A 57,671-nucleotide genomic window follows, 5' to 3' on the forward strand; every position below is an offset into this window, starting at 1 on the left:
GTACTCTCGCCAGTAACCTAGGGTCAATAATAGTTGATCCTCTAGGCTTAACGGGCTGGGGCGACCCGACTTCTTCTTCGTCAACTCGCCTGCTTTGAGCACTTCAAGCAGTTCGTGAAAGAGTGGCAGGGGGATTCCTACTCCGCGTTTGAACGCCGAGGGGGATAGAGGTTTCAGGGGTAGGTAGTTCATTCTTAACTTTATAGGCGAAAATGACTACTTTCGCAAGAGGTCTAATCTACAATATCCATACGAAAAAATGGAGCATACTTTTGTTTTCGCTGAGCTTTTACGGTCTTTCCAAGGTTGCTGAGCTTACTTCGTTGATCATATTCTTCATGCTCATGCATTTCCCAAATCAGTAACTTCCACTCATCCTCCACAGATACCAGATAACGATCTGTCGTATTTCCTGGCTTGAGCCATGACACGCCTTCTCCTGCATTGCCATGCAAATCCTCATTCAACTTAACCCTGTCTTTGCCGATACGGGTTAAATAGCGTATAGGGTCAACATCAGCACGCTCACGTAATTTAGATAACCCTTTCATCGCTTCCTGTGAGATAAAAATTGTTAAATCCGAGGGCTGTTGTAGTACTTCAAGCATCAGCATACCTATAGCTGATAAGGTCACTTCTTTACCTTCCCACTCAAAAAGCACTCTGTATTCTTGCCGTTCATCCCAGGTCAGGCAGTCATTAAATTCTTTCTCGGGTAAAAAGTTTCTCTTTCAATCAGCTCTAATACTTCTTTCAGCGACTGGAGTTTGCTGCGTGCAAAATCCACTGGCAAAGGAGGTAACTCAATAAGTTGGCTTGAGAATTCAAAAATATATCGGCAACTAACGCGCCTGATCATCCCTAGCAATACAGCATAAGGCACCAAAGCCTTGAAGCCTCCAGTTGGGTTTAGCGTACAATTTTCCACTGCTGATAACTTGCTCTGCAAATGTTCATCATTATCTATGCGATATTGAACAAAAGTTTCCAGTAACTGCTTAGCAGCAGACTGAACTCCACCCATCTCATTAACAATAGATTCATTAAAACGCCGTTTGTCATCAAGGCTTGCTGGTTTCCAGAGCTTTGCGGCACTCGTTCCAGTTGTACATAAGTAAATCATGTTAAGCCCATCCTATAATTTTTATTGCATTGCCCTTGCCCTCAACCACCACTGATTTGATTAGCTGTGTTTTTTGTGCCTGCTTTTTCTCCTTACTGTCGAGGTCAGCCAGCAGCGCCTCATAAGTTTTAGCCCCTTCTTTCAGTTGTTCATCACTTGGAGGCGAGGCGCGGTTAGCAGACGCAGAACCATGCGTTGCTGAGGTGGCGGTTAACTGACCAGAACCGGGATTGAGGCTGATTTTGGCGTTTTCCCAAACCTCTCCTTCCCGTTTGACTATTTCAATATAGTAATCATTCTGGTGGTTGCCTGCTGTAGCATTCAGGATAACGGATACATGACTTTTGCGTTTCAGTGTTCGCCGATCTTGCACGTAAGAGGAAAGTACCAGCGCACTTTGTTTGGCTTTCACAAACTCATTTTTATCACGCCCCATGCCCATCACCATGTGCTTTAATTCGCCAGCAAATTGGTCACGACAAGCAGGGTCTGCCATTGCGACCAATGCTTCAACAGGTGTGGAGGTGCGCCAATTTTTCCCAAGTTTTTCAGTCATGTATTGTGTAAAAGCTGCAATATACCCATCCGATTCGGCATGAGATGTTTGTGCAGGGTCATTGCACACCAATCGGGAGTTCTGCCAATCCAGCTTGATACTGATTTGCCCATAACCAAAGGATTTCGCCATACCAAGATTGTGCCGCTTATTTTCTAGCTGCACCGCCCATAACAACGCACCAAGCTCTTGTGGCTTCAGGTTGTGAAAGACTAACCGACCTTTAAAAACCGAACCTTTAGCTAGCGTGTGCAAGCGTGTCATTACCTTCTTATTTTTTAGCTGTTCTTGTGTTGGTTCTTGATGCATTACTTCATCATCAAGATGCACAGGGTAACGCTTCCATCCTCTTAATTCTGGGGCAGGGTTTCCAGCACTGTAGACATACGTTGCATATTGACTGTGTGCAAGCTTTTTGCCGGACTTGTCGACTTGTTGATAAACATAGTTCGGAAAGTAACTCGGCTTTGCGCCATTGAGAATGGTTTCTTTGGGATCGTTATCAACCTTGTCTTCCCCCTGCAAAAATGCCGGTTCAAAGTAAACACGCCCTTTCAAAGCATCTTCCGGCTTCTCACCGACCCGCCCAAACAACAACTCGGTAAAATCAGGTTGAGCATTATCTACATGATCTTTATGGGTGTGTTGCAACATATCATGTGTTGAAAAGTCACCTGCCAGTTTCGGCATATACGCCAAACCGACTTGTACACGATCCTTATTCTGGATGTAAAAAACGGGTACACGCTGTTTGCTCAAGAAACGCTCGCGCCAAAAACCTTTCCAAGGTGAATCAGGCTTGCCATCTTCATCACCGTGAATAAATAGAAAATCTCGCCAAGCGTGGCTATCAAGAGCAAACGCATCTTGCTCGCGTGGAGAGTGGAACATGAAGTCTTTGTATTTGCCTTTTGTTTTAGGCTTATCATCCGTAGCGTCAGAAATTTGTCCTGTCAATACCGGGAAACCAGTTAAGTCTCCGCTACCAATTTGAGTAACCAATTTATAATCTGTTTGAAATGAAATATTCCAAGAATCACGAATGCCATGCTTTGCACATAACTGATTCCAAGTGGTGTATTTATCTTTTACAGCCTTACGTTGCTTCACAAAAATCGGGCTTTTTTCTTTCCACCAAGACTCAAGATCACGGTGGCTCAAGCGCACCATGCTACAGGGTGTGATAGATGGTTTACCTTGTGCATCAAGACTCAAAAAACCATAGCTGACATTATTGCGAACACGTTCAGTGTAAGATGCGGACACGTATGTTCCAGAAATATCCCGCAAGCCAAAACGTTTGTCGTCAATGCGGTTCATCCGTGAGAAAGTGGCGATTTCGGTCACACTGCGAATCACGCCACGCAAACTAGAGCCGGGAATAGCATAACGCTTGTCAGGAGTTTGGAAAAAACGGACTTGTCCAGACTCACGTTCTGTTCCTTGCTTTTGTTCACCACCCACCATAATCGGTGCTAATGCTTCAATCGTTAGTTCCAATTCCCCACTCACCCCATCACGAAACGGCAAGTCATGCGAAACCTTGCTACCCCATTCGGGAATAACCACGGTGTCAGAGAGCGGTACAAAGTTGTAAGGCGCATTAATTCTTTCCATTATTCTTTCCCTCCGAAACCAACGAAACAAGCAAACACAGAATTCATGCCGAGTGAGCCGTCTTGTACTTTCCAGAATCGCAAATACCGCAAAGTGGTATTGCCAGTCTTATCAAACGAAGCAAAATGTTTAACGGTATCAGCTAGATAATCATTACCTTCATTATAGTCATAGCGTGTCACTAACCAGCCACCCTGACCGTTATAACGCACATGCAGCGACGCATTGCTATTAGCCACTTCAACGTTTAATAGCATGTCGTAGTCTGTGCTAATTTCTAGTGGTGACTTAAGAAAGAGCTGCTTGCCTGATTGATAGTCAAGCCAACCAACGCTAGGCTTAAAGCTATCTAGTGCTGCGTAAACTGATCCTACAGTTGTCAAAGTCTCGATTTTTACCGATAAATCATACGTCTTGGATTCTAAGGTAGGCAGTTTTGCATCACGTACTGCTTCACGCAAAGTTTCGTATTGTTGGAGAATCTCTTGTGCATTCATTCTGCTGCTCCCTGTATCCATTTGCCACCATCTGACCAGATAACTTCTCCGTCGAAGAAACCATGCCCTTTAGAAACACCAGCACCTAAGGCAAGTCGCCCTTGGCATAAATCATTGAGTGCGTATTGCAGTGATTTTTTCGCTATTGATGTAATGTTTTGATCTTTTTTAATAGTAAGGCACAGCTTTACATCTTTACCCCACACCATTTCCTCAGAAAACAGCATGTGATCACGCACACTGCCAGAAAAGCGGTCAATAGAGTTGTGCATAATGATTTGCAGATCGGTTCTAGTGAAAGTTTGGTAAGCATCATCTATGAAGACACAACCTGCTTGGCCCTTGTGCTCACCTTTGCGTTGTTCGTCACTCGCAAAACCGAACAATTGTTGAATCACATCGCAATGTTCGGATTTATCAAAATCCTTTTGTTTACCCGTTTCATCTGGCTCAAGATAGTCATCAGCCCAAAGACCGTTGAAGCGATTAGCATGGAAGGCAATCCGATGTGATAACGCACCTTTGACCGAAGAGCCGGGAATAAGCAGATATTCGGCAGCAGGCTCAGGCTGGTTGTTGTTTTTCCATTTAATACGCTGTTCTAGTTTGGGCAGAAGATCGGCAGTTTTGCCATTGCTATCACTCAATGTAGGTTTTTCACCTTGCCCAATGCGCCAATAACTATTAGGTGTGAGGATAAGCGTTGCAGTCACTACTATCTTGTTATTATCATTTTCAGATAATTTGCGTAGATTGAATCCAACGCGGCTATTTATATCGCGTTGCATTTTGTTAAAAGTGTTTCTACCTTTCTCTTGAGTAAGATCCGCCATTAACTTTTGTACTTCTATAATTTTGAGCCTGCCTAAACCTGCACGAGTAGATCCACCTAAACGAAATAGTGGGTGATGTAATAAGGCTAAAACACGCTCCCACTGCGCGTCGTTTTGTGTAGCACTCCATAAAGAAAGCTCCACGGTAAAGCGATAACCTGCAGGCAAAACTGCACGATCAAACTTACCTTGGTCGGCACTTACCCCTTTGTGATTTAGCCTGACTCGATCGCGACTAGTAGGCGCACCAGCCAAACTCAAGGCCACTTTAAGGATTTCGTCCTTTTCAATAGCATCGCGTTGTTTACCCAAACATAAGCCTTGTATCGCATTGCCTTTGCTATCTTGAATGTAGCCCCATGATACTTGTAGTCGAGAAGAGTGGCTTTGCTCACTATTTTTATGATCTTGGTAACCAAACAATTCGTTTGAATCTGCTTTGCCATGTTCGTCCTGATACAAATGCCGTAGTACACCTGTCAGGCTTGAACCCGGAATCGTCGGCAAACCATTAGCATCCAACACTAAACTGCTATCAAATACACCGTTAGCTTTGCCAGTCGCAATCGAAAGAGGAGTGACTGTTTCCAGTGTGACGCGGGTAATATGAAAAATGCTTGGTTTCATTCCTGTACTCCTTTTGGGTCTTTCAACTCCGCCATGATTTCGCGTACTAGATGTTGGATAAGTGGCGCTGGTTTAGGTTGATAACGGCCATCTTTCTTTTCAGATTCTGTTGCCAGTTTTAAGAACCAAGTGTAGAAACTACATAGATTTTCATCTTGCCAGAACTCATCCTTCCAGCCTTCGCCTTTGGCTTTAAACGAACCATCAGTGGCATTGATAAAAGTTTCCAAACTCTGGCGACTTTTGGCAGCGGCAAGTACTGCTCCCCATTGGCTCTGTGAGGGGCCGATATGCACCTCTTTATCTAAACCTTTCAAACCACGAGCACTTTGCATTAAGACTTGATAGGTACGTGCGATTTGGCGTGCTTCTCGCGCAAATTTCTGTTGAGTACTGTTTTGTTTTTGTTGAGATTCCAACCACGTAATGAGGGCTGGTTTGGGTGGATCATTTCCTTGCTCATCTTTAGCCGAGGTAGTGATTAATGGTTGTGCAGAATCGTCAAATTTTGGTTGTTCATCGGCTAATAACGGCGGATTAAGCCACACTTGCCCTAAGCCTGCTTGCCGCTCTATACCTAAGCCTGCTTTAATCTTTTCCAAGTGCTCGTCTGTTAAAGGCGATTCCAGCTTGTAAACTAAGACACTGCCTTTATTGATAACTTGCCGCTCCATTTCATAGCTTTTTTTACAAGCGTTCCATGTTGAGTAGCGACGGGTACGCAGAAAACTGTTTTCGGCGAGGAACACACCTTTGGGCAAACCCAAATCTTGTGAGCTGGGTGTTAATGTGGGCTGCCCATACTGATCAAGCACCATCAAATCCGAGAGTAGCCAAAGGGTCATTTCAGTGTCGCTAGTTTTGGTAGGCACTAGGGCAGATTTGGCTTCAATAAACTCAACTTTTGCTCGCCCATACTCAGCGCTGCGTGAGCGGCCTAATAGGATAGGTTGAGCAAGCGCTGCTTTTAGCTGTTTAAGTTCAACATCAGAAAAATCATTATCACAGTGGATTTGAGCATAAAAGTGCTGCCCAGCCTGTAAAGCATCATAGCCAAACAAAGCAGCGTCTTTTGCCCGTCCGGTATCGGCATTGATAGCGGTTTTCATACGGAAAGATTTATCTGGGGTAACAAATTGCCCATTCAACCCCACATAGCCAGAGCGTAGTTGTTGAGGTTGAGGAGTGGGCTGCCCGGGTAACTTTTTATCTAGGCATTTATCCAAACGTCGCACTTGCTCAGGATCAATTTTATTATCTTGGATCGCTTTAGCACCCTTGGCTTGATGCCAGCAGGCAGGTATCGGAAAGGTTTGATAGCCCTGTTCGGTCAGCGGATAAGCATTACCAAAACGCATTTGCCCCGAGTGAAACCAGTTAAAGGCTCGGCTATTACCAATCTCTTTATAAAGCCTTGCTGCGGCTGCACCAAGTAAGGCTCCACCCGGAATATAATCCAAAGCACGATGTGCGCCCTCGGTAGCATTGCGCTCGCTGAAAATACAGTCGTCTTGTAAGGTAATAATTAAATCCAAAGTTTTCATTATTTATCCTCCAAGGTCACGACGGCACGGCCTAAGCCTCGACTGCGATGTGCGCCTACGGCTTGAATCAAGTTTAATGACTGCTCGATGGTTTTATGCCAGTTAGGAATCTTGTGCTCTGCATTGGGCACTTCATCAAGAGTGGCGTAAAGTGTAAGTGGGATCACCACCTCCATGCCACGCAAGCTTTTATTCACGGCTGTACCTGTTTCATGTTCAATAGCTGTCGCGTGAATGCTGCGATACAAGCTCGGAATCAGGCTATTTTTGCCACCCTCATCTTTGGCACTTTTGATTAAGTAGTAACGAATGTCATCCGCTAAGACAGCATCACTAACACGTACTAAGCCCAACCATGTATCACCATCATCTGCACCTGCGCCAAACAGCTTATTTGCCAAACTAGGCGGCGAGGTATTCGCTTGAGTAAACTGTTCCCAACGCGAAACCGCATCACGCAGAATACCTTTAAGCGACTTCCCTGGTAAGCACGGTAAATCGTCTTTATCACGGTGTGTAACTGCATCCACATCACTACCTCGACCACTGCCTGTGCCGGGATGCCAATAACTTTGAATATCAATTTTGAGTTGGTAGCTCATACTTGTGTTCCCTTTTCTGGATTCAGGTTATTGCCGACAGCACTGAGTGACAGTACATCTTCAAAAGGCACGGCTTGTGGTTGCTTTACGTCAAAATCCGCTTTTGGCTCACTGAGCTGTTTGAACAAAGAGTTAAATGTTGCCCAGTTTTTTGGCTCGCGTTCAGTCATTACCTCTTTCCAACGACGGTAACGGCTTTGTGCCTGTTCAGCCGATTGATGCAGTAAGCCTGTGACTTGCCGCAATGCGCCTTGGGAAATTTCGGACTTCTCTAAAAATTTTTGTAATTCCAGTAAATCGGTGAGATTAGGTAGGTTCTCATGGGATTCCAACGTGTAGCAATCACGGCTTAAGGTTATCTTGTCAGCAGTGAGTTCACGCTTCAGCACATCATCAAAATCATCCAGCAGTGTGCTGGTGACACGGTAAAACGACAGTGAGGAAGGTACTTGTTTACCATCCAGTAAATTTTTATCTTTTTTGGCAGTTTTTTTGGCGTGTTTGCACAAACCCTCTGCCAAATCATGCAACGCAGCAAAGGGCTGGCTGGATTTGGCATACACGATACCAGCACAAGCCGTCAGCTTCTTTGGCAGAATCCTGCTTAAATCAGCGTGTTGTTTACGCAGGAGGTCAAACTGTCTTTTGCTTTCCTCTTCAAAGGCTTGCAAAAAGGCTTGGGTAAACGGTAATGCAAGGTCAGCACGCACGATCATGGTAAGGTCGTCACCACCTAAGACAATCGGACGTGCTGGAAACAAACCATCCTGCATATTTAGGAACAAAATTTTGCTAACGGCATTTGCTGATGCTACTTCTGTCGCTGTTTTTATGGATTCGGAAACATCACGAAATATTTTAATGTACTGATCGTTTTTTATAACGTTTCTATCGACCTTATCCTTCAAATCCATCAGTAGCTGGCCAAAACCATTACCATCAGCGTGAATCAAACCAATGAGCTGGTTGTCTTTACTGAACGGAAAGTTTTTTCCGTCTTGTCCTTCTTCAGGTGTGAGATTGACAGGCCATTCACCTTGATGAGAGTCCCACATGACTCGCTCGGCCAATGCTTGGCTTTTAGCGAAATCACGCTTTCTTGCAGTGACTTGATCAATACGCTCAGTACGGATGGTGTTGGTAACAGGCTCCCCCGTGCGCCCAAAGCGCAAAGTAAAAACACTGGCTTGCGGCAGTTTTGTTTTTGGGCGATTACGGTCAGCCATCAATGCATCATGAGCTTTTTGGAAGGCTTTAATCGCATTATCACCTTGTGCTTTGGCATGAATAAAATCTAGGTCGGGGGCATATTGGCGGAAAACTAAAGGCCACAGGTTAGCGAGTTTTTCAATAGCATCGTTGCTTTCACTGAAAGCGTAGAAAGCTGCACCACCGCAGCGGGATAACTCGATGTCTTTTTCTAAGTTCAGCGATCGAAGGGTTCGCTTTAACAAGCCATTATCAGCAGTGAGTTGTTCGATCAGTTCACTGCCACCGATGACTTCTTTGAGTTTGTTGGTAGCAAAAATATACGACTGGATTGACTTCGCTTCAAATAAATACGAATAGGTCACGAACTGCCCCCTTTAGGTAAGATGCTCTTTGCCATTAATGCCATAAATTGACAGTGCTGATTATTAACCAATTCAGTTAACTCGTCACGAATAACAAGCTTGTCAAATTCACCTTGAATGATAATTTAGGTTAAGCTAGCTAACTATCTGAGAGGTGTATTGCAGTCGCGCTTAGGGTTAATCCAAACCGTGTTAGCGGGCGTTTACCTTGGGAGTGAATATGATAATAGAGGGCGGTACTATGCCCGAGCTGCTCGGTTAAAGCTTTATTTATTTTGGATTTTTTCTCTTCGAACCACGATTTGGTTAAGCCAGCTGCTAAACTTTTTTCAGCGGCTTCATAATAGCCATTGGTACTGTATAAGTTCGCGTATAATTTTAGAAACTGAGTGGCCAGCTTAGGGGTTTCTTGGGTTGTCCAATGGATTGCCGGACGTTGATTCATACAGCGCTCTAACATCCAAACATAAAAGGTCATATGTAAGGGAGGCATTTTAATCAGTTTACCGCCACACATAAGCTGTTTTAATGCCCGGTTAAATTTGACACTAGGCTGCACAATTTGGGCTTGGGCAGTGGCAATTAAATCGGTAAATCGTTGTTTGCCTGAAAAAATTTCAGCGGGCAAGGTATCACGCAGATGGATGAACGGTAAATCAGCCAGCGTGATCTCGATGGTTTGGGCATCTACCTCGGTGCCATCCTTGCAAGGAATCAGCTTAGGATAAGGTGGTGGATAATAAAACTGATCATTAAAAAAATAATCGTCTTCGATCAATACATGCGTTAAGCGGTCTTGGGCGCGACCAAATAAGGACATCGCATAACCCATATAATAAGTCATTGTGCGCCGCCCGCCCGAAAGCGAGGCGTATAAACTACACTGCGGATCAGCGGTAAACTCACGCACAAATTGAGTAATAAAATCTGCAGCACAGGCATTATCTGCACTATTACGCACATCTTCTAAAGGCTGATTGTGTTGATTGGTAATAATATGGAGATTATTTTTTTGTAGGCAAATCAGTGGTAACTGATAATCTTGGCAGAGTTGCGCTAACCAATTGCCCCCTTCTGCCCCTAAAGCAGCCTGAATAGTTTTTGCTCCACGCCCAGTAGTAATCACATGCAATTCTGTCGGTAACCAACGCGGCTCTTCAACCGCGAGCGCATAAATCGTTTCGGTAATAATTTGTGGTGATTTAGCGGCCACGGCCAATAAAATGCGCCGGGGATAAGTCTGGGGCTGTAAAGGCGTTGGGCTGGTCATAGAGTGAGTATAAGATGCTTTGCAAATCTCTGAAAAGTTAAAAATATCCATCCCACTTAAATAACTTGGCAAGCAACTTGGTAATAGCCAAGCAGCTCCAAACCCTCCCTGCTTATACAAATATTTCAAGCTTAAGCAAACCAGCGTACCATGAACAGCCTTGTGATATAGGGTTTGATATGCACTTCATAATGCCTGCCGCACGGACTGAGCGTGCACATACTGATCGCCGCGATTGGCATAATTTAAAAGCCATGCTGCCATTTTTACTCGATTTTCGGGGGCGCGTCTTATTTGCTTTAGCCTGCTTAGTCGCCGCTAAAGTGGCCAATGTCGGCGTTCCGGTCGTTTTAAAAATGATTGTCGATAGCCTAGAGCAGCGACCTTCGCAACTGCTTATTTTGCCGCTGAGTTTATTATTGGCTTATGGCGCTTTGCGTTTAGCCGCTGCTTTATTTAATGAATTGCGGGACACGGTGTTTGCTCGGGTGCGTTACCACGCGATTCGCCAAGTCTCTGTGCGCGTCCTCGAGCATCTGCACAAGCTCTCGTTACGCTATCATTTAGAGCGCAAAACTGGTGGCATCGCCCGCGATATTGAACGGGGGACTAGCTCGATTAGCACACTCCTGAATTATCTGGTCTTTAGCATCGTACCGATTGCGATTGAATTCACCTTAGTTGCCATGATTCTACTGCACAATTACGCCGCTATTTTTGCGTTGGTTACCTTTTCAACCGTGATGGTCTATGTGATTTTTACGGTCAAAATCACGGAATGGCGGATGGATCATCGTCATGCTATGAACCGTTTGGACTCGCAAAGCAGTAATCAGTCGATTGATAGCCTGATTAACTATGAAACGGTCAAATACTTCAATAATGAGCAGCTCGAACTTGAGCGCTATGACCGTACCTTAGGTGAATGGGAAGATATGGCGGTTAAAAGTCAGACCTCCATGTCGATACTCAATTTTGGCCAAGGGGCGATTATTGCTATCGGTGTCACTCTGATTATGTTTTTGGCGACCCAAGGCGTAGTGGATGGCAGTCTCTCACTCGGCGACTTGGTGATGGTGAATGCATTTATGCTGCAACTATTTATTCCCTTAGGTGCACTCGGCGTTATGTATCGCCAACTTAAATACACCTTAGCGGATATGGATCAGTTATTTCATTTACTGGAAACCCCACCCGAAATTACCGACCTCCCCAATGCGCCGCCGCTCAAGATTCAGCACGGGGAAATCCGCTTTGAGCAAGTCGATTTTGGTTATACACCTGAGCGCCAGATTTTGCAGTCCGTCTCCTTCACCGTACCTGCGGGTAAGAAACTGGCCGTCGTCGGGCATAGTGGTGCAGGTAAGTCGACCTTATCTCGTCTCCTGTATCGCTTTTATGATGTGACCCGTGGGCGAATCTTAATTGATGGTCAGGATATTCGCTCGGTGACCCAATACAGCTTACGTAAAGCAATCGGGATCGTACCGCAAGACACGGTGTTATTTAACGATAGCATTCGCTATAACCTGCAATATGGCAATCCACAAGCGACCCAAGCCGAGCTAGAGCGTGCCGCCGATATGGCGCAGATTCGTCAGTTTATTGAAGCGCTGCCTGAAGGTTGGAATACCGTGGTCGGTGAGCGTGGTTTGAAACTCTCTGGGGGTGAAAAGCAACGAGTCGCTATTGCCCGCGCTATCCTCAAGCAACCACCGATTCTTATTTTTGATGAGGCCACCTCATCATTGGACAGTGGCACTGAACAAGCGATTCAAAAGACGTTAAATGAAGTGGCAGGTCAACATACGACCCTGATGATTGCACATCGCCTATCGACGATTGTCGATGCAGATCAGATTTTAGTGATGAATCAAGGGCAAGTGGTTGAGCAAGGTACCCATAGCGAGTTGATTAAATACCACGGGATTTATCAGCAAATGTGGGAATTACAACTGCATGAAAAAGAGGAAACATCTAGCTTAAGTTTTGATCAACATTAAAATTGATAAGAATTCGAACATTTTTATCAGCGAAATGGTTAAAAACGTCTACACTCAGTATCGCAGCCCAAACATATTATCCGGTTTGAGCTGCAGTCTTTAGGCTAAAAGGTCAAGGTTACATGCACGGATAGCTACCTTCGGGACGCCACGGATGGCTCTTTTCCCTAGCGATAAGCGCTCAAAGAAAATAAATTATCATTGCGCTTAGCGGCATCAGTCAGCGGGGGTGTATCAGCTGGCTCAGTCTCCACTTCATTTAAAACTTGCTGAGTTTTTTCCTCCAACAGTTTTAACAAATTCCGTGCATTTTCAAGACCGGTTTGTAAATCAACGCACATTTCATCGGTCAAATCGACCGCCTTGGCTAAGCGATCTACTTGTAGCTTATCCACTTTCTCAAATTGCTGGCGAATGCGCTGACCCATCATGCTGCCTTGCTCATCTTGCTCACGCAGTTTAGCCATTTTTTCACGGGTTTCAGCCAGACCGTGGATCAGCTCTTGGCGAGCGACATCGGTCGTTTGGAAAGTACTCGTGAAATACTCTTGAGCTTGCTGCTCTAGGTCTTGAATTTCAGAGGTGAATTGTGCAAATAAACTATTCGCTTGTTGTTGCTGCGCTTGCATGCTGTGTAAAGTTTTGTTGGATTCACGCAGCATCGACTCCAGCTGAGCATTAATATCCGTGGCTAAACGTGCATTTTCTTGCTGTGCAGCAAATTGCATTTTCTGATTTTCGATCAGCTTTTGTGTGAAACCTTGCGCCATCTTTTCTTGATCACGCAAGCGGCTTAAGCCCTCATCCACTTGGTTTAAGCCTTGCGTGAGTTTGGTATGGACATTCCGTACCGCTTCGACCGTATCAGTCAATTGTCCATCCCAATAAGTTTGCACATATTGAATACGTTCACCTAATTGAGTAGAAATACTGCGTAATTCACTTTCAGCTTCTTTCACCCGTTGAATAGTTCGCTCAGCTTCTTCTACCAAGCGCCGACTCGTTTGACCTTCATGATTAATTTCTTCCACCCGAGTTTTGAGTTGGGCGTTTAAATAATTAGCATCTTGTGCGCCGTGCTGGACTATGTTTAAAATTTCAGCGATGCGTTGCTGATCTAGCTCAGCACCTAAGCGAATTTTACGCACATCATGCGCATCTTGTTGGTGGGGTTTGGGGCGCAATAAAATAAAAGCGCCCAAAAAGGCCATCAATGAGAGGGCAATGATGACAACATCAATCAAATTTACCATGCGTTTTGTTATCCTATTCGCTACCAGCCAAGCCTAGCATCTTGGAGAATAAAGTGTTCCGATACGAGTTACCATAAGCTTAGTTAGATGAATAGACGCTTAGTTCACAGCCCTGCACCACTCTTTCGAAAAACCTCTGGCTTTAATACCATTAAATACGACTTACGCAAACCGGTGACATGATAGGTGGCTTGTTCTGCCGCAGGTCCAAAGCCGGTATAAAAATCTAAGCGCCCCGGCCCTTTAATCGCTTGACCGCGATCCTGCGCAAATAACAAGCGCCAATCTGAACCTACAATTTCACCTTGCCGACTCACCCGAGGAATCTCCGCTAATAAGACTGAGCCTAAAGGAATAAAATTATCATCGACCGCCACCGTATGCCAAGGAATCACCTCTGAACCAATCGAGGTTTTTGGACGAGTGTTGGTTTTTTTGAAAAAAACATAACGGGGATTTTGATGCAACACCTCAGTCATCCGTTCAGGATGCTGATACAACCATTGCCGCATCTTTGCATTACTTAAACTCCCTTGATAGCCTTGATTCTGCAGATACTCTCCGATACTAATATGTTGTTTATTATTCGTACCTGCATAATCTAAAAATACCTCTTGCCCATCCGTGAAGCGTGCAATCGCTGAACCTTGAATATGTGCGAAATACAGATTCACCAGATCATTAGTCCAGCCAATTTCTAAACCCTTACCCTGTAAAGCCCCTGCATCAATCTCTGCTCGAGAAAAATTACTATCCGCCCCCACGGGTGAAGAATAAATCGGATAGCGATACTGCGCATCAGGCCAAGTTTGTACCTCCACCACGGGCGTAAAATACCCCGTGTATTGAGCCTGACTCGTATGCTTAGCAGAGGGAATTTCCAATAAATTAAAACCTTCTTGTAAAGTATAAGGGGCTTGCCCATGCCCCCAGCGCATCAACTCTACCGCCGTTTGTAATAAGACTTGATTGGGCAAATTCGCCCAATGTGCACCCTCGCGCCGCTGTGGATTTCTAGAGCGTAAATAAGTGATTTGTTGGAGTAAACCTTCTTGGCTGGCAACTGTTTTTAGAATACAGGCATCCAGAGAAAAGTGGCTTGGATTACAAGTTTGCTGTTCTGGAAAGAAGGTTGGCAAAGGTGCAGCGTGCTTAGGCACAAACTTGGCGGTTTGTGCCGAGGGGATATTGAGCGGAAAAAAAGCCTCGGCCTTCGCTCGATCCGTTGGTTGATAGAGGGGTAAAGCTATTTCAGGTGCATGGTAATTCGACCAAGGCAATACATCGGCCTGTAAGGCCTCCGCATACCAGCCGCCTACGCATAACGCAGTACTTACTAAGGATAAGACTCGACTCACTCGATTTACTTTCACGTAGACACCCTAAGTTATTTTTATAGTTGTATGGGTTTTTGGGTTTTGGGCATTATCCCTTGATAGCGCTAGCCACGGAAGGGACGAACCGTAGAATCAGATTAATGGTGTTAATTAGTAATTTGACATCAATAAAATTATCTTATAGTCTGACAAGTCGATAAAAGGTAGTAGTGCAGCGGTATACGGTCTAGAGCAGCTATTGCCATACTTGTTTGGGCTTGATAATAAAAACAATAGGACTTGCTTATGCCCCTATCGACTCTTGGGCGTGTACGACCCTTGCTGTTCAGTACCTTACTGCTGAGCAGTTTGCCAGTTTCCGCCGCGTTAACCTTAAATGCCTCACCCACACTCAGTGATATGCGTTTAATTCTCGATGGCCCTGGCTTGGCCATTGAAAACTTGCAAATCACTAAAGGGATTAAAAATCAATACGGTATTTTTACCGGAGGGGTTGCCCCTACGGGTTCTGATCCTATTCTCGGGATTGATGCCGGTTTATTTATGAGTACAGGTAACCTAGGTAGTATCCTCGGTCCGAACTCGAATCAGAAATATACTTTCAATACTACGATTAAATACGCCGACCCTGATCTGACTCAGCTCGCTGCCACCGCGATTTATGATCCCTCGATTATTGAATTCGATATTATTCCTGAAGGGGATAGGGTCAATTTTCTCTTAGTCTTTGGCTCTGACGAATACCCTGAATATGTTTGTAGTAAGTTTAATGATGTCTTCGGTTTATTCATTTCTGGCCCTGGCTTCACTGGGACGCAAAATGCAGCCTTCCTACCCGATACTAAGCAAGCGATTGCCGTCAATAATGTCAATGCAGGGGTTGCGGGTAGCCTTAAAGATGGGGCGAGTTGCCAATTAACTAACTCGGCTTACTTTGTAGATAATGGCAATGGGAGTGGCAAAACAGGCACACAATTAGATGGCTTTACAACCCCACTCACCGCCTCTTTGGGTGGTTTGCAAGCCAAGCAGCGCTATCATGTTAAGCTAGCTTTAGCCGATACGGGTGATCAGGCTTATGATTCTGCCGCTTTTTTTAAATGGCTCACCAGCACCTCTTCGTCTGAAATTGATTTAGAGCTGACCGGTACGGCCTTACCTATCAAGCCTGATCGCAATGGTATTGTGGATCTCACTTATACCTTGAGTAATAAATCAACTATTGCCTCCCGTTTAGTTACCGCCAAAATTGAATTACCGAGTGGTCTTGCGTATTTGAGTGATAATTCAGCGGGTTTATTTAATGCTCTCACCGGTGAATGGTCGGTGGATAAAGTTTTGGCGAATAGCAAACGGATGATTACGATTCGAGCCAAAGTGGGTACAAATAGCAATTATCAAATCCCTGCTGAAATTACTTATTCATTCAATGAAGACCCCGACTCGACACCTTATAACCGCCTCGCTAAACCGAAGGAAGATGATACGGCAACGCTCACGCTCACAACGGTGAGTAATACCGCACCGAGTATTAATAATGCCGGTAGTGCCGCAACAACGAGTTTAACGACCGCAGAAAATAATAGTAATGCCCTAATTGATTATGCAGCCACCGATCTAGAAGGCGAAACAGAAGATAAAGGTTTAATTTGGAGCTTAGGTGGGGGTGCCGATGATGCCCTATTCAGTATAGATAGCACAGGTTTGCTGCGTTTTAAATTGCCCGCTGATTATGAGCAACCCAAGGATCAAACCGCCGACAATAGTTATGATCTGATTATAAAAGTCTGTGATAGCTATCAGGCCTGTGATACTCAAGCTTTAGCGATTAAAGTTACCGATGTCGCAGAAGATCGGGATAATGATGGCCTCAGTGATGATCTAGAGCTGGTGATTGGTAGTAATCTAAATAACCCAGATTCTGATAGTGACGGAATTGATGACAAAACCGAAGCGGGCAGCAACCCGACTAAGCCTATAGATACGGATGGGGATGGCCTAGCTAATCTCTTAGACGCTGATGATGATAATGACGGTATACCCACTAAAGAGGAAGTTAGTAAAGATACCGATCAGGATGGCAACCCCAACTATCTCGATACGGATGATGATGGTGACAGTATCCTGACCAAGGATGAAGGCACTAAAGATACTGATCAAGATGGTAGCCCCAATTATCTCGATGCGGATGATGATGGCGATGGCATATACACGCTGTACGAGAACTATAATGCTGGCTCACCTGTCGATGACGATACCGATCAAGAGGGGATTCCAGACTACTTAGATGCCGATGATGATGGCGATGGTAAGCCCTCTGCCTCGGAAACGAATGACCCCAATGGCAATCACCAGCCGGAAGATGCTAAAGACTCGGATAAAGATGGAGTACCTGATTATTTAGATCAATATGATCTGCATGCACCCGACAAAGATAATGATGGTGATGGCTTAAATAATGCCCAAGAAGCGGCCATTGGCTCTAATCCAGACAGCATAGATAGTGATCAAGATGGTCTGCCAGATAATTTTGAAGTGGGCAAGAGTGTATCAAGCCCCGCCGATCAGGATGGTGATGGTATCCCTGATCTTATTGATCCCGACGATGACGGTGATGGTGTCCCTACCTTGACCGAGAATGCTGGCAAAACCAGTCCTAGTCTGGATTCAGATAAAGATGGTGTCTTCGATTATCTCGATACCGACGATGATAATGATAGCGTCCCCACTAAACTTGAAAACTACAATGGGGGTACAGCGACCGATGATGATACCGATAAAGATGGCCTACCTGACTACCTCGACAAAGATGATGATGGCGACCTGATTCAGACTTGGTATGAAAATTATAATGGCAACACGTCAACGGATGACGATACCGATAAAGATGGGCGGCCTGATTATCTCGATACTGATGATGATAATGACAAATTATTGACTAAATACGAGCAGCCTGACCCCAATGGTAATGGCAATCCTGATGATGGTATCGACTCGGATAAAGATGGCATCCACAATTACCGTGATGCCGATGATGATAATGACAGCATCCCCACCCGTGATGAACAACCTGACCTGAATAATGATGGGAATCCGGCTGATGCAGTAGATGCCGACTTGGACGAAATTCAGGATTATCTTGATCCGGTCATAAATCCTTATATTCGCTTAAGTCTGCGCGTCCTCTTACAAGGGGTTTATAGCTCAAGTACAGGTTTAATGGCCGATGATTTACGACGCTTAGGCTATCTGCCTAAGCAACAGCCTTATGGCTCACTGAGTTCTTCTTTTGGTTATACCAATTCCTCGAATGCAGTTTCACCATTTGGACATATAGGTCAAGAATCGCTATCCGATACACTCTATGCCGTCACCGGTAATGAGGCCGTCGTCGATTGGATTTTGATTGAATTACGCGAGGCGACTAACCCAGAAAAGCGCATAATGACACATGCGAGCGTATTGCGGCGCAATGGTCAGGTTGTCGATGGCAAAACAGGTTCTAAAGAGATTGTGATCCATGATGTGAAACCGGGCAATTACTATGTGGCGATCGACCATCGCAATCACTTAGGCGTAATGACCGCCAGCCCGATTGCATTGTCTGCAATCACGACCTTGATTGATTTCACTACGCCTAAAACCGCGACCTATGGTAAACACGCGCAACTTGCAAGCACTAGCGTGGCGATGTTATGGGCAGGTGATGTGAATAATAGTAATACCATTATCACCAATGGTCCGGGCAGCGATTTGAATGTGGTATTAGGATCTTTATTAATTTCACCCGCTAATATTGGGGTCAATACCTCTTATTTAATGCCGGGGTACTTCTCTACCGACATCAATTTAGATGGTGTCACCATTTATGCAGGACCGAAGAATGACACTAACCTCATGCTTGGCAATGTGTTATTACACCCCGGAAATACGACCTATAACGCGAACTATATTATTAATGGTGCAGTTCCAGCATTTAAATAAACACCGGGTTGCTTGCGACCGACTCCGTGCTTGAACTATAGTAATCCGCTTAATTCTCTGGTTAAACCTGCCTACGCTTAGCGTGGGCAGTGCTATTACCAGCACTCTCACACGCTTATAAAATTCGGAGACAGCATGTCCCAAGAGTCTATTAGCTCTTTATCATTGAAAGAACTGCATACGGGAATTCATACCGGCCAGTTCTCAGTGATGGAGGCCACTGATGCCTATCTAGACCGTATTGAGCGTTTAGATGGCGAACTGAATAGCTTTATTACTGTGCTACGCGCTCAGGCTCAGCAACAAGCCCAAGTCATTGACCAAAAAATCCGCCAAGGTGAACTGCAAGGTCCATTAGCGGGCATACCTTACGCACTCAAAGATTTATTCTGTACGGAAGGCATCTTAACGACCTGTGGCTCAAAGATGTTAGCCAACTTTGTATCCCCCTATGATGCGCATGTCACTAGCCAACTCAAGGCTGCGGGTGGGGTATTATTAGGTAAAAATAATATGGATGAGTTCGCAATGGGTTCATCCAATGAAAATTCAGCCTATGGTGTGGTGCGTAATCCGTGGAATACTGACTGTGTACCAGGTGGTAGCTCGGGTGGTGGTGCAGCTGCGATTGCCGCCCGCCTAGCCCCGATGGTCTTAGGAACTGATACAGGGGGTTCGATTCGCCAACCCGGTTCATTTTGCGGGGTGACGGGGATTAAACCCACCTATGGACGTATTTCCCGTTATGGCATGATTGCCTTTGCCTCCAGTCTTGATCAATGCGGACCGATGGCAGTTTCTGCCGAAGACTGTGCAATTACCTTGAATGTGATTGCAGGCTTTGACGAACGCGATTCGACCTCTGCTCAAGCAACTGTCCCTGATTACACTACGACCTTAAACGACTCAATCCACGGTTTACGCATTGGCTTACCAAAAGAATTCTTCGCAGCAGGCTTAGATTCGCAAGTGGCTACAGTCATTGAGCGTGCGGTTAAAGAATTCGAACAACTCGGGGCGGTCGTCAAAGAAGTCTCTTTACCCAACGCTCATTTAGCAGTGCCTGTTTATTATGTCGTTGCCCCTGCTGAGGCCTCGTCTAATCTTTCGCGCTTTGATGGAGTCCGTTTTGGGCATCGCTGTGAAGATCCACAGGATTTAACAGATTTATACAAACGCAGCCGTTGGGAAGGTTTTGGCGAAGAAGTAAAACGACGGATTATGGTCGGGACTTATGCTTTATCGGCTGGCTATTACGATGCTTATTACTTAAAAGCGCAACAAGTCCGCCGTTTGATTAAGCAAGACTTTGTGGATGCCTTTAAGGAAGTGGATGTGATCATGGGGCCTTCTGCCCCGACGACAGCGTTTAAAATTGGTGAAAAAGCCGATGATCCGGTCGCTATGTATTTAGCTGATATTTACACGATACCGACCAGTTTAGCTGGCTTACCGGGGATGACTTTCCCGATTGGTTTCGCAGCCGATGGCTTACCCGTCGGTATGCAATTGATCGGCAATTACTTCCAAGAAGCGCGGATGCTGAATATCGCCCATCAATATCAACTCAATAGTGACTGGCATCTCAAACTGCCTGCACGGTTTGCATAAGGAGACCGCGATGGAATGGGAAACTGTCATTGGGCTGGAAATCCATGCTCAGCTAGCTACCAATAGCAAAATTTTTTCAGGCTCCTCGACTGCTTATGGTGCAGAGCCGAATACTCAAGCCAGCCTCGTTGATTTAGGGATGCCGGGTGTACTGCCGGTGTTAAATAAAAAAGCGGTCGAAATGGCGATTCGTTTTGGCTTAGCGATCAATGCGACGATCACGCCGCGCTCCGTATTTGCGCGCAAAAACTATTTTTACCCTGATCTACCCAAAGGCTATCAAATCAGCCAGTTTGAATTGCCCGTGGTGGCACAAGGCTATTTGGATATTGAACTCGACGATGGTTCATCTAAGCGCATTGGTGTCACTCGGGCGCATTTAGAAGAAGATGCGGGCAAATCCTTGCATGAAGATTTTCACGGTAAAACCGGTATCGACTTAAACCGTGCAGGGACGCCCTTGTTAGAAATCGTGTCTGAACCCGATCTGCGTTCGGCGAAAGAAGCCGTCGCCTATATGAAAAAAATGCATGCCTTGGTGCGTTATCTCGGCGTCTGTGATGGCAATATGCAAGAAGGCTCATTCCGCTGCGATGCCAATGTGTCAGTACGCAAACCGGGGCAGCCATTTGGCACACGGGCTGAAATCAAAAACCTAAACTCCTTCCGCTTTATTGAGCGTGCCATTCATTACGAAGTGGAACGTCAAATTGAGCTACTAGAATCGGGAGGCAAGGTCATCCAAGAAACACGGTTGTATGATCCCGATCAGGGCGAAACCCGCTCGATGCGCAGCAAGGAAGATGCTAATGACTACCGCTACTTCCCAGACCCCGATTTATTACCTGTGGAAATTACGGCTACCGAGATTGAAGCTATCCGAGCGACTTTGCCAGAATTGCCTACTGCGAAAAAGCAGCGCTTTATGCAAACTTATCATTTAGGTAGTTATGAAGCCGATGCTTTGACCAGCAGTAGTGAATTAGGTGATTATTTTGAACGAGTCGCCCAAGGTACACAGGATGCGAAATTAGCTGCCAACTGGCTGATGGGCGGCTTAGCGGCCTTATTAAATAAGCATGAACTCGAGATTAGCGCCGCTCCCGTGGCAGCGGAGACTTTAACTCAGCTATTGAACCGAATCAAAGACCAAACCCTGTCCTCAACCGCTGCCAAAGATGTCTTAGAAGCCCTCTGGCAAGGTGAAGGTAGTGTGGACGCTATCATTGAAGCGAAGGGCTTAAAGCAAATCAGTGATACCAGCGCGATTGAAGCGATGCTGGATGAAATCATTGCCAACAACCCATCACAAGTTGCCGAATACCGCAGCGGTAAAGATAAGCTTTTTGCCTTCTTTGTGGGTCAAGCGATGCGAGCTTCAAAAGGCAAAGCCAACCCCAGCACCGTGAATGATATTCTCAAACAGAAATTAGAGGGCTAAGCATGTCAACCATTAGTGAAGCTGAAGTACAAAAAGTCGCGCACCTTGCTCGCTTAGCCATTCCAGCGGATAAAACCGCAAGCTATGTGAGTAAGCTTAGCAATATTTTGGATTTAGTCGCCCAATTAACGGCAGTGAATACCACAGGCGTGGCCCCAATGGCACATCCTTTAGATGCGGTGCAACGCTTACGGGAAGATGTCGTGACTGAAACCAATCAGCGTGAAGCGTATCAAGCGGTCGCACCCGAGGTAGAGGATGGCTTGTATTTAGTGCCGAAAGTTATTGAGTAAACGCTTGCTGAGTTGCTCACCTACCAAAATCAACGGATCACCTTGCTGAAATGCTGGGTGAATCCCTGTTCCTGCGCTTCCCTTTACATTGGCAGCACATCTTAAAAATCAATTACAAATCTGAACCAGTCAAAAATAGCATGCTCCATGAACAATAAAAACAAACCAAATAAAGCTATGCTAGGTATTAAAAGCTGGGGTTTACGCCAACTTATATAAGCAAATAACTAAAAAAATACCCGACCCTACTGCAGCAGTGATAGGGAAACCCATGAAAACAATCAAGGATAAAACACGATCCTCTATAAAACTTTTGATATTCCCAGCACACAAATCCTGAATAATCCACCCTCCCAAACTTAAGGAAAAAACAACCAGACCTAAATAGCTAATAGCCCACCAACGTGAATATTGCTGTAATAATAGTGCTGCTAGCAAAAATAGCCCTAAATACACAAACAAGCTTCCCGTAGGCCAATGATAATGAGCTAGGCTGGCACAATACTCACCTACCTGACGTGGACTAAGCCTAAAAGCAATAGCTAGAATAAGCTCGCTGACTAACAATATATAACTAATCTTTAACTGTTGGTTTTGACTGATCGGAATAAGACGAAAGACTGTCATTAAACTAACGAGAACTAATAATAGCGTGAAACTCTGAATCATTAATAATCACTTAAATACTAGAGTTTGGTAAAGTATACTGCTTTGTATTTGATGAAGTGCTATTTAGCCGTATCTTATTCACTGAACTTATCATCAATCATTTTAGTCCAAGCTTTCAGCTCAACATCGCTAATTGGCTGTGTTAGTCTGCTTCTTTATTATAAGGACTTCATATCTTGAAATTATTTCAAATCGGTTTAGGGCTAACCACCTACCTGCTAGCGAGTAGTGCGCTTGCCCAAGTTTATTTTTCCCAAGCCAATGAATTTATCTTAGATCGAGCCTGTGATGCGGTGACCTCGATCAAAAAGCAGAGCAATCTGAGTACTTTAGCCGCTGGGCAAACATTTCCAGCTTTAGGGACTAATCGTGAGCCGAACCCAACCCATGCTTATCTCCAGATTGGAGCCGATAAAAAATGGGTTGAGTTAAGTTGTGGCCACTACAGAACCGCGCCCACTGAGCCAACTGCCCTGCAACCACGCCCCGTCACCGCCCCAGCTAATACTTGTTTACCCTTTTTTGATGATAGCAATAACCCAGTCAGACTTAAAAATGGTCTAGCGGATATTACCCCACCTGCACCTAGGCTTGAGGCCTTCGGGCAAGCCTTGACTACAGCCTGCGGCGCTGCAGGCAATAAGGTTAGCCCCGAAGCCTTTCAGCAACTCTTGCGCAATCATCCTGAGGTCTTAGCGCGGATTAAAGCGTTTACTCAAGATAAAGTCTTCGCGAATCGCCCCGCTAAAACCACGACTGAAGCCTATTTGCAGGACTTAACTGAAGCTTGGTTTGCAGTACATGCTTTTGATCATATTTTCTGTGGCGAACCGGAAGCCAACGGTCCAATTGGCGGTTTGCATTATGTTGGGCGTTATCTACAACTCCAAACAACCGGTGAAGCCTGTCGCATGGATAATCTTCGTCAGAATGAAGTCGTCCCCGATGTACTGTACTCAATGGGTGTGATTATGCAGTTTGGCCAGTATACGGCTCGCTCTTCGATTAAAGGTTATGGCTTGACCTTAACAGCTGAGGATTTATTAAAAGTGGTGACCCGCTCTTTTGCTGAAAACCCGACCGATAGCCGCGATAAAACCACTGCCTGTCTGCTCCCCCTTGAAGATGATGGTTATCAATTTACCGCTGTATTTGCTCGCCGCAGTACAGGGATTCGCACTTTTTATCCTGATGCTAGCCCATCGCCGACTGATCCTACTTGTAAACAAGGGATTAGCTTGAACTAAATTATCAATTAAATTTTTATGCAGATAAAATTAACTTTTATCTGCTAAAGCCTGCAACTAGTCACCAGAAGACTCCCAAGAGCGTGGATCTCATGATAGTTCTTAGCCAATGACTAAGGATGACTCCACGATGGATGCCAAGAAACTATTAAACTCTGCGACTTTATTAGCCTTCACTATTCTCTTAGCTTTTATCCAAGCGATTCATAGCCCATTTAGCTTTATTACAGAAACTCATTATTTAAGTGAGCCGTATGATCAAAAAGGGCTTATCAAGGGTGGGCTTTATCTCATCAGCTATTTAATTAGCTTAGTCGCACTCACTTCAGCTTTATTTATTTCTAACAAATGGATAGCCAATGGCTTACTCGGCCTATTTACCCTGATCTTTAGCCTAGATCTTTTTGTACAATTACTAGGAAGTAGTACCAATGGGATCACGGTCGCCTTGCTATCAACGGCTTTTAACGAAGCTGGGCGTATTTCTGACTTATTGGTGTATCAACAACCGTTGCTTTATACAGTCTTAGCAGCGATTGCCTTATTCAGTATGGCTAGCTTTATTCGTCAATTAATTCCTGTACAACACCAAATTAAGTCTATTTGGAGTTTAAGCTTTTTAGTCATCACCTTAGCGATCATTGCCGTGCTCAGCTCTAAAATCTTCTCGATTAAAACTCAATCTTATCCCGCACCGATCAAAGCACCCTTAGTCCTAGGTAAATACTTTGCGGATTACCGATCTGCCCCCCAACGTGAGCTAGATCCGAAAATTATCCCAGCTAAAGCAGCGCGTTATCAAACGATTATATGGATTATTGATGAGTCAATTTCAGGTCATTACTTATCAGTTAATGGTTATCATCAAGCCAATACCCCGTTTTTGAATGCCTTCCAAACGCAGGCCGATATGCAAAATTATGGAGTGGTTGCCCCAATTTCAAACTGCTCCAATACCTCGAATCTGCTGTTACGTATTGGCTTAACCTCTACAGTACAACAGACATTTAAAACTGCTAAAAATACCTTACCGACCATTTTTCAATATGCTAAACAAGCAGGTTTTGAAACCTATTTAATGGATGCCCAAATAGCTCCCGGAGAAATGCAAAACAATCTAACCGGGGAAGATTTGAAATTTATAGATCATAATCTTGCTTTCCCCCGCTCAGTTCATCCCCAAGATCGAGATCAAGCGCTTTTAAAAGAATTAGTGGGTTTATTAGCAACTCAGCCTAGTCAGCCGCAGTTTATTGTTGCTGTCAAATGGGGAGCACATTGGCCCTATTCTTTAGCTTATCCTAAGCAGCAAACTCTGTTCACGCCAGCAGCTACCGAATCCCTAACTGAAATGAGTATGAAGAATCAGGAAATTATCACTAACTCGTATTTAAATGCGCTGCATTATAGTGTGGATTATTTTTTACAGGGTTTATTGACCAAACCATTAACAGATGATCAGGTAATTTTTTACACCTCCGATCATGGCCAAAGCTTATTTGAACAAGCACATAGCCCCTTGACGCATTGCCATTATGCCAGTGACCCGCAACAGCTACCTTTAGGTGAATTTAAAGTACCGTTAATGGTGTTCGCTTCTGAAGCTAAAACTAAGTTTCCGAAACTAGCTCAGCGCCTCTATGCTCAGGAACATATCTTCCCGAGCACTCTGCAAATGTTTGGTTATGATCCAGCGGTTTATCAACCGTATGGCCCCACCTTAAACCAAGGCAGTGACTTAGACTATGCTCAGTCTTTTGTCTTGGATTCTGGCTTACGGATTAATATCCCCAAAACGGAGTTCCACTCACATTCCAACTAGTGGCTTGGCTTAATTAGCTTGAGCTTAGCGCTGCATGGTCAGCTTAACCTCGACTTCTTGAGCCGTCGAGCCTTCACGCAAAAACTGCAGTTTAACGGTATCATTGAGGGTGTATTTATCCATCGCTGCTGATAATTCACCCGTATTTGTGACCGGTTTACCGTCAATCGCTTGAATAATATCGCCTAAAATCAGCTCATCATTGGCCTGAACAATTGTACCGCGTAAGCCAGCTTTATGGGCTGGAGACTTAGGATCAACCTCCAAAACCAGTACACCTTTCACGCCTAAGCGCTCAATCACCCGCTCATTCACATCATCATTCATGGTGATGCCCAACACTGGGCGAACATAGCGCCCATTTTGCACCAGTTGCGGCACAACACGATTAACGGTATCGACTGGAATTGCAAAGCCAATCCCCGCAGAAGCCCCCGAAGGGCTATAAATAGCGACATTTACCCCAATCACCCGCCCTGATGAATCCAACAGCGGCCCACCAGAATTCCCCGGATTGATAGCTGCATCGGTCTGAATCAAATCTTCCATCGTATTGGCTGAGCCGTCCCCATCAATACTTCGGCCTAAAGCAGAAACTACCCCAGTCGTGAGGGTGTGATCTAAACCAAAGGGATTACCAATCGCTAATACTGTCTGCCCTACCTTAATATCACTGCTACTGCCAATCTGTACTGCAGGTGGCACCTCTTTAGGATTAAGCATTTTGAGCACCGCTAGATCATGGCGCGGACTCGCCCCCACCACCTCAGCCTCAAAAATACGCTGATCAGATAAACGTATTTTGGCAGTTTTATAGCCTTCTACCACATGATAATTGGTGACAATATGCCCTTGCTTATCCCAAACAAAACCAGTACCCGTTCCGCTAGGACGCTCACTGACATTGCGCGTCCAGAAATCGAGCACCTTATCGGTGGTGGTAATATAGACGACTGACGGGCTGGCGGTTTGGAACACACTAATCGTGCGCTCTTCTTGATGAGTAAAAGCAGCCGCTGGTGTGACCTTTAACGGCTCTGCAATCGGCGTATGCCCCGGAATGCGTTGAAAAAAAGGCAAAATTAGCCACGCGAGAACTGCGCCTAATACCAACCAAAAACTATTTTTCCAAACTTGCTTAACCTGCATGGTCCGACACCCTGAACCTTAAATTACTCAACTTTAAACAGGCTTAACTGTGTACGCAAGAGTTCTCGGTCGCCGTCATCACTGATCATTAAATACAGATTGTCTCGAAACTTGGCCAGACCTTCAAAATTATCAATCTGAATTAAACTGGAATACACCCCCAAATCTTGCACTGCACACAGCTCGGCTTTAGCACAAGCGTTTAGGTCGACACGTCTTAAGCTAATCACCATCGGATTGAACAGACCTGACCAAGCACGTTCCAATACCAACACTGATTGATCCGGCAAAATCTCCAAACCAGTGACAGCACTATTCGTTGCTGGATAAGCTGGAAATGACCATTGACGCTGAGCGGAATAAATCATCTGTACCTTATCCGGCTGACCTTTAAGACTGCGTTCAGGGGCAGTGATAAAACCGTATTTCGGATGATAAGCCACCGACTCGAGCATCGAGTTGGGCGAACGATAATTTTTGGCTGTTTGCAGCGCTTTGTTGATAGGAATCACCCCCAGTTGGCGACCTTGCGGCGTAAAACGAATAATCCGTGGGCCATGCTCAAAAGACACCACTAATTGAGTATCACCGGATTTCTTATTATTGGTATTGAGCGCAAACAAACCCTCTGAATCACGTAGTTTAAGCGGCTTGCCTTTATGATCGACCAAAACAGCCGCGAATACCGGATCTACCGCTTGAATGGTGTCGCCCTCGACAGTCAGTTTGAAATGAAAGAGTCGTCCATGATCAGAAATTGCATACAGCAATTGCTCATCCTGATCCCAAGCTAATCCCGATATTTCACTGATGGCCAGTTCCTTAAACACCTTACGCGGGAGCGTGAACTGACTGAGCAATTTAATTTGAGTATAAGCTTTAGGTGTGGCAGCAGTGACAGGGGGTGCACTACACGCCGTTAAAATCAAGGCGGTGACTAGCAAACACCAAAAAGGCTTGATCACAGCTAATAGCTGAGCCTTATACGGTGTTTTATAGGGTGTGTTGCTTGCTGTAAACCAAAGTCTCATATCCGTTAATACATCCTTTGTCAGCATGAGTTTTGTACACATTCAAATTTTTTATTAGTGTCATTCAATTAAGAGTGTCATCCGTTCTAACCAATTGCTACTACTGGTTGAAATAAGATCCAAAATCCCTTGTGGATAAAATCCAAAAAATAATACGATACTCGTAAATAATAACATAATAAATAACTCACGCGGCTTTAGATCGGGAGATTCACCAATGGATGCATGCCGGGTTTTTCCTAAAAATGCTTGGCGATATGCTGATAAAAAATAAGCAGCCGCCAAAATAATACTGAATAAGGCAAGTAAACCAGCACCTAATGAAGCTTCCAATACGCCAATAGTTAATAAAAACTCTGCTGGAAAACCACTCGTACCCGGAATCCCTAAATTCGCTGCACCTAAGATAAAAAAGAAGGTCGTCAATAAGGGCATACTCTTAGCAATCCCACCTAGGCTTGGAATCTCACTTGAACCAACTCGTTGATGAATAAAGCCAATAATGATAAATAAGCCACTGGCAATCAACGTGAAATTCAACAGTTGGAAAATCGCGCCCTGCAAACCTTGTTGATTCATACTCACCACACCGAGAAACACCATCGCCACATGGCTCAAACTCGAAAACGCCAACATCCTACGCAAATTAGTTTGCCCCAATGCGGCCAGCGCACCATACAGCACGCCTAACATGCCCAAACCAATTAAGATATATTGGAAATCCTGAGCAGCACTCGGAGCTAAGGGAAAGGCAAAACGAATCATCCCGTATACGCCTACTTTTAAGCCCACTAATAAAGCCACCACTTGAGTTGGTGCTTCTTGAGCCACCACCGGTAGCCACGAATGCAGTGGAAATAAAGGCAATTTCACAGCAAACGCCAAGGTTAATAAGATAAAAATCGCTGTTTGATAATCATGGGTATGAGCAATATGCAATAAGCGCGTATAATCAAAGCTAATACCTTCTGAAGTTTGCAAAGCCAGCACAACAAACCCCAGTAATAGCGGCACTCCGCCAGAAAGCATAAACAAGGTATACTTCACGCCTGCATAACGCCGATTCGGGCCAATTCCCCACAGACTAATCAGAAAATAAATAGGTAGAACACTTAATTCCCAAAATAAGAAAAATAGAATCGTATCCAATGCACAGAAAATACCCATAATCGCCATTTCAAGTAACAGGATTAAGGCAAAAAATAAGCGAGGTAAATTTTGAATCGCATTCCATGAAGCTAAAATCACCCCAATAAACAGCAAGGCCGTAAAGGGTAAAAACAAGACCGATAAACCATCTACACCTAACAGATAGTTAATATCTAAGGAAGGAATCCAAGGGCTACGCTCCACAAACTGAAAGCCTTCCTGTTGTGGATTAAAGCCAATCACCACCACTAACGAAATAATCAGTGCACCGACTGCGGTAGCCAAAGCGGCCCAACGCGCTTCACGCGGAGCTAGACTCGCGGCGATCAAACCACCTAAGGGTAACAGCAGGAGGAGCAGACTCAACCAAGGGAAAGAAGCACTGCTAAGAGGGATAGTTTCAATCATGATTGGCTATTCCCGAGGTCGCCCGCAATTCATTAAATAATTCCCCCACACCACCCACAGGCTCTGCAATTAAAGTCAACCACGGCACATCATAAAAACCAACCACCACAATCACAATAATCACCGTACCGGCTAAAACCTTCTCCGTCAGCTGTGAAGGCTCAGTATTCCAATGCCGAGTATCGCCCGTCGGTTTAGTTAAAAAAGCCCGTTGAAAAGCATGCAATAAAAACCCAGCAGCAATTAAATTCCCAATCGCGGCAGCAATCGTCACCGGTGCTCCAAAGGTTTGAATTGCCCCCTCTAGTACAAAATGTACGGCATTAAAACCCGGTGTACCGGGCATGCCAACAATAGCTAAACCCGCAATTAAAAAAGCGATCCCGACTAAGGGAATATAATCAAACATACCGCCTAACCGATTTAAACTCGTCGTGCGGGTACGCTGCCAAACTAAGCCCGTCATCAGCAATAGACCCGAAATGGCCAAGCCAAAATTCACCGCCAATAGCACACTGCCCTGTAAAGCCAGCGGGTCGAGGCTAAACAAGCCAATCGTTAAAATACTGGTATGACTGACTACCGCAAAGCCGAGCAAGCTACGCAAATTCTGCTGTTTCAAGGCTAAGAGTGCGGCATAAAATACCCCCACCATCGCAAAACTGACCGCGACATAATGCCATTGCCAGACTGCATGCGGGATCAATGGAAACACAAAGCGTAATAAACCATACACCCCAAGCTTCAAACCCAAGAGATAAATGGGCGCAATCGCTACATTACCGAAACGCAAAAAATCGGGCAGCCAACCATGAAAAGGGAACAAAGGAATACGAATGGCTAAACCATAAAACAGCAGAAAAAATAGAATACCCTCCATTTCTTCTGGAACTTGAATCGTCGCTAATTTCACTAAATCAAATGACCACTCACCCTTAATAGTTGCGTAGTTCCAACCGATTAATAAACTACCCGCGAACAATAACAACAAACCGACGCTCATAAACTGTAAAAAGCGGACTAACGCAGGCATGACATCATCAGAGGCTGGCCAACGCTTAGTCAAATAGGCGACTAAAAGCATTTCAAGCACCGAAATCAGTGAAAACCAAAGTAAATCCAGTGTCACTAATTGACTGACTAAAGTGGCTTGCACCAGCATCATGACCGCAAGTACCGAACTCGCATGTAAGCGCCGAAACAAAATAAACACCACGCAAAGAAATCCCAATAAAGTCGCTAACAGAATAAACAGCACACTCATCCCATCCACAGCCACATGGTATTGGAGCGCGGCCCAAATCCTGAACTGCTCGGAAAATTGCAAGACACCCGCTGCTTGGCTGCTATCAAAATGCAGATACAGCACCAGAGCTAAGGCCATTTCAAGCAAGGAGGCAACTAAGGCCAAAATCATCGCCGTCTTGCCACGAATTCGAATCAGCAGCAACCCAGCGAATAAAGGCACTAACTGCAATAAACTCAATAAGGGCCAAGTGGCTACAAACTCTTTATATTCCACTAAGCATCCCTCACAATACGACCACTAAGGTTGCAGCAATCAAAACCAGCATATAGCGCGGTTGACGTAAATAAGCTTCAATCAGCTCCGCACGTTGCCCTAAGACCGTCGCTAAGCCTGCTAAACCATCACTACTGCTTTTCAGGACTAAGCGTTCTTCAAACCACTCCATCATCTCGGCCAAACGTTGCAAGAGCTTGCCAAACATGCCTGAGCCGATACCGACTTGGCTATTCAATTGCAGGCTACCCGTTTGCAAAGCCTGCATTTGCGCCAAGGTCGACAACATATTCACATGAGACGGCGTACCGGTTAGGCGGTCCACCACTTGCTGATCAAATAACTGTGCTTCATGCGCCAATAACCGAGTTGGACGGACGAGGAAAGTATCTGCCAACCGATCCAACCAAAAGCGTTGTAAACAGGCATTATGTAACCAGACACTCTGTTGAAACCAAGCTGGGGCAGCTGGGGCAGGGCTGGAGGTTTGCTGTAAGAAAGAAGGTGATAATAAAAACTGATAAATCCGCCAAATAGCATGCAAGATTAAATGCACTAAAGCCAAGCTTGTCCAACCAGCAGCAATCTCGATCACCATGATGCCAATCTGCATGAGCGTAGAAAAAATCAGCGAGCTTTTAATATCCGTCTGCATCTGTGCTAAAAACCACGCATAGATCACCGTGGCTAAGCCCACTGCAGCCAATAGCCATGAAATAATCGGCATTTGCTCCAGCATCGGTGATAAACGTAATAATAAATACACACCGGCATGCACCATCACTGAGCCATAAAAAACTCCGCTAGAAGGAGTAGGTCCTTCTAAGGCATGACTAATCCAAGCAGAAAACGGAAATTGTGCTGATTTAACACAAGCTGCCAAGATCAAACCCAATACAATGCTGTTGGTGACTAAACTCGATTCAGCTTGGCTTTGCACCAGCAGCGCTTCCCAGTCAGAATTGCCCCAATATATCAAAGCCATAAAAATAGCTAATAAAAACCCCGCATCTCCCACTCGATTGGTGACAAAAGCACGAGTTGCACTGGTACTTGCATATTCACGCTGCCAAGAATAACTAATCAGCAAATAAGAGCTAATGCCAGCTAACTCCCAACCCACGAAAGTCACCATCAAATTACCACCCAGCACAATCAACAGCATGGCCGCATGGAAAAGGCACATAATCAAGAAAAAGCGTTGGAAACTGGCCTCCCGATGCAAATAATTCACTGAAAACCGTAAAGTAAGCAGAATAATCAAGCTAAACACACTCGCCAGCGTCAAACTGAGTGGGTCAAATAAAAGATTAACACTGGCTTGAACATTGCCACTTTCTAACCAGCGTGAAATCACTACCGTACCTAATGAGCCTTGCATCCCGCTATAAATAACCAAGACTAATAATGACAGTAGCACTAAACTAGCCGACCCCACCGCGATATAAGCCGTTTCACGCTCACCCTTTTCGCCCCGATTCCATTTGAAAATCATCCCCAAACCAATCCACAAACCTGCAATTAAGGGCAAAGTTGGAATCAGCAATAAGCCTAGATGTAGCCAATCAACCATCGCTTAGCCTCCAAATGGCGCAGCAATCGCTTGCACGCTGCTGTGTAATAGATGTAATAACGGCAAAGGATAAAGCCCTAGCAGCAAAGTACCCCCCACCAACACCCCACCAGCGGCCAACTCTAAAGGATGTAAATCTTCAACTTGGCGCATACCTAAATTCACAGGGCCGGTATACAGCTGCTTTACAGTGCGTAGGCTATAAGTCGCGGTAATCAGCATCCCTAAGGATAAAGCAGCCACCAGCCAGCCCCAACGCTCAAAACCACCGATTAAAGCATGTAACTCCCCAATAAAACCGGCCGTTCCCGGCAAGCCCACCCCACCGACCAAGGCCAATACCACCAGTACTGCAAAGCGGGGAGTCGCTCTTAGCAGCGAACCATAATCATTAATATCGCGGGTATGAGTACGCTCATACAGCAAGCCAATCAGCATAAATAAAGCCCCCGCTACCAAACCATGTGCCACCATCTGATAAGCAGCTCCCATTAAACCATTGGTATTCAGCGCTGCGATGCCAATCATGACCACACCCATATGGCTGACTGAGGAGTAGGCAATCATTTTTTTCAAATCGCTCTGTCGCCATGCTAATAAGCCACCATACAGCATGCCAATCATACCCAGAGCCATCATAAAATCTTGGAGATTAATTGCCGCTGCAGGCAGCATTTCAGCACTGCGAATCATGCCGTAAGCGCCCATTTTTAAGAGAATGCCTGACAGCAAAATACTCACCGGACTCGGGGCTTCCACATGCGCTAAGGGCAACCAGCCATGCAAAGGGAATAAGGGCATTTTCACGCCCAAACCAATCATCAGACCAAGAAAAATCAAAGTTTGGGTTTCAGCGGGAATCACCGCCGAAGCACGCTTAATCGACGCAAACAAGAAGCGATGCTCGGGATTGGCATCAAACAGCATTAACAAACCCAAGAGCATAAATACCGAGCCACCCATCGTATACAACACGAAATTTAAGGCAGCTCGCTGGCGATTGATGCCCCCCCAACGATCAATCAGGAAAAAGAGCGGAATTAATACCAACTCCCAGAATACATAAAATAAAGCCCAGCCTTGGGTGATAAAGACGCCCATCGTAGCCGCTTCTAAAAGCAATAAGAGCATGTAATAGGCTTTAATCCGCTCTTTAATCTGGGTAGAAACTGCGATAGCAACTAATGTTAGTAAATTAGTCAGGGCGACTAAGGGATAAGACAAGCCATCGACACCAAACGAAAAATACGTACCTAAGCGCTCATTCCATTGATATTCAGCCACTAACTGGACAGCAGGGTTGGTAAAATCCATCTGCGTCGCTAAAAATACCGTGTAGGCTAAGGTACTAGCAGCCGTGGCTAAAGCAATTGGACGAATCCAAGGCTGCCGATGCTCTGGCAAAAACAAAATAAGCAGCGCGCCCACTACGGGTAGGAATAGCAAGAGAATTAAGAAATCTATCATCAGCTTTCAGCCAATCCGACTGCATGCAAAGAGCGCCGATAATAACTCAGGTTAGCGGCCAGTGAATAGCATCTATCCCTTAGGAAAACTACGCCTATCTGTTCTGAACCACGCAAACTCCAAAATGGTCTATACTTATACTCTGATTAACCCTATAGGCGCCAAGCCTAGCGAGGCCACGATGACCGTAGCAAAAATTATTGAAATCACCTGTTCTTCCCCTACTAGCTTTGACGATGCCATCCAAAAAGGGATCAACAAAGCCAATGAAACTTTAAAAAACGTTAAAAGTGCTTGGGTTGCTGATCAAACTTTACATGTCGACCAAGGTCAAGTCACCGAGTATCAAGTCCGCCTTAAAGTCACTTTTGTACTGGACTAAGCTAGATCAAGCTGTACTTACTGTGAAAATCGTTTTAACTATGGCTTAAACGGTACGGTCAAGGGTGAATCTTTGACTTGCCATTGACCTTTGGCTACATTTTCACCGGTTGCACTATTGAACAGCAGATAACTGTATTTCCCATAATGCGGTAGTTTATTGAGTAACTGCTGCAGAGCTTCGGGTGTACTAGCATCCAACAGCACGATTTGCTGTTGACCTGCTCGCAGCGTCAACGCCAGTGAATGCAAGCCACACGTGTAATTCACACTATTTAAAATATAAGCTGTTTCGCTGAGTTTAAAGGGTTGCTGGGCGCGCTCTAATAACCCTGTCAAACCTTGATTATCGCCGCCCAATAAAACTACTACCTCAGTTGCTGGCAAAGGGGCATCATCATATTGCTGCTTGGGGTTTGTATCACGACTTAAAGCAGTAATCGCCTCCTCCCAAGCCAACTCCATGCCTGCAGGGACTTGGCGAGCGAGTACAAAGGTTTTGGGTTGCGCGTTATACAGCACATTTAAAGCTGCAGGCAGCTCTGCTTCATCAGGTAGTCGCAACAATTCAAACTCAGGGTCGAGTGCAACCGCCAGCGGTGGTTGTGAATAATCTAATTTGAAATTTTGCTCAGCTGTATTGAAATCCAACCAATGGGTTTCGGTATGTCCTTCTTTAAAAGCGGCGACCACTGGCAACTTTAATTGATAAGGCTCGCCCGTTTGAGTTTGCTTGATGGTTAAACTCAGTTGAGCTTTACCTTGATTTTCAGTCAATTGGTATTCACCTAGCGCTAATTGTGGTGCCCCAGTACGGTCTAACCATTGCGCAAAGAAGCTTTGTAGGTTTTGCCCACTGACCTGCTCAAATGCACTTTGTAACTCAGCAAAGCTTGCGTATTTAAACGCATAGTCTTTGTAAAATAGCTGCAAACCTTGCTCAAAAGCCTGTGCGCCCACTTGCTGCCTGAGCATATGAAACAGCATTAAAGCCTTACCATAGCCAATCGCTTGTGTGGTGTGATCATGACGAGTTTGAAAAGCGTTTAAGGGAAAATCTTGCGCATGATGGGTGAAATTTGCGTATTTTTGCACAGTATCGCGCCGATAATTCATCGCCTCACCTTGGCCTGCACTGAATTGATAGTCAGCTAAATAAGCCGTCAAACCCTCACTCCAATTGCCATGTGCGCTATCGACATAAACACTATTTCCCCACCAGTTATGTAGAATTTCGTGTGGGAAAGAACTACTCAAAATAAATGGCAAACGCATCACTTTAGAACCCAACAAGGTAAAAGAAGGTAGCCCCCAACCCGTTTCCCAAAAGCTTTCGACCGTGACGAATTTGCGATAAGGATAAGCCCCAAGCTGCTTAGAATAGCCTGCCAAATATTGATGAGTCGCTGCTAAATATTGTTTCGCTAATAGGTCATCGGCCGTTTGCAAATAAACTTGTGCAGTCGCATATTGCCCCACCTCTGTGTAAACCTTAAAAGGCCCTGCTAAGAAATAAATCGCAGCTTGCGGTTGAGTTGCTTGCCAAGTCGTTTGAATTTGCTCGCCTTGACTTAAACTGACCCAATCTTTAGGTAGCTCAGCACTTAATGTAAAGCGATGCAAGGCCTTAGCCGTATCGGGATACCATTGGCTATGGGCATCTAAATACACACCCTTGGCATCAAATTGTACACAAACTTGAGTCAACCAAGCACAATCAGGAGTAGACTGGAATTGCCCGCTATAGCGGAGTGTAAGCTCGGCTTGCTTAGCGCGATAGTGCTTTAAACCCTGTGTATGGCTTAGCAACTCTAGCGCTGAATTAGGCTCTAAGTTAAAACGGTCACTCAAGCTAAATTGCCAAGTTTCCGCTGCAGTACTACTGAACCTAAGCTGATCAATCACCGACAAATGATGAGATGCGAGATCAATCTTTAATTTCAGCTGATGCTGCAAATAAACTGAGTTTGAGTCATTCGTTAGGGTAGCTGGCGTTGTTGCTTTGGCCTGACTCAAGCCCGCCAAACTTAGGATTAGCAGTGCGCAGATCGTGAAAACTCTCATTAAGATCATAGGTTCATCCGATTATCTAAGGGATATGCGTGTTTTTCCGACAGGGTGCTACCATAACAAATAGGGCAAGGAGGCATCTGTTAGCACACAGAGTTCATACTCTACCTGACATCAAGATTCGCTTAAGGATACAAAATACAGCTATGACACTGCGATATCGAATGACTTCATTTTTAGCACTGATCTGCCTCTTCACGAGTCTGACCCTTAGCCTGATCTCAACTCATGCTTTTGCCACTACCGTAGAGCATCGCTCTTTAGGGGAAGTGAATAGTTTTTTAGATGGTTGGAAGCCCGTAGCGATTGATGGCAATCAGCAAATCAGTTTTCCAGAACTCATGCAAAGACTACAAACTAGGCGGGTTGTTTTTGTCGGTGAAACCCATGATCGCTATGATCACCATATCAATCAGCTGTTGATCTTGCGCTCGCTGCATCGGCAAAATCCTAAGCTTGGAATCGGCGTGGAATGGTTTCAACAAAGTTTTCAGCCCGTTCTTAATCATTATTTAGCGGGTAAGATCAGCGAGGATCAGCTACTCAAGCAAACCGATTATTATAATCGCTGGCGTTATGACTTTCGCATGCTGCGCCCAATTCTTGAATATGCCAAAGCACATCAACTGCCGGTGATTGCTTTAAATGCACCTGCAGAACTCACCAGTAAAGTGGGTATGTATGGTCTTGAAAGCCTCAGTAAAGCGGAGCGCGCCCAGCTACCGGCTCAAATCACCCCCGCTGAAGGTTCTTATCTGACTAAGCTACGCCAAGTATTTGCTGATCATCAAGGGCATGGTCAATTTGAAAACTTTGCGATGGTACAACGCATTTGGGATGAAACGATGGCAGCTAATATCGTTCGATTCCTACAAACCCATGATCATACCCGTATGGTGGTATTTGCAGGCTCAGGGCATGTGAGTTCAAAGGCGGCCATTCCCAATGATGTGAGTCGACGCCTACCTAAAGTGACCAAAGCGACCATTCATAGTGTGGATGTACGTGAACGTTTGAATGATGACGTTGATTATCAACTACTCACACAGTTTCTCAGCCTACCGCCCACAGGTAAGCTCGGTGTATGGTTAGTACCTGCTCCACAGGGAGTAGCGATTGGCAAACTTGTGCCGAATAGTGCGGCGGATAAAGCGGGTCTCCATGAAGGCGACAAAATTACCAGCATCAACGGTCAATTAGTCTCGAGTGTGGCTGATTTATATAACGACTTAGCTAAATATAAACCGGGCGAAAACATTAAGCTCGGGATCAAATCACCCGACTTCAAAGGGCAACCGCCTCGTGAGGTGTTTTACACGCTCAAGCTGCAATAGGCGGTTCAATAGAGAAGCTCAATAAGGTCGTTGGCCTAGCCAATTCCCTGCAGGGTAGTAATTACAGACCCAAATTTGCCCTAAATCCCCGCAGACCGCCGCTGCACAGCCTAATTCTTGCGTATTGCGCCATACCATTTGCGTATAATGTCCGCATTGTGCACCTAATCGACATTGATGGCTGGCATAGTCATAATCCTGCACTTCATTAGCCCAAAGCGCTGCAACTCGGCTAGGGCTAATCGGTTCAAGCTCGATCCGTCCATCGCTCCAGCGGCGTGGTCCTGACCAAAATAGATTCTCCCCAACTTGCCATTCGTCTTTGCCCAACTCCTGACGATGATGCATTTGACAGGCTGGCTGACTCGCTAAGGTAGCGGCCCAAGTTTGCGCATAAGTCGCTAAGGGTGCTGACCATTGTAGGCTTGGTAAACCTAAAGGCGCACGGACAGCATTATGTGCAGTTAACATCAGTGTAGCATTCAGCGGCAAAGCGCGTGCAGGCACATTCGGAGCGAGCGTACAAGCTGCTCCTGTTATAGTCAGTAAGCAAACAAAGGCAAGGCGTTGCATACTTTAGTGCACAAAAGGATTAGTGCGACGCTCAGCCCCAATCGTCGTATTCGGTCCATGGCCAGGGACCACCGTGACTTGATCCCCTAAGGTCCACAACCGTTGCTTAATAGAATTCATTAACTGTTGATGGTTTCCCCCCGGAAAATCAGTACGCCCCACGCTGCCCTCGAACAGTACATCCCCCACAAACACAATAGCTGCCTGCTGATTAAATAAAACCACATGACCGGGGGTATGTCCGGGGGTATGCAAGACCGCAAAACTTTCCTTGCCCACCGTCAAAGTATCACCTTGCTTTAGCCATTGGGTTGGCCGAAAGGCCTCATGGGGTGGAAAACCGAACTGCCGCGATTGAATCGGCAAACCATCCAGCCAATAAGCATCTGCTTCATGCGGGCCGATCACTGGAATTTGATAATGTTCTGCAATCGGCATCGTGCCACCGACATGATCTAAATGGCCGTGAGTGAGCCAGACTGCAATCGGTTTCACCCCTTCTTTTTCAATCGCAGCGATGAGCTTAGGTACATCGCCACCCGGATCGACCAACACACATTCTTGGGTTGCCTCGCACCAAATAAGACTGCAATTTTGTTGGAAGGGCGTGACCGGAATTTTGAGGTATTTCATGCGCAAACCTAAGTAGAAAATCGGAAAAGGCTAACATTTTAAGGGTTAGCCCAGTGTAGAGCTAGTGCCGTTAGTTAAACGACACTGGCTATAACCTGTGCTAGCCTCCCGTGCTGGACTCAAGGTGCGAAATAATATTGATAATCCGCACACTGCTTGATCACATCCTTAAAATATTGCGTATCTTCATAAGCACGGATCTGCTTAAAGTAAGTGCCTAAGCCATTTTTCTTGGCAAACTTCACGGCCTTAGCGTATTTGTCATTGCTTCCATGCGGCCAGTACTTGTCAAGATCTGTTCCTTTCCTCTCCTGCTGCTTATAAAACTCATCTTCCTCGATTTTTGCCAAGGCATACAGAGTTTTGACTGTTAACTCTCGGTTACTAGCGTGTTGTAAAGCGAGCTCATAGTGTTGACGTGCCTTACTAAAATCAATTTCACCCTCACGCCAAGCCATCGTCGAGCGTTCTGTCTTGATCAACATTGGGGAATTCCCAAACCAAGTCATATTGTAATAGGCCGTCCCCAATAGAAACTGATTCTGAGCATCACTCGGATTAGTCTTGGCCTTGGTTTCCAAAGCTTGCATTGTATTAATCACTTCCAGCAGGGTCATCGGTTTGGATTTGACCCGATTATTACCACTGCGCCCGGTGGTAAATGGGTTATAAGTGGTTTTGAAGAGCTTATTCTTGGCCTCCAAAGCAGCGGCTTTGGCTTGGTCCAATAAACCAGCGGCTAGATACTTCCGAGCAATCAGTTCGTTGGGATCGTTATTCAGCACAAATTGATTGGTTTCATAGTCAATGCTACCGAAGGCCTTAGCAAAATCTGTCACCATCTGTTGTTCCCAACGATTGGGCGCCGTTTTGGCTTGCAAAGCTTGCAGCTGTCGAATTTCACCGACCTTAATCTCATCCAGAACAATATCACCTCGTTGTTTAGCAAGATAAGCTTTACCGGGCTGTTTGGCCTTGATATACAGAGGTTCTAACTTAGCATAGGTATAAGTCATAATGTCCTGCGTGCGGCGCTTATACTCATTATTGTAGGCATCCTCCTCACCTCCTTGGTTAAGCGGTTTTTCTAGTGCGACCACGGCCGTCAAATTGTCAGCTATCACCTGCTCACCGGCTGGGTCAATGGCGCTCAAATTTTCAAGATAGATCCAATGCTCCAAGGGTTGGACATAAGGCAGGCGGGCATCCTTCGAATAGGTAGAGAGAAAACCACTGACATCAGCTGAACTCAACGGCTGTGCCGATAATAACTTTAGATAAAGAGCCGCATAATCGGATAAAAATAGATCCTTACGCTTTTTATCCTGCCTGACCTGCTCAAGCCATTGGCTAAATTGGGTGAGATATTGACTGCGGCGCTCGCGCAGCTTCTGTTTAGCTGGCTCAGTTTTAGCTTCTTCATAGGCCTTAAGATCGTCAATCAGCACCTCTCGATTGATCCCACGTGAAGCCTGTAGCCACGGATCGGCCTGATTACCAGGTAGGTGATCAGCAAACTGAGCAAATTCCAGCTCACGGAATAGCAGGGCATCAAACCAATCTGAATCGGGAGCCAGCGCATACACCGATTTCAGCTCCTCCAAAGAGTTAGCATTGACCCGTAGCGCCCGCACAAAATGCATCAAGGCTTGTTCATCCTTGTTCTGGCATAATGCCATCAAAGCCTGCCATTCTTCGTCCGTTTTAATACTGAAATTCAGCTGTGCCTGCAGCTTTTTGGTGTCAGTTTTAGCCAGCAGGGTAGCAAACTGATAAGCTGCCTCGGCCCTTTTCCCAGTACGCTGTAGAGCGCCGGCATACAGTAAACCTGCCCAGATAGCAACTTCTTTGTCTGGTTGCTGGAGATCAGCTGCACGGCTTGAGTATTCACTCAGAACGGCTGCATATTGCCCCGTGTAATGCAACAGGCGGATCAGCAAATAAGTATAACGCTGGCGTAAAAAAGCATCCTGCTCGGTTTTAAGCTGTTGATTAATTTCAGTCAGCACTTCGCTGCCAAGCTTCAGATTTTCTGCCTTTTGCTGCTGTTGCTCTTCCTTAGTCAGCCAGCGTGGATCGCTTTGATTAGCAACAGGCTCTTGTTTCGCCACGATCCCTAGATAGGTTTTCACGGCAACGGGTTGAGTGGCGAGCTTTTCCTCATTGCGCTCATAAACAATGGCTTTGGCCTCTTCCGGTGAGACCTTGAGATAAGTCCCCCAGGCTTGCAGGTTATAAGTTTCGGTGACTTGATCTTCATCGTATTCATCATTGGTATAAGACCCCGGGAAATAACTTCGGCGGCGCACAAAGTGCTGCTTAACTAATTCACCGTACAAAGCATCCAGACTCTTCGAGTAATAGAAATACTCGGTTTCACTCCAGCCACAGGAAAAAGCCACAGCAGAAAATAGACCACTGGCCAATGCTAGGCTCCAGAATAGCTTTTTAAGGTAGTTCATTGTGGCTGGCTCCTTGATGAAAAATCGGCAGCAATAGCTGCCAGTTGGTCTGGTGTAAAGCGATTGGCATCCTGCAGCGTATAAAAAATAAGCTCATCGGGCTGCATAACAGTCTTCAACTGCTGGGCAGCCTGTTGCAAAGACTTAAGGTCAACAGTGTCCACTCGTAGTTCATCCTCGGGGTAGAGATAATATTCCTGCCAATAATGCCCTTGTGTCACCGTATAATGATGCTCATCCAAACGCTCGGTTTTAGCCGCGTTAGGCTCGGCACTATTGGCTAAATGTACCAACTTACCTCGGCGGATCACGCGAGTTTGCTGATACAGCGGTAGGGCAAGATCGAGCGGAAGCGGGTATTTTTCAAAGTTTTGCAGATAAGTTTGACCGACAGCAGGATCGAGGATGTAATTTTTTGTTTCAGGGTCACGAATATCGCTCATATTGTAATACATCAGTGCAGCTCGTTCGGCAGGCGGCACACCAGTACGGGTAGCGTATTTGACTTGATGCAAGCGCAAAGTCACGCTCAAATGCGGATAGTCGGCTTTTAAGCGCGATAAAAAAGCGAAATAGGTATCGCGGGTCTGCTCGGTCCAATCACAATCCATCTGCAAACGCTGATAGGTTTGCGGCGGAATATGGCTCAGAATTTGTGCATATACCGTCTCTAGTACATCCGCTTTTAAAGCATTATTGTCTAGAAATACGACGGGCGTGATCGGTAGGGACGGTGGTGTGCGTAGATCCGTCGGATTAATCGACAACTGCTGATCTCGATAGCCTATATCCAACAGCTTAAGGTAAAGCTGCGCAGGTGCGTAAGTTTTCAGGCTAGCAGGATCATCGGTGTAGCTGTTCGCCCAATGGTAATAACTGATCTTAGGCGGAAGACCCGAAAATTTACTAGCTTTACTCTGTTGCCAATAGACTGCCGCTGAGCCAATCGCCAGCAAGCTAATCAGCACGACAAAACGGTGAGCGGTCCGTGATCTCAAGCTATCAAACATGGTTTTTCATCCGTTTGCGACCCTCGCGTCATAATACAAACATTTTCAAACCGAAATAGTTCACCCATAGTATAGGTTTATGTTGGACAGGAGGAAGAGGAAGTCTCGCTAAGCTGACATGAGAAAACACTAGGTAGCTGCGCTAGATTACATCTGGAAAGTTATTTGAGTTAGGATAAAACCATGACTGTTACTTTAAAAACTGAGTTTGATGCCGTCTTAGAACCCTTAGGCAAGGATGCAGCTGAGTTTTTTCTAGCGGCTAGTTTATATCACGCACAGAAAATCAGTTTTGCCGCTGCTGCTGCTTTAGCCTGTTTAAGCTTTAAAGAGTTTTTGTTTCGTCTACGTGAGCATTTTGGGCGTGGCCTAATAGTTACGGATGAAATAATTGAGGAAGACTTAGAGACGGTGGCTGAATTATTGGCTGAGCAAGCATGAAGGTTGTTAGCAATGCTAGCCTGTAATTTTTCTAGCCAAGTTAAATGCTTCTGATCTTTTGGGAATTGTTTTGCAGAGGTGCATACTCCTGAGGCTGTATTAAGGGAAGTTGGTGAATTAACCCTACCACTAAGCATACAAGTGACAGCAATTTCTGAGTTCGGCAAGTATTATGTAGCGGGTGCAGTAGGGGCACTGCATGTCGGTGATTTAGAAGCGATTCGCTTAGCCGATTTGTAGCGCATCTTGATGCTTTCATAAACCAACATGGCATGTGGCTATCTACCAAGATGTTGGAGTACTTGAAAAAGGTTGCTAGTGATTAAGTACAGGCTATGCATCCTATCATAGGATTTATTGACCTGAAGCAATACGAAAACCAACATTCCCCAATGCATCTGAAGGCTGTCTACTACCACGAGCAGATGAACGTAGTTCGTTTGCCCCGAAATGGTAAGGAATTCTGTATAACTTCGTTTTGCTCATCAATCAAACAAAGGCTTTGAATCTGTCTTAAAACAAATCCTAAGAATTTGTCCTATTTCCCCCCCCTTGCTAGAGTGCGTTAATAAGCAAATATTTAGATTCTAAGCAATGCTCGACTGGCTCTTAGCAAAACTCCAAACTCTGCTGCTTTGGGTAGGTGGCCTAGCCACCATTGGCCTAGGCATTTGGTTTTATCCCGCCATTAAAGCACAACTCAGCGAAACTAAAGCGGCCACCGAAACCAAGCTTGCGATCCCTGTTTTGAGCCTTGAGCAAACCACACAGCTGATCAAAATTGCTGAACCGAAGGTACGCGAACCACGGGCTTGGGCAAGCGACTTGCTAACCGTCTTAAAAGAACATGGCCTCGAGCAAAGCCGCGAGAATATTTGTGCCGTAATTGCGATTGCTGATCAAGAATCCGGTTTTGTGGCTAATCCTGCCGTACCGAATTTAGGGAAAATATCTGAGCAAGCAGTGATTAGTAAATTAAAAAAATTCTCACTACTGGGCGATGGTGCAGTAATCTTTCTAAATAAATTCCCCAATGCCAATGACAGCTTTATGCAGCGCATCCGCAAAGCGAAAACCGAACGTGATTTGGATTTAGCCTATCGGGATTTGATGGGTGGCCTGAAAGATTATGCGCAGCAATATAAACTCAATTGGCTGGTGGATAATCGTTTCGCCAATAATTTTATTGAAAGTAACAATGAAATTAATACGATTGGCTCGATGCAAGTCGCGGTGAGTTTCGCGGTGCAATTTGAGCGTGAACAGCGCAAAGGCAAAGCGCTGAGTTTAGAGGAGATGTATCAAGTCCGTGACAAACTGTATACCCGCAAAGGTGGTTTGTATTACGGCACACTACTCCTACTCGGTTATGAAACGGGTTATAACAAAAAAATCTATCGCTTCGCTGATTTTAATGCTGGGCGCTATAGCAGCCGTAATGCTGCCTTTCAAACCATGCTGGCTAAACTAGCGGGTAAAGCCCTTGCTAGTGATGGTGATTTATTGATTTATCAGCAAGATGGCGATGTTGAAATGACCGTGAGTGGCACTGAACAAGCCCTACGCATGGTGGTAAAGCAATATAATTTGGGCTTTAAAGACTATCAGATTCGCCGTGATCTACTGAAAGAAAAGCAGTTGGCTTTTAATAGCACCCCTATTTATCAAGCAATTTTGAAAGTTTATCAGCAAACAACGGGTCAAGCACCGCTTTATGCGCAACTGCCGGGGATTGAATTACATAGTGAGAAATCCTCGCGGATTCTGACCACTGCGAAGTTTGCCAATACGGTGAACATGCGCTATCAGAGCTGTGTGAATCCTCCTTAATTTAGCACTTAGTTTCGCTGCGTGCAGAGCACAAAACTGCTAAAGTAGTACCCCATTAACACACCCAGTTTTGTTTACGAGGATACTCTGTGCTAGTTGCCGCGAATGTCACCATGCAGTTTGGTGCAAAACCCTTATTTGATAACGTCTCCGTCAAGTTCGGCGACGGTAACCGCTACGGCCTAATTGGTGCAAACGGAGCGGGTAAATCGACTTTTATGAAAATCCTGTGTGGCCTGCAAGAGCCTACACATGGCAATGTCTCGAAAGACCAAACTGAGCGGATGGCTTATCTGCGCCAAGACCAGTTTGGTTTTGAAGATAAACGGGTCTTGGATGTGGTCATGATGGGTCATGAAGACATGTGGAAAATCATGTCAGAAAAAGATGCCATTTACGCCAATCCAGATGCCACCGAAGATGACTACATGCGCGCTGCCGAATTGGAAGGTCAATTCGCAGAGATCGACGGTTACACGGCGGAATCACGAGCAGGCGAATTATTGTTAGCGGTTGGTATTCCAGTTGAGCAGCATAATGGCCCGATGCGTGAAGTGGCGCCGGGTTGGAAATTGCGGGTACTGCTGTGCCAAGCACTCTTTGCTAATCCCGATATCCTTTTATTAGACGAACCCACCAACAACCTCGACATCAATACCATTCGTTGGTTGGAAGAAACCCTGAATAATCGTGAATCGACCATGATTATTATCTCGCATGATCGTCATTTCCTTAATCAAGTTTGCACCCATACCGCTGACTTAGATTATGGCAAAATTCAAGTCTATGCAGGCAACTACGATGACTTCATGGAGGCTTCGACTCAAGCACGCGAGCGCCAAGCCAATGCGAATGCCAAAGCCAAAGAGCGGATTACTGAGCTACAAGATTTCGTGCGCCGCTTCTCCGCGAATAAATCTAAAGCCAAGCAAGCCACCAGCCGTCGCAAGCTGATTGAAAAACTCCGCCCTGAAGATGTGAAACCCTCTAGCCGCCAATATCCGTGGATTCGTTTTGAATACGATGAAAAAGAACGTTTACATCGTTTCGCCGTGGAAGTGGAAAATCTGAGCTTTGCGTATGCAGGTATGGATAAGCCATTGATTAAAAACTTCAGTTTTACCGTGGAAGCGGGTGAAAAAATTGCCATCATCGGTGAAAACGGCGTAGGTAAAACGACACTAATGAAGCTGCTGTTAGGCCAACTCGAACCGCAAAAAGGCACGATCAAATGGGCGGAGAAAGTACGTATTTCCAGTTATGAGCAAGATCATGAGGATGAATTCAAAACTGATCGCCCACTCACCGATTGGATTGCCGAATATGTGCGTAAAGAAGGTTATGAAGGCGAAGATGCTGAAACTCAAATTCGCGGCACTTTAGGACGCTTATTATTCGGCGGCGATACGGTAAAAAAACCTGTGAAAGTCTTATCGGGGGGGGAAAAAGGGCGGATGATTTTCGGGCGAATGATGCTTTCACGCACGAATGTGATGCTGATGGACGAACCCACCAATCACTTAGACATGGAGTCGATTGAATCCCTCAACGGTGCTTTGGATAAATACGAAGGTACTCTGCTGTTTGTTTCGCATGATCGGGTCTTTGTTGGCTCGCTCGCCACCCGTATTTTCGATGTGAAGGGGGATGGCAACATTGTCGATTATCGCGGAACTTATGATGAATACTTAAGTAGCCAAGGCTTAGAGTAATGTCTTTAGCACTTGAGGTTTTACGTTCCCTCGATTTAGCTGAACCGACTGAAGCAGGCCGCCCACCGTTTTTAACGGCGGCCAGTGGCTTAGTCAATGTGGGCGATTATTTATATGTGGTCGCGGATGATGAACATCATTTAGGGATTTTCTCACGCTCACAGCCTCACTCAGGACGTTTATTGCGGTTATTAGAGGGTGATTTACCTGCTGAGCCTAAAGCACGGAAAGCGCACAAACCCGATTTTGAAGTACTCACCGTGTTGCCTGCTTTTGGCCCTTATCCACAAGGGGCTTTATTCGTTCTCGGTTCTGGTTCAAAAAAACGGCGTTATCGAGGCGTGATCTTAGGTTTAGCAGCGGATGGGGCGCTTAATACCGAACCTTTAATCATTGATTTACAGCCTTTATATGCTGAACTCGCCGAGCATTTTGCTGATTTGAATATTGAAGGTGCTTTTATCAATCGCTATTTGAATTTGCTCCAGCGCGGCAATAAGGCTGAAACCAGCCAAAATGCCTGTATTCGCTTGGATTTAGCGCACAGCCTAAACGCGATACTGCAAAAGCAGGCACTGACTGCTGATTTGTTGATTTCGATTCAACCCTATGCCCTAGGTGAAGTCCAAGGCACTCCTCTAGGCTTTACTGATGCAGTGGCCTTGCCGGAGGGTAATTGGCTATTTTCCGCTGCTGCTGAAGCCACCGATCATAGTTATACGGATGGTGAATTAGTGGCGGCTGCTTTAGGGGTGATTAATGCACAAGATGAATTAGTTTATTTGACCCAATTAGATAATCGTTACAAAATTGAAGGCATCTCTGCACAAGTCGAGGGAAACAGTCTGCACTTACTGTTAGTCACTGATGCCGATGATCCAAGTCAAGCAGCCGTATTATTGCAAACGCAATTAAGCGGCTATCCTTTCTGACAATTAAAACTAAGCTTTTTTGTTGAGGAGAGCCTTCAATGAACATAAAAATCAACGTTGATATAACACCTGAAGAAATGCGGCGTTTAGTTGGTTTGCCGGATGTGCAAGAATTTAATAAACAAGTCATGGATAAAATGCTGGAAAAAATGACCGTAGGCGCTGAAGGCTATGATCCGATGAGCTTTTTCCAATCCTCGATTATGGGCAATACTGACTTTACCAAACGCTGGATGGATGCTTTAAATATCTTTGGGACTAAAACCAGCTCTTCCAGTTCTACTGAATAAGCCGCGCTTACAGCTGACTCCTCTCAATCATCTAATCCTCGCAGTTGCCATGAGGCTGCGAGCAAAAACATTCAACCAGCTCGGTCAAGACCTCACCCCCATCAGCACGAATATGTAAGTGTGCCAGTTCGTCTGCTCGAGTATTACCGGGGTTGAGCAAAATAATGGGTTTTTCCCAAGCTTTAGCGCGTACACAAAACCGATAGCCTGAATAAACTTTAAGTGAACTCCCAATCACCAACAAAGCATCGGCTTTTTCTAAAGCGGTTAAACAAGCCTCCACCCGCTCAACAGGTACACTCCCCCCAAAAAACACTACATCGGGCATCAGTACCCCCTCACAGACTAAACAGGTTGGCAGCTGCAAATACTCAAAATAATCATCCGCCAAAGCTGCATCCCCATCGGGCCGAATTTCAGCTTGTAGGCTAGCTAATTGCGGATTGAGTTCAGTTAGGCGTTTTTGTTGCTCAGCTCGGGTGGTTTTATTCCCACATTGCAAACAAACGACGCGCTGCAAATTGCCATGCAAATCCACCACCTGCTGATGACCCGCTACTTGATGGAGATTATCGACATTCTGCGTGACTAATTGCTCAACAACGCCAAACTGCTCCAGCTTGGCTAAAGCTTGATGGGCAGCATTCGGTTGCGCTTGAGCAATACTCGGCCAGCCAACAAAAGAGCGTGCCCAATAACGCTTACGCACGGCCTCTTTTTTGATGAAGTCCTCATGTTGTAAAGGGGTACCGCGTTGCCAAACGCCATTTTCATCACGATAAGTTGGGATACCCGAAGCAAGGCTAACCCCAGCACCGGTTAATACCAGCAAACGAGGATGGATTTGAATAAAGCGGTAAAGGGTGTCGGCTTGGATGTGAAGGTTAGTTTGCATGGGTGGTATTAAATACCAAGCCCGTGATGTAAGTCACTTAACCGGATAAAAAATCTTTTAACTGGAAAAGAGTTAAGGCAGAAGGAGCACGAATACCTTGCACGAAATGGGTACACACTCCAAGCCTGCATGGCTAGTGAGATGCGTCTTAAGCATAACGCTGAGCCTAGGGAGTTCTATATACTCTGTTAATAATCCAGCTTCTTTTACGTGTAAGGAAAAATTTTCATGGCTCGTATCCAAACAACAGCAGATAACAAAGAAGAACCGCTAGAAAAGCAGCTCTGGAAAGCCGCCGACAAACTCCGTAAAAACATCGACGCTGCCGAATACAAGCACGTGGTATTGGGGCTGATTTTCCTGAAATATATTTCTGATGCGTTTGAGGAGCTGTATAACAAACTGCAAGCAGGCGAAGCCGATTATGCTGGAGCTGACCCCGAAGACCGCGACGAATACCAAGCCGAGAACGTGTTCTTTGTACCGCAAGATGCCCGTTGGTCGTTTCTGCTTGCCAAGGCCAAACAGCCGATTATTGGCGTGTTTGTCGATGCCGCAATGGATGCCATTGAAAAGGAAAATCCATCTCTCAAAGGTGTTCTGCCCAAGGTATTTGCGCGGCAAAACCTCGACCCTACCAGCCTTGGTGAACTCATTGATCTGGTTGGCAATATCGCGCTTGGTGATGCCAAAGCCCGCAGTGCCGACGTATTGGGGCATGTGTTCGAGTATTTCCTCGGTGAATTCGCACTGGCAGAAGGCAAGCAGGGTGGGCAGTTCTACACGCCGCGCAGTATCGTAGAACTGTTGGTGGCGATGTTAGAGCCGTACAAAGGCCGTGTATTTGACCCTTGCTGTGGTTCGGGTGGGATGTTTGTCCAATCGGAAAAGTTCGTGGGAGAGCATCAAGGCCGCAGTAACGATATTTCGATTTACGGGCAAGAAAGCAACCAAACCACTTGGCGACTGGCAAAGATGAACCTTGCTATCCGTGGCATTGACAGCTCCCAAGTCAAATGGAACAACGAAGGCTCTTTCCTCAACGATGCCCACAAAGACCTGAAAGCCGATTACATTATTGCTAACCCACCGTTCAACGTCAGTGACTGGAGCGGTGAACTGCTACGCAAGGATGGACGTTGGACATACGGCGCACCTCCCGCAGGCAACGCCAACTTTGCATGGTTACAGCACTTCATTTACCACCTTTCCCCCATTGGCAAAGCCGGGGTGGTGCTGGCAAAGGGCGCACTCACCAGCAAAAACAGTGGTGAAGGAGACATCCGCAAAGCTTTGATTGCTGATGGCAACTTGATTGATTGCATCGTCAACCTACCCGCCAAACTGTTTCTCAACACCCAGATTCCGGCGGGTCTGTGGTTCATGAACCGCAATCGCGTAGGGGCGAATAACCATTCGCCCCTACATCCCCGCCCAAACGAAATTCTGTTCATTGATGCGCGTAACCTTGGTCATCTCATCAACCGCCGTACCCGCGAACTTCCCGCCGATGACATCCAGCAGATTGCCAGCACCTACCAGGCTTGGCGCACGGGTGAAGGCAGCTATGAAGACGTAAAAGGCTTCTGCGCCTCTGTACCGCTGGAGCGCGTCGCCGAACTCGACTACGTGCTGACACCGGGGCGTTATGTCGGTTTGCCTGATGAAGAGGACGATTTCAACTTTGCCGAACGCTTTGCTGCCCTCCAAGCTAAGTTTGAAGCGCAACTGCTCGAAGAAGCGGCTCTCAACCAAGCGATTGCCGAAAATCTGGCAAAGGTTAAACTGCCATGATATTGGGTCAGTCCATTCATATACCGAACAACGCAATAGTTGTGACAGTGTTGCAACTATTTAATACAGATGCCGAATTCTACCGCCCAGTAGCGGGAAGTAGCGGAAAAGTAGCGGATACTGCCGAAAAGCAGCGGAAAAGTAGCGGATACCGCCGGATAGTGCCGGATAGTGCCGGATACCGCCGGATAGTGCCGGATAATCGGACGATTACGAACGATTGCGGACAATTACGAACGATTGCGAACGATTGCGAACGATTGAAGACAGTTACGAACGATTGCGGACGATTAAGAACGATTGACAAAGCCTCACAGAAACCCGTTTTGCACCTATTGAAAAGCAAACAAGGGGGCAACAATGCGTGAGTGGCAAACAACGGCTCTTGGTGAACAAATAAACTTAAAACGTGGATATGATTTGCCTACGAAAAGTCGCACAGATGGAAATATCCCTATTTACTCATCATCTGGCATTTCGGGCTACCACAATGAGAATATGTGTGATGGCTTAGGTGTAATAACAGGACGATATGGCACGATTGGGAAAGTCTTTTTTTCAAGAACACCATATTGGCCTTTGAATACAACTTTGTATGTCCAAGACTTTAAAGGAAATGATGAATTATTTATTTACTACTTCTTGCAACAATTGGATTGGGCGAAATACAGCGACAAGAGTGCAGTACCCGGCGTAAATAGAAATGATGTGCATCAAGAAGAGGTAATGATCCCCCCCCTCCCCGAACAACGCGCCATCGCCGCCGTTCTCAGCAGCCTTGACGACAAAATCGACCTGCTCCACCGCCAAAACAAAACCCTCGAAGCAATGGCAGAAACGCTGTTCAGGCAGTGGTTTGTGGAAGAAGCGGGGGAAGATTGGGATGCAGGAACGCTTGATGACGTAATTTCTGTAAAAGGTGGAACAACACCGAGTACAAAAGAACCGGCATACTGGGATGGTGATATTCATTGGACTTCACCAAGGGATTTATCAAATCACAATTCTGTTTTTCTATTTGATACGGACAGAAAAATAACAAAAAAAGGATTGGCGAAAATTAGCTCTGGATTACTTCCAGTTGGAACTGTATTGCTTTCTTCGCGTGCTCCAATTGGGTATTTAGCCATAACAAATATTAAAGTTGCTATTAATCAGGGCTATATTGCAATAATTTGTGACAAATTGGTTTCAAATTATTTCATATACCTTTGGTGTAAAAATAACATGGAAAACATTAAAGGCTCTGGGAATGGTTCCACTTTTGAGGAAATATCAAAATCCAATTTTAAGTCATTGGAGTTAACTATTCCTCCAAAAGGAAAGCTGAATAAGTTTGATGAAATTGCTTCGCCGATTTTCAAAAAAATAAAAGCTAATCAGCTTCAAATACGTACATTGGAAAAAATGCGGGATACGCTGTTGCCGAAGCTAATGAGCGGTGAGGTGCGGGTCGATTATGCGTGATGACAACAACCGTAGGGGCAAAAGATTTTTTGCCCCTACAACCAACACCGAACAGATTCGGACGCTGGAGGAAGCGGCATGAGCCAACCTTACACGCCACCTTTCACGATCACCAGTTCGATGCTCAATCAGGTCAGCCTGATCAGTGAAAAAGTCGGCGTGTTATCCGTGCAAGGCGCTTGGCAATCCCCCCAGCTACGCAAAACCAACCAGATCAAAACCATCACCGGCACGCTGCAAATTGAAGGCAATACGCTCAGCGAAGCGCAAGTGTCGGCAATTCTTGAAGGAAAACGGGTACTCGGCTCCCCCCGCGAACTCGCCGAAGTGCAAGGCGCGATCAAAGCCTACGAACAACTGGCGCAGTTAGACCCCTACACCACCGATGATTTATGCACCGCCCACCACTGGTTAATGGGCGACATCCTCAAGCAAGCCGGACACTTCAGGACACAAGCCGTCGGTATCCATCAGGGCGAAAAAGTCATTCACGTTGCCCCACCCGCCAACCGCGTGGCAGGCTTGATGGCTGATCTGCTGCACTGGTTAAAACATTCCGACGACCACCCCTTGATCAGCAGCAGCGTCTTTCACTATGAGTTTGAGTTCATCCACCCGTTCATGGACGGCAATGGGCGCATGGGGCGTTTGTGGCAAACCTTGTTGCTTTCCCGCTGGCGGCCTATCTTCCAATTCCTGCCGTTGGAAAGCATCATCCGCGAACACCAGCAAGCCTATTATCAGGCATTGGCCCAGGCAGACCACGCCGCCAGTGCCAATGCGTTTATCGACTTTATGCTGGAGGCGATTTTACAAACGCTTGACAAAAACGCCGATGTAAATGCCAGTGTAAACGCCACTGTAAATCTGGATGGCTTGAAAACAGCCGAAGCAGTACGCGCATTGTTAGCGCAAAACCCGACCATGACCCGCAAGGAAATGGCAGCAAGGATCGGTAAAGATCTGCGCACCATTGACCGCGCCATCAAACAATTGCAGGACAAACAACAGCTCCGGCGGGTAGGATCAGACAAAACCGGGCATTGGGAACTGTTATGAGTAGGGGCAAATGATTATTTGCCCCTACAAAACCTTGACCTAGTTGATGAAGGGGTAATGGTATCATTGATCGTAGGGGCAAAAATTTTTTGCCCCTACATGTCATGTCCCAATATCCCATAGGATGTTTATTTCGACAATGGGTTAAATTATGGTATTCAATCCGACGGTCCATCACCGCCAATCTATCCGTTTGCGGGGACATGATTACACAAAAGCAGGGCTATATTTTGTCACCATTTGCACTCACGACCGACTGCCATTGTTTGGCAACGTCATAGAGGGAAAGATGTTTCCAAATGAGGCAGGCATCCTAGTGCAACAATGTTGGGAGGCTATCCCGAAACATTTCCCATCGGTCATTTTGGATGAATTTGTAGTGATGCCAAACCACGTACACGGCATTATTGTCATGGGTGATAACAACGTAGGGGCAAATAATCATTTGCCCCCACAATACAACGGTGGCGATGGCAACGTAAGGGCAAATAATCATTTGCCCCCACAATACAACGGTGGCGATGGCAACGTAGGGGCAAATAATCATTTGCCCCCACAATACAACGGTGGTGATAACAACGTAGGGGCAAATAATCATTTGCCCCCACAATACAACGGTGGCGATGGCAACGTAAGGGCAAATAATCATTTGCCCCCACAATACAACGGTGGCGATGGCAACGTAGGGGCAAATAATCATTTGCCCCCACAATACAACGATGGTGATGGCAACGTAAGGGCAAATAATCATTTACCCCCACAATACAACGGTGGTGATGGCAACGTAAGGGCAAATAATCATTTGCCCCCACAATACAACGGTGGCGATGGCAACGTAGGGGCAAATAATCATTTGCCCCTACAGGTAAAACCGGGGACGGCGCGAACTTTGGGTTCAGTGGTGCGGGGTTTTAAAATTGGTGTTACCAAATGGTTTCGTGCCCATACCGAGATACATTCTGTTTGGCAACGCAATTACTATGAACATATCATCCGCAACGAAACGGCTTATTTAAAAATTGCCGATTATATCCAAACAAATCCCCAGCGCTGGGAAGATGATACTTATCATGTCTAAACTCACCGAATCCGCCATCGAAGATTTCGCCATCAAGTTATTGGAGCGGCAGGGCTACACCTACATCCACGCACCGGATATTGCCCCCGACAGTGCCACGCCAGAACGCAGTAATTACGCCGACGTATTCCTGTCCGGTAGATTAGAACAGGCGGTCAAGCGCATTAACCCCAAACTGCCCGCTAACGCACGACAAACCGCGCTCAAAGAAGTGCAGCGCATCAATTCCCCCGAATTGCTGAGCAATAACGAAACCATCCACCGCCTGCTCACCGAAGGCGTACCCGTTAGTACCCAACAAGCCGGCGACGAGCGCGGGGAACGGGTCTGGTTAATCGACTTTACCCACCCGGACAATAACGAATTTGTGGTAGCAAACCAGTTCACCGTCATTGAAAACCACCAGAACAAACGTCCTGACCTTGTGCTATTCGTCAACGGCCTACCACTGGTAGTCATCGAGCTAAAGAATGCCACCGATGAAAACGCCACCCTAAAAGCCGCTTACCAACAACTCGAAACCTACAAGCACACCATCCCCAGCCTGTTCAATACCAACGCTTTATTAGTGATCTCTGACGGTCTGGAAGCGAAAGCTGGCTCACTCTCCGCAGGCTTCACCCGCTTCATGACCTGGAAAAGTGCCGATGATGGCGATGGCGTAGGGGCAAAAAATCTTTTGCCCTTACAACAATACAACGGTGGTGATGACAACGTAGGGGCAAAAAATCTTTTGCCCTTACAACAATACAACGGTGGTGATGACAACGTAGGGGGAAATAATCTTTTGCCCCTACAACAATACAACGGTGGTGATGACAACGTAGGGGGAAATAATCTTTTGCCCCTACAACGACGGCCCGAACTGGAAACCCTGATTCTCGGCATGTTGAACAAGCCCGCCCTGCTGGACTTGCTGCGCCATTTCATTGTGTTTGAGAAAAGCAAAAAAGAAGACCCCACAACAGGTGTTATCAGCATCCATACCGTCAAAAAACTGGCGGCCTATCACCAGTATTACGCCGTCAATGCTGCCGTTGAATCTACCCTACGTGCCGCCGCCATCGCCGACCCTAGCCAAATCAAGGAAAGCCCCGCCAGCTACGGTTTACCCGGTGTCGTCAACCAGCCCAAAGGCGACAAAAAAGCGGGCGTGGTTTGGCACACCCAAGGCTCTGGCAAGTCGTTATCCATGGTGTTCTACACCGGCAAAATCGTCCTGAAACTGGATAACCCCACGGTGTTGATCATTACCGACCGCAATGACTTGGACGACCAGCTTTTTGATACTTTCGCGGCCTCCAAACAGCTCCTGCGCCAAGACCCCGTACAAGCCGATAACCGCGAACAGCTCAAGGATTTGCTAAAGGTTGCCTCTGGCGGGGTAGTGTTTTCCACGATCCAAAAATTCCAGCCCGAAACAGGCAACGTCTACGAACAACTCAGCAACCGCCGCAATATCGTGGTCATCGCTGACGAAGCCCACCGCACCCAATACGGCTTTAGTGCCAAGACCGTCGACGAGAAAGATGCTGAGGGTGAAGTCATTGGCAAGCGGGTGGTGTATGGCTTCGCCAAATACCTGCGCGATGCCTTACCCAATGCTACTTACCTTGGCTTTACGGGCACTCCCATTGAAAAGACTGACGTAAACACTCCGGCAGTATTCGGCAATTACGTGGACATCTACGACATTGCCCAAGCGGTAGAAGACGGCGCAACCGTGCGGATTTTCTACGAAAGCCGCCTTGCTAAAGTTGCCCTGAGCGAAGAAGGCAAGAGGCTGGTCAGGGAACTGGATGAGGATCTGTCAGAAGAAGACCTCACCACCACCCAACGCGCCAAGGCGAAATGGACGCAAATGGAAGCCCTGATCGGTAGCCCTGCCCGTATCCGTAACATTGCCCAAGACATCGTGACGCACTTTGAAGCCCGTCAGGAGGTCTTTGAGGGCAAAGGCATGGTGGTCAGTATGTCGCGGCGCATTGCTGCCGACCTGTACGCCGAAATCATCAAGCTGCGCCCTGCATGGCACGATGACGCCTTGGACAAGGGCATGATCAAAGTGGTGATGACTGCCTCCAGCAGTGACGGCCCGGTACTTGCCAAGCACCACACCACCAAGGAGCAACGCAAGCAACTAGCAGAACGCATGAAGGACGATACCGACCCGCTCAAGCTGGTGATCGTGCGGGATATGTGGTTGACCGGCTTTGATGCCCCCAGTATGCACACGCTTTACATCGACAAGCCCATGAAAGGCCACAACCTGATGCAGGCCATCGCTCGGGTCAATCGCGTTTACAAAGATAAACCCGGCGGTTTGGTGGTGGACTATCTGGGGATTGCGGCTGACCTCAAAGCAGCCCTGTCTTTCTATTCCGATGCAGGCGGCAAGGGCGACCCCACTGTGCTACAGGAACAAGCCGTCGCCTTGATGCTGGAAAAAATCGAAATTATCGCCGCCATGTACCACGGCTTTGCCTACGAAAACTATTTCGACACCGATACCGCCGGAAAACTCGCCTTAATCTTGGCGGCGGAAGAACACATTCTCGGTTTGGAAGACGGCAAAAAACGCTACATCAACCAAGTTACCGCGCTGTCGCAAGCCTTCGCTATTGCCATTCCCCATGAACAGGCACTGGATGCCAAGGATGAAGTTGCTTTCTTCCAAGCTATCAAAGCGCGTCTTGCCAAGTTTGATAGCCCCGGCGAAGGCCGTAGCAGCGATGAAATCGACACTACCATCCGCCAAGTAATCGACAAGGCACTGGTATCGGAACAGGTGGTTGATATTTTTGATGCAGCGGGGATCAAGAAGCCGGACATCTCCATCCTTTCCGATGAGTTCCTCGCTGAACTTAAAGATCATGAACACAAAAATGTGGCGTTGGAGGTGCTGAAAAAGCTGCTCAACGATGAGCTAAAAATCCGTGCCAAGAAAAACCTGGTGCAAAGCAAAAGCCTGATGGAAATGCTGGAAACCGCCATCAAACGCTATCAGAACAAAATCCTCACCGCCGCCGAAGTCATCGACGAACTAATCAAAATCAGCAAGGAAATCGTTGCCTCCGACGATGAAGCCAAACAGATGGGGTTGAGCGATTTTGAGTATGCGTTCTATACCGCCGTCGCCAATAATGACAGTGCGCGTCAATTGATGCAGCAGGACAAACTACGTGAACTGGCTGTGGTTCTAACTCAACGGGTACGGGAAAATGCCGCTATTGACTGGACAATCAAGGAAAGCGTCAAGGCCAAGTTAAAGGTCATCATCAAACGCACTTTGCGGCAATACGGCTACCCGCCGGATATGCAGTTGTTAGCGACAGAAACCGTGTTGAAACAGGCTGAAATGATTGCTAATGAATTGATTAACCTTGAACTCAAGTGAGTTATCCAAGATAGTCTTATTGTGGCTTAACCGTGATTTTCGTCTTCACCGAATTAGCAATAAAGCACTCCTCATGCGCCTCATCATGTAGATTCTCAAGCTCTGCTGCCG

At 46.1% G+C, this 57,671-nt stretch carries 44 protein-coding genes and 1 pseudogene (1 of these 45 running past the window's edge); 19 read left to right on the forward strand and 26 right to left on the reverse strand.

The window, feature by feature from the left end:
* The 10 genes and pseudogenes from B5D50_RS20635 to csm6 form a co-directional block, all read right to left on the reverse strand.
* A pseudogene (locus B5D50_RS20635) lies at nt 1-192 on the reverse strand (IS5-like element ISAba27 family transposase); the annotation flags it as partial.
* Nucleotides 193-233: 41 nt separating this feature from the next.
* Nucleotides 234-662, reverse strand: a complete 429-nt coding sequence (locus B5D50_RS13620; RefSeq protein ID WP_078923194.1) for a hypothetical protein — start codon at nt 660-662, stop codon at nt 234-236.
* Nucleotides 663-688: 26 nt separating this feature from the next.
* Complete coding sequence (locus B5D50_RS13625) at nt 689-1,123, reverse strand: hypothetical protein (protein ID WP_078923195.1); 435 nt, start codon at nt 1,121-1,123, stop codon at nt 689-691.
* A 1-nt stretch (nt 1,124) separates the two neighbouring features.
* Entirely contained in the window at nt 1,125-3,296 is a 2,172-nt protein-coding gene (locus B5D50_RS13630) for a TIGR03986 family type III CRISPR-associated RAMP protein (RefSeq protein ID WP_078923196.1), read from the reverse strand.
* Nucleotides 3,296-3,793, reverse strand: coding sequence for a hypothetical protein (locus B5D50_RS13635; RefSeq protein ID WP_078923197.1), 498 nt, complete (start codon nt 3,791-3,793; stop codon nt 3,296-3,298). Before B5D50_RS13635 ends, B5D50_RS13630 begins: the two co-directional genes overlap by 1 nt.
* A complete protein-coding gene (locus B5D50_RS13640) occupies nt 3,790-5,253 on the reverse strand; it encodes an RAMP superfamily CRISPR-associated protein (protein ID WP_078923198.1) in 1,464 nt (487 codons plus the stop codon). The genes B5D50_RS13635 and B5D50_RS13640 overlap by 4 nt, the downstream gene beginning before the upstream one ends.
* Entirely contained in the window at nt 5,250-6,797 is a 1,548-nt protein-coding gene (locus tag B5D50_RS13645; protein WP_078923199.1) for a hypothetical protein, read from the reverse strand. The genes B5D50_RS13640 and B5D50_RS13645 overlap by 4 nt, the downstream gene beginning before the upstream one ends.
* Entirely contained in the window at nt 6,797-7,399 is a 603-nt protein-coding gene (locus B5D50_RS13650; protein ID WP_078923200.1) for an RAMP superfamily CRISPR-associated protein, read from the reverse strand. The genes B5D50_RS13645 and B5D50_RS13650 overlap by 1 nt, the downstream gene beginning before the upstream one ends.
* On the reverse strand, nt 7,396-8,973 hold the full coding sequence (locus B5D50_RS13655) for a Cas10/Cmr2 second palm domain-containing protein (RefSeq protein ID WP_078923201.1): 1,578 nt from the start codon (nt 8,971-8,973) through the stop codon (nt 7,396-7,398). The genes B5D50_RS13650 and B5D50_RS13655 overlap by 4 nt, the downstream gene beginning before the upstream one ends.
* A gap of 139 nt (nt 8,974-9,112) precedes the next feature.
* A complete protein-coding gene (gene csm6, locus B5D50_RS13660; RefSeq protein WP_143594365.1) occupies nt 9,113-10,372 on the reverse strand; it encodes a CRISPR-associated ring nuclease Csm6 in 1,260 nt (419 codons plus the stop codon).
* 50 nt (nt 10,373-10,422) lie between these two features.
* Between csm6 and B5D50_RS13665 the strand changes: the two genes are divergently transcribed.
* Entirely contained in the window at nt 10,423-12,246 is a 1,824-nt protein-coding gene (locus B5D50_RS13665) for an ABCB family ABC transporter ATP-binding protein/permease (RefSeq protein WP_078923203.1), read from the forward strand.
* 167 nt (nt 12,247-12,413) lie between these two features.
* On the opposite strand, the gene B5D50_RS13670 is transcribed toward B5D50_RS13665, so the two are convergent.
* Together B5D50_RS13670 and B5D50_RS13675 are read right to left on the reverse strand one after the other, a co-directional pair.
* The gene (locus B5D50_RS13670) at nt 12,414-13,499 is read right to left on the reverse strand and encodes a hypothetical protein (RefSeq protein ID WP_078923204.1); all 1,086 of its coding nucleotides are present in this window, start codon (nt 13,497-13,499) and stop codon (nt 12,414-12,416) included.
* Between the two features lie 104 nt (nt 13,500-13,603).
* Nucleotides 13,604-14,872 (reverse strand): MltA domain-containing protein, encoded by a 1,269-nt coding sequence (locus B5D50_RS13675; protein WP_078923205.1) that lies wholly within the window; start codon nt 14,870-14,872, stop codon nt 13,604-13,606.
* Between the two features lie 249 nt (nt 14,873-15,121).
* Between B5D50_RS13675 and B5D50_RS13680 the strand changes: the two genes are divergently transcribed.
* The 4 genes from B5D50_RS13680 to gatC all read left to right on the forward strand — a co-directional run bounded on the left by B5D50_RS13680 (nt 15,122) and on the right by gatC (nt 22,165).
* Nucleotides 15,122-18,820 (forward strand): choice-of-anchor L domain-containing protein, encoded by a 3,699-nt coding sequence (locus B5D50_RS13680; RefSeq protein ID WP_078923206.1) that lies wholly within the window; start codon nt 15,122-15,124, stop codon nt 18,818-18,820.
* A 150-nt stretch (nt 18,821-18,970) separates the two neighbouring features.
* Entirely contained in the window at nt 18,971-20,431 is a 1,461-nt protein-coding gene (gene gatA / locus B5D50_RS13685; RefSeq protein ID WP_078923274.1) for an Asp-tRNA(Asn)/Glu-tRNA(Gln) amidotransferase subunit GatA, read from the forward strand.
* A 10-nt stretch (nt 20,432-20,441) separates the two neighbouring features.
* Entirely contained in the window at nt 20,442-21,872 is a 1,431-nt protein-coding gene (gatB, locus tag B5D50_RS13690; RefSeq protein ID WP_078923207.1) for an Asp-tRNA(Asn)/Glu-tRNA(Gln) amidotransferase subunit GatB, read from the forward strand.
* Nucleotides 21,873-21,874: 2 nt separating this feature from the next.
* Nucleotides 21,875-22,165 carry an Asp-tRNA(Asn)/Glu-tRNA(Gln) amidotransferase subunit GatC gene (gatC, locus tag B5D50_RS13695; protein WP_078923208.1) on the forward strand — a complete coding sequence of 97 codons (291 nt, stop codon included), beginning with the start codon at nt 21,875-21,877 and terminating at the stop codon, nt 22,163-22,165.
* A gap of 201 nt (nt 22,166-22,366) precedes the next feature.
* Here the strand turns inward: gatC and B5D50_RS13700 are convergent, their stop codons facing one another.
* Complete coding sequence (locus tag B5D50_RS13700; RefSeq protein ID WP_078923209.1) at nt 22,367-22,834, reverse strand: hypothetical protein; 468 nt, start codon at nt 22,832-22,834, stop codon at nt 22,367-22,369.
* Nucleotides 22,835-23,010: 176 nt separating this feature from the next.
* Here B5D50_RS13700 and B5D50_RS13705 point away from each other — a divergent pair, with 176 nt between their 5' ends.
* Both B5D50_RS13705 and B5D50_RS13710 read left to right on the forward strand, forming a co-directional pair.
* On the forward strand, nt 23,011-24,081 hold the full coding sequence (locus B5D50_RS13705; protein ID WP_159448641.1) for an EndoU domain-containing protein: 1,071 nt from the start codon (nt 23,011-23,013) through the stop codon (nt 24,079-24,081).
* 130 nt (nt 24,082-24,211) lie between these two features.
* Nucleotides 24,212-25,903, forward strand: a complete 1,692-nt coding sequence (locus tag B5D50_RS13710) for a sulfatase-like hydrolase/transferase (protein WP_159448642.1) — start codon at nt 24,212-24,214, stop codon at nt 25,901-25,903.
* A 24-nt stretch (nt 25,904-25,927) separates the two neighbouring features.
* Here the strand turns inward: B5D50_RS13710 and B5D50_RS13715 are convergent, their stop codons facing one another.
* Genes B5D50_RS13715 through B5D50_RS13740 form a run of 6 tightly spaced genes read right to left on the reverse strand, consistent with a single transcriptional unit; the run spans nt 25,928 to nt 34,202 of the window.
* On the reverse strand, nt 25,928-27,052 hold the full coding sequence (locus tag B5D50_RS13715) for a S1C family serine protease (RefSeq protein WP_078923212.1): 1,125 nt from the start codon (nt 27,050-27,052) through the stop codon (nt 25,928-25,930).
* Between the two features lie 23 nt (nt 27,053-27,075).
* A complete protein-coding gene (locus B5D50_RS13720; RefSeq protein WP_078923213.1) occupies nt 27,076-28,083 on the reverse strand; it encodes an esterase-like activity of phytase family protein in 1,008 nt (335 codons plus the stop codon).
* A gap of 60 nt (nt 28,084-28,143) precedes the next feature.
* Entirely contained in the window at nt 28,144-29,640 is a 1,497-nt protein-coding gene (locus tag B5D50_RS13725; protein ID WP_078923214.1) for a complex I subunit 4 family protein, read from the reverse strand.
* Complete coding sequence (locus B5D50_RS13730) at nt 29,633-31,162, reverse strand: complex I subunit 4 family protein (protein ID WP_143594367.1); 1,530 nt, start codon at nt 31,160-31,162, stop codon at nt 29,633-29,635. Before B5D50_RS13730 ends, B5D50_RS13725 begins: the two co-directional genes overlap by 8 nt.
* A gap of 10 nt (nt 31,163-31,172) precedes the next feature.
* On the reverse strand, nt 31,173-32,735 hold the full coding sequence (locus B5D50_RS13735; protein ID WP_078923215.1) for a proton-conducting transporter transmembrane domain-containing protein: 1,563 nt from the start codon (nt 32,733-32,735) through the stop codon (nt 31,173-31,175).
* 3 nt (nt 32,736-32,738) lie between these two features.
* The gene (locus B5D50_RS13740; protein ID WP_078923216.1) at nt 32,739-34,202 is read right to left on the reverse strand and encodes a complex I subunit 4 family protein; all 1,464 of its coding nucleotides are present in this window, start codon (nt 34,200-34,202) and stop codon (nt 32,739-32,741) included.
* A 181-nt stretch (nt 34,203-34,383) separates the two neighbouring features.
* Here B5D50_RS13740 and B5D50_RS13745 point away from each other — a divergent pair, with 181 nt between their 5' ends.
* Entirely contained in the window at nt 34,384-34,584 is a 201-nt protein-coding gene (locus B5D50_RS13745; RefSeq protein WP_078923276.1) for a dodecin family protein, read from the forward strand.
* Between the two features lie 38 nt (nt 34,585-34,622).
* Here B5D50_RS13745 and B5D50_RS13750 read toward each other — a convergent pair whose 3' ends face one another.
* A complete protein-coding gene (locus tag B5D50_RS13750; RefSeq protein ID WP_078923217.1) occupies nt 34,623-36,656 on the reverse strand; it encodes a M1 family metallopeptidase in 2,034 nt (677 codons plus the stop codon).
* A gap of 143 nt (nt 36,657-36,799) precedes the next feature.
* On the opposite strand from B5D50_RS13750, the gene B5D50_RS13755 reads away from it, so the two are divergent.
* Complete coding sequence (locus B5D50_RS13755; protein WP_078923218.1) at nt 36,800-37,987, forward strand: ChaN family lipoprotein; 1,188 nt, start codon at nt 36,800-36,802, stop codon at nt 37,985-37,987.
* Between the two features lie 18 nt (nt 37,988-38,005).
* Here the strand turns inward: B5D50_RS13755 and B5D50_RS13760 are convergent, their stop codons facing one another.
* From B5D50_RS13760 to B5D50_RS13775, 4 genes are all read right to left on the reverse strand, one after another.
* Nucleotides 38,006-38,560: a CAP domain-containing protein gene (locus tag B5D50_RS13760; protein ID WP_078923219.1), complete on the reverse strand. Its 555-nt coding sequence runs from the start codon at nt 38,558-38,560 to the stop codon at nt 38,006-38,008.
* A gap of 3 nt (nt 38,561-38,563) precedes the next feature.
* Nucleotides 38,564-39,193, reverse strand: a complete 630-nt coding sequence (locus B5D50_RS13765; RefSeq protein ID WP_143594368.1) for an MBL fold metallo-hydrolase — start codon at nt 39,191-39,193, stop codon at nt 38,564-38,566.
* 119 nt (nt 39,194-39,312) lie between these two features.
* A complete protein-coding gene (locus tag B5D50_RS13770) occupies nt 39,313-41,655 on the reverse strand; it encodes a hypothetical protein (protein ID WP_078923221.1) in 2,343 nt (780 codons plus the stop codon).
* Nucleotides 41,652-42,665, reverse strand: coding sequence for a hypothetical protein (locus B5D50_RS13775; RefSeq protein WP_078923222.1), 1,014 nt, complete (start codon nt 42,663-42,665; stop codon nt 41,652-41,654). Before B5D50_RS13775 ends, B5D50_RS13770 begins: the two co-directional genes overlap by 4 nt.
* Nucleotides 42,666-42,848: 183 nt before the next feature.
* On the opposite strand from B5D50_RS13775, the gene B5D50_RS13780 reads away from it, so the two are divergent.
* The 5 genes from B5D50_RS13780 (at nt 42,849) to B5D50_RS13800 (ending at nt 47,870) form a co-directional block, all read left to right on the forward strand.
* Nucleotides 42,849-43,106: a hypothetical protein gene (locus B5D50_RS13780; RefSeq protein ID WP_078923223.1), complete on the forward strand. Its 258-nt coding sequence runs from the start codon at nt 42,849-42,851 to the stop codon at nt 43,104-43,106.
* Nucleotides 43,107-43,700: 594 nt separating this feature from the next.
* Nucleotides 43,701-44,936 (forward strand): DUF1615 family protein, encoded by a 1,236-nt coding sequence (locus tag B5D50_RS13785; protein ID WP_078923224.1) that lies wholly within the window; start codon nt 43,701-43,703, stop codon nt 44,934-44,936.
* Nucleotides 44,937-45,025: 89 nt separating this feature from the next.
* Entirely contained in the window at nt 45,026-46,648 is a 1,623-nt protein-coding gene (locus B5D50_RS13790) for an ABC-F family ATPase (protein ID WP_078923225.1), read from the forward strand.
* Nucleotides 46,648-47,580: a DUF6929 family protein gene (locus B5D50_RS13795; protein WP_078923226.1), complete on the forward strand. Its 933-nt coding sequence runs from the start codon at nt 46,648-46,650 to the stop codon at nt 47,578-47,580. Before B5D50_RS13790 ends, B5D50_RS13795 begins: the two co-directional genes overlap by 1 nt.
* A gap of 38 nt (nt 47,581-47,618) precedes the next feature.
* Nucleotides 47,619-47,870 carry a DUF6489 family protein gene (locus tag B5D50_RS13800; protein ID WP_078923227.1) on the forward strand — a complete coding sequence of 84 codons (252 nt, stop codon included), beginning with the start codon at nt 47,619-47,621 and terminating at the stop codon, nt 47,868-47,870.
* 31 nt (nt 47,871-47,901) lie between these two features.
* Here B5D50_RS13800 and B5D50_RS13805 read toward each other — a convergent pair whose 3' ends face one another.
* The gene (locus B5D50_RS13805; protein ID WP_078923228.1) at nt 47,902-48,765 is read right to left on the reverse strand and encodes an NAD-dependent protein deacetylase; all 864 of its coding nucleotides are present in this window, start codon (nt 48,763-48,765) and stop codon (nt 47,902-47,904) included.
* Nucleotides 48,766-48,993: 228 nt separating this feature from the next.
* Between B5D50_RS13805 and B5D50_RS13810 the strand changes: the two genes are divergently transcribed.
* The 5 genes from B5D50_RS13810 (at nt 48,994) to B5D50_RS13835 (ending at nt 57,560) form a co-directional block, all read left to right on the forward strand.
* Nucleotides 48,994-50,559, forward strand: coding sequence for a type I restriction-modification system subunit M (locus B5D50_RS13810; RefSeq protein WP_078923229.1), 1,566 nt, complete (start codon nt 48,994-48,996; stop codon nt 50,557-50,559).
* Between the two features lie 360 nt (nt 50,560-50,919).
* A complete protein-coding gene (locus B5D50_RS13820) occupies nt 50,920-52,026 on the forward strand; it encodes a restriction endonuclease subunit S (RefSeq protein WP_078923231.1) in 1,107 nt (368 codons plus the stop codon).
* 78 nt (nt 52,027-52,104) lie between these two features.
* On the forward strand, nt 52,105-53,085 hold the full coding sequence (locus tag B5D50_RS13825) for a Fic family protein (protein WP_078923232.1): 981 nt from the start codon (nt 52,105-52,107) through the stop codon (nt 53,083-53,085).
* A 289-nt stretch (nt 53,086-53,374) separates the two neighbouring features.
* On the forward strand, nt 53,375-54,163 hold the full coding sequence (locus tag B5D50_RS20510) for a mediator complex subunit 15 domain-containing protein (protein ID WP_200807096.1): 789 nt from the start codon (nt 53,375-53,377) through the stop codon (nt 54,161-54,163).
* Complete coding sequence (locus B5D50_RS13835) at nt 54,156-57,560, forward strand: type I restriction endonuclease subunit R (protein WP_200807097.1); 3,405 nt, start codon at nt 54,156-54,158, stop codon at nt 57,558-57,560. Before B5D50_RS20510 ends, B5D50_RS13835 begins: the two co-directional genes overlap by 8 nt.
* A 16-nt stretch (nt 57,561-57,576) precedes the next feature.
* Here B5D50_RS13835 and B5D50_RS13840 read toward each other — a convergent pair whose 3' ends face one another.
* Nucleotides 57,577-57,671, reverse strand: partial view of an OsmC family protein gene (locus B5D50_RS13840; RefSeq protein ID WP_078923234.1) — the 3' end only. It continues 370 nt past the right edge of the window; the window shows 95 of its 465 coding nt (coding positions 371-465); the start codon falls outside the window, past its right edge; its stop codon occupies nt 57,577-57,579.

The sequence above is a fragment of the Thiothrix eikelboomii genome, assembly GCF_900167255.1.
Classification (GTDB): Bacteria; Pseudomonadota; Gammaproteobacteria; order Thiotrichales; family Thiotrichaceae; genus Thiolinea; species Thiolinea eikelboomii.

What these genes read in the sequence shown, in the direction of transcription:
- B5D50_RS13625 (WP_078923195.1), bottom strand. Translation starts at nt 1,123, where the DNA reads ATGATTTACTTATGTACAACTGGAACGAGTGCCGCAAAGCTCTGGAAA.
- B5D50_RS13630 (WP_078923196.1), bottom strand. Translation starts at nt 3,296, where the DNA reads ATGGAAAGAATTAATGCGCCTTACAACTTTGTACCGCTCTCTGACACC.
- B5D50_RS13635 (WP_078923197.1), bottom strand. Translation starts at nt 3,793, where the DNA reads ATGAATGCACAAGAGATTCTCCAACAATACGAAACTTTGCGTGAAGCA.
- B5D50_RS13640 (WP_078923198.1), bottom strand. Translation starts at nt 5,253, where the DNA reads ATGAAACCAAGCATTTTTCATATTACCCGCGTCACACTGGAAACAGTC.
- B5D50_RS13645 (WP_078923199.1), bottom strand. Translation starts at nt 6,797, where the DNA reads ATGAAAACTTTGGATTTAATTATTACCTTACAAGACGACTGTATTTTC.
- B5D50_RS13650 (WP_078923200.1), bottom strand. Translation starts at nt 7,399, where the DNA reads ATGAGCTACCAACTCAAAATTGATATTCAAAGTTATTGGCATCCCGGC.
- B5D50_RS13665 (WP_078923203.1), top strand. Translation starts at nt 10,423, where the DNA reads ATGCACTTCATAATGCCTGCCGCACGGACTGAGCGTGCACATACTGAT.
- B5D50_RS13670 (WP_078923204.1), bottom strand. Translation starts at nt 13,499, where the DNA reads ATGGTAAATTTGATTGATGTTGTCATCATTGCCCTCTCATTGATGGCC.
- B5D50_RS13680 (WP_078923206.1), top strand. Translation starts at nt 15,122, where the DNA reads ATGCCCCTATCGACTCTTGGGCGTGTACGACCCTTGCTGTTCAGTACC.
- gatB (WP_078923207.1), top strand. Translation starts at nt 20,442, where the DNA reads ATGGAATGGGAAACTGTCATTGGGCTGGAAATCCATGCTCAGCTAGCT.
- gatC (WP_078923208.1), top strand. Translation starts at nt 21,875, where the DNA reads ATGTCAACCATTAGTGAAGCTGAAGTACAAAAAGTCGCGCACCTTGCT.
- B5D50_RS13700 (WP_078923209.1), bottom strand. Translation starts at nt 22,834, where the DNA reads ATGATTCAGAGTTTCACGCTATTATTAGTTCTCGTTAGTTTAATGACA.
- B5D50_RS13710 (WP_159448642.1), top strand. Translation starts at nt 24,212, where the DNA reads ATGGATGCCAAGAAACTATTAAACTCTGCGACTTTATTAGCCTTCACT.
- B5D50_RS13715 (WP_078923212.1), bottom strand. Translation starts at nt 27,052, where the DNA reads ATGCAGGTTAAGCAAGTTTGGAAAAATAGTTTTTGGTTGGTATTAGGC.
- B5D50_RS13720 (WP_078923213.1), bottom strand. Translation starts at nt 28,083, where the DNA reads ATGAGACTTTGGTTTACAGCAAGCAACACACCCTATAAAACACCGTAT.
- B5D50_RS13725 (WP_078923214.1), bottom strand. Translation starts at nt 29,640, where the DNA reads ATGATTGAAACTATCCCTCTTAGCAGTGCTTCTTTCCCTTGGTTGAGT.
- B5D50_RS13735 (WP_078923215.1), bottom strand. Translation starts at nt 32,735, where the DNA reads ATGGTTGATTGGCTACATCTAGGCTTATTGCTGATTCCAACTTTGCCC.
- B5D50_RS13740 (WP_078923216.1), bottom strand. Translation starts at nt 34,202, where the DNA reads ATGATAGATTTCTTAATTCTCTTGCTATTCCTACCCGTAGTGGGCGCG.
- B5D50_RS13745 (WP_078923276.1), top strand. Translation starts at nt 34,384, where the DNA reads ATGACCGTAGCAAAAATTATTGAAATCACCTGTTCTTCCCCTACTAGC.
- B5D50_RS13750 (WP_078923217.1), bottom strand. Translation starts at nt 36,656, where the DNA reads ATGATCTTAATGAGAGTTTTCACGATCTGCGCACTGCTAATCCTAAGT.
- B5D50_RS13755 (WP_078923218.1), top strand. Translation starts at nt 36,800, where the DNA reads ATGACACTGCGATATCGAATGACTTCATTTTTAGCACTGATCTGCCTC.
- B5D50_RS13760 (WP_078923219.1), bottom strand. Translation starts at nt 38,560, where the DNA reads ATGCAACGCCTTGCCTTTGTTTGCTTACTGACTATAACAGGAGCAGCT.
- B5D50_RS13765 (WP_143594368.1), bottom strand. Translation starts at nt 39,193, where the DNA reads ATGAAATACCTCAAAATTCCGGTCACGCCCTTCCAACAAAATTGCAGT.
- B5D50_RS13770 (WP_078923221.1), bottom strand. Translation starts at nt 41,655, where the DNA reads ATGAACTACCTTAAAAAGCTATTCTGGAGCCTAGCATTGGCCAGTGGT.
- B5D50_RS13775 (WP_078923222.1), bottom strand. Translation starts at nt 42,665, where the DNA reads ATGTTTGATAGCTTGAGATCACGGACCGCTCACCGTTTTGTCGTGCTG.
- B5D50_RS13780 (WP_078923223.1), top strand. Translation starts at nt 42,849, where the DNA reads ATGACTGTTACTTTAAAAACTGAGTTTGATGCCGTCTTAGAACCCTTA.
- B5D50_RS13785 (WP_078923224.1), top strand. Translation starts at nt 43,701, where the DNA reads ATGCTCGACTGGCTCTTAGCAAAACTCCAAACTCTGCTGCTTTGGGTA.
- B5D50_RS13795 (WP_078923226.1), top strand. Translation starts at nt 46,648, where the DNA reads ATGTCTTTAGCACTTGAGGTTTTACGTTCCCTCGATTTAGCTGAACCG.
- B5D50_RS13800 (WP_078923227.1), top strand. Translation starts at nt 47,619, where the DNA reads ATGAACATAAAAATCAACGTTGATATAACACCTGAAGAAATGCGGCGT.
- B5D50_RS13805 (WP_078923228.1), bottom strand. Translation starts at nt 48,765, where the DNA reads ATGCAAACTAACCTTCACATCCAAGCCGACACCCTTTACCGCTTTATT.
- B5D50_RS13810 (WP_078923229.1), top strand. Translation starts at nt 48,994, where the DNA reads ATGGCTCGTATCCAAACAACAGCAGATAACAAAGAAGAACCGCTAGAA.
- B5D50_RS13820 (WP_078923231.1), top strand. Translation starts at nt 50,920, where the DNA reads ATGCGTGAGTGGCAAACAACGGCTCTTGGTGAACAAATAAACTTAAAA.
- B5D50_RS13825 (WP_078923232.1), top strand. Translation starts at nt 52,105, where the DNA reads ATGAGCCAACCTTACACGCCACCTTTCACGATCACCAGTTCGATGCTC.
- B5D50_RS20510 (WP_200807096.1), top strand. Translation starts at nt 53,375, where the DNA reads ATGTTTCCAAATGAGGCAGGCATCCTAGTGCAACAATGTTGGGAGGCT.
- B5D50_RS13835 (WP_200807097.1), top strand. Translation starts at nt 54,156, where the DNA reads ATGTCTAAACTCACCGAATCCGCCATCGAAGATTTCGCCATCAAGTTA.